The organism is Frankia sp. EI5c, assembly GCF_001636565.1.
Taxonomy (GTDB): Bacteria; Actinomycetota; Actinomycetes; order Frankiales; family Frankiaceae; genus Parafrankia.
In genome coordinates, this window is sequence record NZ_LRTK01000087.1 from 1 (window position 1) to 42,577 (window position 42,577).

The window sequence follows — 42,577 nt, forward strand, 5'->3', positions numbered from 1 at the left end:
AGAGACACCACGAGGTCTTCAGTCGCCGCACCGCCACACCCGCGCCCGCACCCGAAACGCTGACCGCCACCGTCAGATCACCGAACACACCCACCCGCCCCGGCTACGCCAGGCAGTCGCACGGCCCCGCCGCGGCGCCACCGCCACCCGGCCCCGCCACGCGCCACCGCCACCCGGCACAGCGCAGCTGACCGGCCGCGACGGCCGGGCCGCGAGACCACTTCCGGGCCGCGGAACCACGGCCTGGCCGGGACCGGCGTCTCGGCGCAGCGGCTCGGCGTACGACATCCTGACCCAGGTCGCCCGGGCCCTGCGCGGCGGCGCGGGCCTCGGCGGGCAGCACCCCCGGCTCCTGATCGCCGCCGGCGAGTCCCAGTCGGCCTTCGCGCTGGTGGCCTACCTCAACGGGATACAGCCGCTGACCCGCGCGTTCGACGGCTTCCTCGTGCACAGCCGGGGCGCGACCGGGCTCCCGCTGGTCGAGCCGGGCGAGAACGCCGACCTCGCCGGGGCACTCGACGGCACACCCACGGTCTTCCGGACGGACCTGGGCACGCCCGTCCTGGATCTGCAGACGGAGAGCGACCTCACCGGCGTGCTCAACTCCCAGCGGGCCCGCCAGCCGGACGGTACGACCTTCCGGCTGTGGGAGGTGGCCGGCACCGCCCACGTCGCCACCCACCTGCTCGGGGTGGCCACCGCGGCGCTCGACTGCGGCGTGCCGATCAACAGCGGGCCGCTGCACCTGGTCGCCAAGGCGGGCCTGCGGGCGTTGGTCACCTGGCTCACGGACGGCTCGCCGCCGCCGTCCGCGCCCCGGGTGGAGGTCACCGACGGCGCGCAGCCGCGGATCGTGCGGAACGCGGACGGAATCGCCGCCGGAGGTATTCGGACGCCACCGGTGGACCTGCCGGTCGCGGCCCTGTCGGGGGAGCCCGGCCCGAACCCGTCGACTATCTGCGCACTCGCCGGCTCGACCCGCCCGTTGCCGGCCTCCCGACTCGCCGAACTCTATTCTTCGGCGGCAGACTACAAAGATCAGTACAGTCGGTTGTGCGAATCAGTGATCAAGGACGGATTCGTTCTTCCTGAAGACCGGCCGGCGTTGCTGGCTCTGGCGGATTCTGCCGCAATACCGGCCTGACCGCCTTCGCCCGGTCCCTTCTCGGGCAGGGCTTGTCCGCGGCTATTCGTAAGGCTGGCGGGCCACCGCCGGCAGTGCGTGGCTGACGGGACAGCGGCGGCCGAGGCCGGCGGCGAGCACACCTCACCGTGCCCTGTCCCGCCGCCGGCGCCCGTCCCTCCACCGGTGCCCGTCCCACCGGCTGCGCCCGTCCCACCGCCGGCACCCGTCCCACCGCCGGCGGCGCCCGGACCCACCGGCACCCGCCCGCGCGGAGCAGGCCGGGCGGGCGCGGGGCACACGGCCTGCCCGCGACGGGCGCCGGCCCGCATTCCCGCAGAAACCCGCAGATCCGGGGGGTCTCCGGCCGCCTGGCCCGGGAGCGCCGGAGCTGGTGCCGCCCACCACCGACCCGCCGCACCCGGCCGGCGGCCGGTGGCGGCGCCCCGACCCGGAGCCGGGCTCGGCTCCGCTCCCCCGCCGGGCTCCATGCACCGGGCTGGGCGCACCGGACCGGCCGGGCCGCCCGCCCCGCGCGAGCCGATGCTCACGGTCACCGCCCACTGCCCACGCGGCCCACGGCGCCCGGCGGAAGGCCGGGCGCGCGCGTAGCGGGTCGCGGAGCACATTCGCAGAAAACGGACCGGCGGTCCGACTCTCCCTTTGATGATGATCGTGGTGATCTCACCCGCGGGCAGGCGCGAGCGGCGGCCACCGGACAGCCACCCACACCCGCCGCAAAAGCGGACGGCGTACGCCGCGCTGTGCCACTCGCCCACCCGCCGACAGCGATCTGCCACAGAGCTGTGGCAGCAGGCCCAGAGCCGGTTGACGCGACACCGCACGATCCCCGACAAGGGCAAAACAATGGCTTTTTAATATCGCCGTGAACGTCCGGAACCACGTTTTCGCCATGGATATATCACGCTCCCTCAGACGGGAACGCCGTGTCCGAAATGTCGCGAACGGTGCCGACAAAGACCATGATCCAGATGGTGGCCACCATCACGCAGCCGCTGGACCGCCGCCCGATGGGCAGGTCAGCGGCACCGGCGGGCGGGCCCTACCGACGTCAACCAGAATGTTGGCAACGGCGCGATCTGGGGCTATAACGGTGCCCACGACATATCGACGTATTCGCCCTCGGCGATGCACACAGGTCGAGTTCCGGTCGTGTTGTCCGCATGAGCGTCGAACGATCAAGGAAGCGAGCTGCATGCTGCTCACCGCTGCGAGACGCCTCGGCCGCGCCCTGCTCGTGGTCTTACTCGTGACCATGGGGGCCGTGGCGCTGCTGAGCCTGGCACCGGGGTCGGCCGCCGCCGTCATCCTGGGAGAGAACGCGACACCNGAGGCCATCGACGCACTCAACGCCGAGCTTGGTCTTGACCGGCCCCTGTGGTCNCAGTACTTGCACTGGATCGGCGACGCCGTCACCGGTGACCTGGGCGAGTCCCCGATCACGCACCAGGCCGTCCTCGACGCGATCCTCGAACGGCTGCCCGTGACCCTGGAGCTGGCACTGCTGGGCCTGGTGGTCGCGCTGGCCGTCGCCGTGCCGCTGGCGGTGGCGTCCGCGACCTGGCCGGGTTCCCCGCTCGACCGCGCGATCACCGCGCTGTCCTCGGTGTTCCTCTCGGTGCCCGCCTTCATCGCCGGGCCGGTGCTCGTCTACGTCTTCGCGCTGCAGTTCGGCTGGTTCCCGGTGACCGGCTGGACCCGGATCAGCGAGGATCCCGGCGAGAACCTGCGTTCCGTCGTCCTGCCGGTGATCGCGATCGCGCTGACCGAGATCGCCTCGTTCCACCGCCTGCTACGGACGGACCTGATGAGCACCCTGCGGGAGGACTTCATCGGGGCGGCCCGCGCCAAGGGGATGAGCCCGGCCTACGTGATGGCCCGGCATGCGCTGCGCCCCTCGTCGTTCTCGCTNGTCNCCCTCGTCGGCATCAACCTGGGCCGGCTGATCGGCGGCACGGTGATCGTCGAGTCCTTCTTCTCCCTGCCCGGCCTCGGGCAGCTCGTCATCCACTCGATCACCGCCCGCGACGTGATCACCGTGCAGGGAGTGGTCGTGTTCATCGCCGCGACCTATGTGCTCATCAACATGATCGTGGATCTCAGCTACGGCTGGCTCGACCCGCGCGTCAGGAAGGCGGCCAAGGCATGACCAGCCCCGACGTGGTGAAGAGCCCCGCCGAGAGCACCACACAGAGCACCGCGCAGAGCATCGCCGGGTTACCCGGGGGCGCCGAGGAGGCGGCCGCCGACCCGCCGGCCGCCCACACCCTGCCGGACGTCCCCGTGGTGCGCGAGCGCCGCCCGATCCTGGTGTACCTGTCCTACGGCTGGCTGATCCTGACGATCCTGCTGGCCGTGACCGCCGACCTGCTCCCACTGGCGTCCTACTCCGTGCCGGTCGACCGGCCGCGCCAGCCGCCGAGCCTCAGCTCGTTCGACATGCTGCTGGGCAGCGACCAGCAGGGCCGGTCGATGCTCTCCCGCTGCGTCTACGGTGCCCGGGTCTCGCTGCTGGTCGGTGCCGTCGCCGGGCTGATCGGCGCGGCCATCGGCACGATGCTCGGGATGGTCGCCGGCTATCTGGGCCGGGCCGTCAACGGAGTCATCACCCTGGTGACCGACGCGATGCTGGCCTTCCCGCCGCTGATCCTGCTGCTCGCCCTGTCCTCGATCCTGACGCCCAGTGTGCGGACGCTGCTGGTGGGCCTGACCCTGCTGATCATCCCGACCTTCGTCCGGCTCTCCCTGGCCAACACGCTCGCCTGGGCGTCCCGCGAGTTCGTGACCGCGGCGCGGAACATGGGCGCCAGCCACGGCCGGATCCTGCTGAAGGAGATCCTTCCCAATCTGCTGCCGCCACTGGGCGCCTTCCTGCCGGTCGTCATGGCCGCGCTGATCGTCGCCGAGGGGTCGCTGAGCTTCCTGGGCGTCGGGATTCCCCCGCCACAGCCCAGCTGGGGCGGCATGATCGCGGACGGCAAGGACGCGATCGAGAAGGCGCCGCACATGGTCTTCGTCCCGGCCGCGGCGATCTTCTTCACCGTGTTCGCCCTCAACCAGGCGGGCGATCACCTGCGCCGGCGCTTCGACCGCACCATGCGCGACTAGTTCCCGCTCTCTCCCTGCCCCCACCCGGCACCGCGGAGCCGACCTCGCCGGTCAGCTCCATCGAGGCGCCGGGCGGCCGAACACGTCGCCAGACATCACCTTATGCACTTGCCATATCACCACTGGTGAAACCTCCGCAAGAACCCGACGGAAGGGTGCACATGTTCAGTAAGACCCGGTTAGCCGCCACCGCGGTGCTATGCGGTGCGGCACTCGCTCTCGGGGCCTGCGGCGGCGGCAGCGAAGCGGCCGACACATCCTCCTCGTCCGGTGCCACCGGCGCGCCGGTGGCAGGCGGCGAGGGGCGGATCCTTTCGCTCAGCGACCCGAGCAGCCTCGATCCCGCCGTGCTCGGCAACGCGGCACCCATTGCGGCGGTCGTCGGCAACGCCCTCTACGGAACCCTCCTGATCGACGACGCGACCGGCAAGATCGAATACCGGATGGCCGAGTCCTTCGAGAGCACCGACGAGGGCGCGACCTTCACCCTGAAGCTGCGTTCCGGGCTGGTGTTCTCCGACGGCACCCCGCTCGACGCCGAAGCCGTCAAGTTCAACTGGGACCGCACCAAGGACCCGGCCGTCCGGTCGACCTACCTCGCCGAGGCGTCCCTGATCGCCTCCACCGAGGTCGTCGACAGCGTGACGCTGAAGGCGACGATGCGCGAACCCGTCCCGTCCTTCGCCGGCGCCGTCGTCAACAGCTCACTGAACTGGATCGCCTCGCCCGCGGCCCTCAAGCAGGGCCAGGCCGCCTTCGACGAGAAGCCGATCGGGGCCGGGCCCTTCACCCTGCAGAGCTGGACCCGCCAGGCCGACCTCCGCCTGGCGAAGAACCCGAAGTACTGGGACGCGCCCAAGCCCTACCTCGACAGCCTCGTCGTCCGTCCCGTCTCCGATGCCGGCCAGCGGATCAACACCGTGACCAGCAGCGGCGCCGATGTGGCGATCGACTCGAACCCGGAGAACATCGACAAGGGCAACTCCGCGGACCTGTCGGTGAACGTGGAGACGCTCAACGGCGGCTTCTTCATGGCACTCAACACCCGCCGCGCGCCCTTCGACGACGTCCGCGCCCGCCAGGCGTTCAGCGCCGCGATCGACCTGGAGGCGGTGAACCTCGCCGTGTACAACGGCACCACCACGGTGCCCGAGACCCTGTTCACCGCGGAGTCGCCGCTGTTCGAGAACACGCCGCTGCACAAGACCGACCGGGCCAAGGCCCAGGCACTGTTCGATGAGCTGGCGGCTGAGGGCAAGCCGGTCACCTTCACCTTCAGCGCGTTCCCGAGCACGGAGAACAAGTCGCTCGCGGAGAACATCCAGGCACAGCTCGCCACCTTCAAGAACGTGAAGGTGGAGGTGAAGGTCGTCGACTTCGCGGAGATCCCCGCGCTGCGGGCGACCTACAACTTCGACGTCCTGGTGTCCTCGTCCTTCTTCCGCGCCCCCGACCCCCGGCTGACGACGGCGTTCTCCGCCGGCTCCGCCGCGAACCTGTCGGGCATCTCGGACCAGCAGCTCACCGACGCGCTGAGCGCCGGGCGGACCGCGGCCACGGACGCGGACCGCAAGGCCGCCTACGCCAAGGTCCAGCAGCGGCTCGCCGAGCTCACCCCGGTCGTCTACTACACGCGGGCGACCTTCGCCGCGATCGGTGGCGCCAACGTCGGCGGGCTCCGGCAGTACGGCAGCGGCTCCCTGCTCCCCGAGGAGATCTGGATCAAGAAGTAGTCGGCCGACCGGAGGACGGATGAGAGGTCCCGCAACCCCATGAGTACCCCGCAACCCGTGACCGCCGTTCAGAAGGCGAACGCCGCGCAGAAGGCGGCCGTCACACCGACCGCGAGCGGTGAACCGACCGCGAACGGTGCGCCTGTGCTGCAGGTTCGCAACCTGTGTGCCTACATCGGCACTCCCCGCGGTGTCGTCCGGGCCGTCGACGACGTGTCCCTCGACCTCGCCGGCGGGCAGGCCCTCGGTGTGGTCGGCGAGTCCGGGTCGGGCAAGTCGGTGATGGCGCGGGCGATCATGGGCCTGATGCCCGCCCGGTCCGGCTGCTCGGGCGAGGTGCTCTTCCAGGGCCGGGACCTGCTCACCCTGCCCCGCCGGCAGCGCGCGGAGATCTGGGGCAAACACATCGCGATGGTGTTCCAGGATCCGGGCCGCTCGCTCAACCCGGTCGTCCGGGTGGAGCGGCAGCTGACCGAGGGCATGCGCAGGCACCTCGGTGTCGGCCGGACCGAGGCACGCGGACGGGCCCTCGACCTCCTGCGGGAGGTCGGGGTGCCCGACCCCGAGCGCCGACTGCGCAACTACCCCCACGAGCTCTCCGGCGGCATGCGCCAACGGGTCATGATCGCCGGCGCGCTGGCCTGCGAACCGACCCTGCTGATCGCGGACGAGCCCACCACCGCGCTGGACGTCACCGTGCAGCGCCAGATCCTCGACCTGCTGCGCCGGGTCCAGCGCAGCCACGGCATGTCCATGATCCTCATCAGCCACGATCTGGCGGTCGTCGCGGGCCGCACCGACCGCACCGCGGTGATGTACGCGGGCCGGCTGGCCGAGGCCGGCGCGACCCGCGAGGTCTTCGACGCCCCGCGGCACCGCTACACCCACGCGCTGCTCGCGGCGACACCGACGATCGACCACGAGCGGCACGCGCCGATGCGGCTCATCTCCGGTTCGCTTCCTGATCCGACGGCTCCTCCCCCGGGCTGCCGGTTCGGGGCCCGCTGCGCGCACGCCGAGGCCGACTGCGCCGACCCCGGGCCGCGGATGGTCTCCGTGGGCACCGACCACCACGTCGCCTGCCTGTACCCGGTGCCGGCCGGCGCCGACCACGTCACCGGAGGTGAGCTCGTTGGCCGGTAGCGGCACCGCGCATCTGCGCGGATCGGACGCCCTGCTCAGCGTTCGGGATCTGGTCGTCGAGCATCCGACGAAGGGCGGGGTCGTACAGGCCGTCTCCAAGGTCAGCTTCGACGTCCTGCCCGGCGAAACCCTCGGCATCGTCGGTGAGTCGGGCTGCGGGAAGTCGACCACCGGCCGGGCCGTGCTGCGCCTCGACCGGCTGACCGCCGGCGAGATCGACTTCGCCGGTGAACGGATCGACACCGCCAGCGCGGGCCGGCTGCGCGAGCTCAGGCGGTCCATCCAGATGATCTTCCAGGATCCGGTGGCCTCGCTGAACCCGCGGCGCAGCGTCAAGGACATCGTGGTCGAGGGCCTGAGCGTCACCGGCGCGCCGAAGGAGCAGCGCACGGCCGCGTCCGCCGCGATCCTGCAGCAGGTGGGCCTGGGCGGTGAGCGCTTCGCCGACATGCTGCCCCGCCAGCTCTCCGGCGGGCAGGCACAGCGGGTGGCGATCGGCCGGGCGCTCGCGCTGCGCCCCCGGCTGCTGATCTGCGACGAGCCGGTCTCCGCGCTGGACGTCTCCGTCCAGGCCCAGATCCTCAACCTGATCGAGGAGCTCAAGGCCGAGTTCGAGCTGACGGTCGTGTTCATCGCCCACGACCTCGGGGTCGTGCGGGCGGTGAGCGACGACGTGCTGGTGATGTACCTGGGCAAGGTGTGCGAGTTCGGTGACTCCGACCTGGTCTACGACTCGCCCGCGCACCCCTACACCCGGGCCCTGCTGGACTCCGTCCCGCTGACCGACGCCGGCCGGGGCTTCACCGGCCCGGCGCTGGAGGGCGACCTGCCCTCGCCGCTGGACCCGCCGGCCGGCTGCCGCTTCCGCACCCGGTGCCCGCGGGCCGAGGAACGCTGCGCGGCCGAGGAGCCACCCGTTCTCCAGGTCCGCCCGGGCCAGTACGCCGCCTGCCACTTCCCGCTGGCCCCGGTGACCATCACCGCGGAGCCCGCGAGCGCCACGCCGGAGCCCGCGACCGCCACCGCGGAACCCGCCACCGCGGAGCCCGCCACCGCCACGGCCGAACCCGCTGACGTGCCGACCACCGGCGAGGCGAAACCAGCCGGCGAGGCGGAGGCGTCAGGCCCCGCGAAAACGCTCGGCGGGGCCACGCCCACGCCTCCCGGCGGGGACGGGACCGCCTAGAGACACCGGCGCGGGCCGTCAGCGGGCGGCGCGGGCCACGGTGGCCACGGCACACGGCTTCCCACCGGCGCCACGGGCGGTCACCCGGTAGACGGCCACCGAACGCCCGCGGTGCTCCGGCTCGACCTCGTAGACGACGGGTGCTTCCAGCCCGGCCCGCCGCAGGTAGTGGATGCTGACGGAGATCGTCTGCAGCCGCCCCTGCGGGTCGTCGGCGGCGGCAGCCTGCTCGCAGCCGCAGAACAGGATGCCCCCGTGCACCGCCCCGCTGCCGTTGCCGAACTCCGGCCGGGCCGGGACGACGAAACGCCTCCCGCCGAGATCGGGCACGTCCGGCCCGAGGGTGTCCAGCGCCGAGAGCTCGGCGGCGGCGGCCAGGGTCGTGGGGCGGATCTGTTCCGGCTGCGCCCAACCGGCGGCGACGAAGCGCAGGTGCGCCCGGGCGGTCGCGACGAGCCGGCCGGCGCCGTCACGGATCTCGCACCGGGACAGCCCGCGGGCGGCGTCCACGTCCAGCACGGTCCCGTGGGCCCGCAGCTCCGGCCCCGACCACGGCGGCGGCGCGACGACCTCCAGGGACAACTCGAAGGTCACCAGGTGCGTCCCCGCCGGCCTGGCCAGGAAGACCGGGCGACCGAGCACGTCGTCCACGAGCACGCCGAGGGAGCCCACCGCGGGCATGCCGCCGAACCCGTCCAGCCAGGGGCCGACCCGCATGGCCAGGTCGGTGCCGTCGGGCACCGGCCGGTAGCCGTGGATTCGGAAGATCGACTGCGGCCCGCCGATCTCCTCGACCGGCCCGGCCGGCGCCGCCGGGTGGCCGGCGCTGTCCGCCCCCGGGTGCAACCGCGGATCTGACGGGCCTGTCACCAGGGCCGGACCGCTGCTCACGAACTACCCCCTCCATGCTCTCCCGCGCGGCGTCTGTCGCCACGATGCAGGGACGCATGGCACGGCCGACCTCCGCATCCTGCGGCTGGTCGCGCCGTCAGAACAAGCTGGGCAGGATGCTTGTCAGCAAGGACACACTCAGGCCTCCGGCCTGATGAACGGGTTGTCCCAGGTGTCGAGCGCGGTCACGGTGTGCAGCGGCCGGCGTCGGACCGGCCCGTGCCGACCCTCCGGCCACCCGGCCGCGACCAGCGCGGCGATCCGCCAGTCGTCGGGGATGCCGATGATCGAGCGCAGCTTGTCCTCACCGAAGGTGAACCACGTGCTGGGAACCGTGCCGAGCCCTTCGGCGCGGGCGGCGAGCAGGAAGTTCTGCATCGCCGGGAAGATCGAGCCGCCCTCGATGAACTCCGGCACGAAGCCGGTCAGCCGGTGGCAGAACAGGATGTAGACCGGCACGCTCTCGAAGTTGTCGACCAGGTGCAGCATGGTGCGGGTCAGCCGTGCCTGCCGCGAGGTGTCGTCCGGCGCCGGCGGCTCGGCCGACTGGCCGTAGATGGTGCGGACCCAGTCCCAGCCCTCCCGGAAGGCCGGGCCCAGCACCGCGCGGACCTCCGGGGAGCGCAGGACCAGGAACCTCCAGTTCTGCGCGTTCGAGCCGGAGGGGGCCCAGGTCGCGGCCTCCAGGCAACGGGTGAGCACCTCGTCGGACACCGGGTCCGGCCGGAACCGGCGCAGCGAGCGCGCCGTCCGCATGGCCTCGCGCAGGTCGATGGTGGGCGCGCCGGCCTCCAGATCACTCATGACTAGTGAACCTCCACCACCGCGGCGGCGCGGGTCAAACCGCGCCGCCGTGGGGCACGGTCAGCCCAGCGCCTCGTCCGCCCAGGCGACGAGCATCGGGGCGAGCAGCGGCCACCGGAAGAACAGGCCTTCCTTCTGGGCCTCCGGGGTATGTCGGTCCTCCCATTCGGTGTCGCCCCACGGCGGCTCCCTGAGCACCGCCCGGGGCAGCAGCTCCGCGATGCGCTCCGAGGTCTCCCGCCGGTGGTGCCGGTCGCTCTCGCCGCTGCGCAGCACCAGGGCCGGGACGTCCAGCTTGCGGACGTCGGCGTCGGGCACCCCGGGGACGAGCTCCCCCTCCCGCGGGCAGTACACCGCCATCCACCGTTCCATGGTCGCCAGGAACTCACCGCGGTCCTGGTCGAGGATGCGCTGCCGGTTGCCCGGGTTCCGCTCGATGGGCACGGCCCATTCCGGCAGCGCGGCGACCGCCTCCATACCGTCCCGCCAGGCGGCGGTGAAGGAGCCGCCGGCGTAGTGGACCGCCAGACTCATCAGCCCGTACACACCGCCGGTGAGCCACCAGATGGCGAGGCCGGCGGTGATGTCGCGGTGCCGCGCGGCGGTGAGCAGCGACACCCGCGAGCCGCCCGAGCCACCGGCGATCACGGTCGGGCCGAGGTCGAGGTGGCGGATCAGCGCGGCGAGGGTGTCCGCCTGCATCTCCGACTCGGACGCCCCCTCGAAGCAGACGTCCGACGCGCCGGTGTTCGGCCGGTCCCAGATCAGCACGCGCCGGCCGGTCCGCGCCAGTTCGGTGGCAAGCTCCCGTATGCCCGGGTCATCCTTGCTGTATCGGCCACCCGGAGTGACGGCCCAGGGTTGACCGGTGGTACCGATCAGTTCGTAAGAGATCGATAACCCATTCACCCTTGCTCGTGTCATGGCTCACATATTAACATTGATATCTATGTCAAGTTCCCCAAATGCGGCCGATCTCTTCAACGGCGAAGCGGACCCACACCGATCCCGGCCGCCGGCATTGTTAATCCGTCACCTGCCGGCGACGTACCGCGACCGGGAGCACCGGGGCGCGGCCACCGGCGGCCCATCCTCACGGATCTTCGACGGCCGACCGATCAACCGGGCCGTCCACCCTCCGGCCGCGGTGCCCTGTCGTTCTTCGGGAAAACCCGCGCCGTGACCGATCAGGTTTCCGCCAGCACCGTCGACCGGCGACCCGAATCAAAGACCGTTCCGGCGAAGACCGGCTTCGGCTGGATTCCGCCCATTCCTGGCACACTCGGCCCCGAGATACCCAGAGAGACGCCGGGCGATCTCACCATATCGACGGAAACGCTGTTCTCCACACCAGAAAACCGGCCGTCCGAGTACCTCCGGAGAAACCACCGCGTGGCTTTCCGGTCTGACCGGAAACAGCACCGGGCACCGAAGCCCGTCACGGCCGCGGGCCACGACGGCGTCCTCTCCGGGACGGATTTTCCGCGCCGGGACCACCGCTGCCCCGCAGCACCGGAGCCGTGGCACCCCGGCCCGGCCCGCCCGCCCGCCCGCCCGCATCCGATACGCGCGCGAAGATCCTCGGGAAGAATGCCGAAAGCTCCAGCGGTTGGTGAATCACCACCAGGACCACGGTGGCCGGCAGGACCCACGGCCACCTCGCCCAGTCATGTCCATCCCGGCACCGGGCACCCGGCCCGGATGCGAGTCAGGAGTACGCCCGCGTGAAGACGATCGGCCATTGGATCAACGGTACGTCAGCGACCTCCTCGGGCCGCTTCGGGCCGGTGTTCGACCCGGCCCGCGGGGTGCAGACCGCGCAGGTCACCCTCGCCTCCCAGGCGGACGTCGACGAGGCGGTGCGCGCCGCGACCGTCGCCGCGCGCACCTGGGGCTCGTCCTCCCTCAGCCGCCGCACCAACCTGCTGTTCCGCCTGCGTGAGCTGCTCGACAGCAGCCGGGACGAGCTCGCCGCGGCGGTCGCGGCCGAGCACGGCAAGGTCCACTCCGACGCGCTCGGCGAGGTGGCCCGGGGCATCGAGTGCGTGGAGTTCGCCTGCGGCATCCCGCACCTGCTCAAGGGCGCGCACAGCTCGGAGGTCTCCCGGGGGGTGGACGTCCACACCGAACTGCACCCCGTCGGCGTGGTCGCGGGCATCACCCCGTTCAACTTCCCGGTCATGGTCCCGCTGTGGATGCTGGCGAACGCGGTCGCCTGCGGCAACACCTTCATCCTCAAGCCGTCGGAGAAGGACCCGTCGGCGTCGCTGCTGCTCGCGGACCTCGTCACCCGGGCGGGATTCCCCGCCGGGGTGTTCAACGTGCTGCAGGGTGACGCCCAAGCCGTCCAGGCGCTGCTCGCCCACCCGGACGTCGACGCGGTGTCGTTCGTCGGCAGCACGCCGGTCGCCCGGAGCATCTACGAGACGGGCACCGCGGCGGGCAAGCGGGTGCAGGCGCTGGGCGGCGCGAAGAACCACATGGTGGTGCTGCCCGACGCCGACCTCGACGCCGCCGCCGACGCCGCGATCTCGGCCGGCTACGGTTCGGCCGGCGAGCGCTGCATGGCGATCTCGGTGGTGGTGGCGGTCGGCGGCATCGCCGACGACCTCGTCGAGGCCATCGCGGCCCGCATCCCCGACATCGTGGTCGGGCCGGCCACCGACTCCACGGCGATGATGGGCCCGCTGATCACCGCCGAGCACCGGGACCGGGTGCGGTCGTACGTGCGCAACGCCCCCGACGAGGGCGCGCGCGTCGTCGTCGACGGCTCGGCGACCGGCGAGGAGAACGGGTACTTCGTCGGCTGCACGCTCGTCGACGGGGTGAAGCCGGGAATGCGGGTCTACGACGACGAGATCTTCGGCCCGGTCCTCAGCGTCGTGCGGGTCGACAGCTACGACGACGCCATCGAGCTGATCAACAGCAACCAGTACGGCAACGGGGTGGCCCTGTTCACCCGGGACGGCGGCGCCGCCCGCCGCTTCACCCGCCAGGTGGACGTCGGCATGATCGGCATCAACGTCCCGATCCCGGTGCCGGTCGCCTGGCACTCCTTCGGGGGCTGGAAGGCGTCCATCTTCGGCGACGCCCCGATCTACGGCCCGGAGGGGATCCGCTTCTACACCCGGCCGAAGGTCGTCACCTCACGCTGGCCGGAGCGCGCGACCAGCAAGGTCAACCTGGTCTTCCCCTCGAACGACTGACCGCCGCGGCGGGGCCGACCGAACCCGACCGGGTGGTCGGGCGGTCGGGCGGTCGGCCCCCCGCCGGTGGCCGCTCCCTCAGCTCGCCGCCCGGCGCAGGATCTGGCGGGCCTGCGCCACCAGCGGCGCGTCGATCATCTGACCGTCGAGCAGGAACACCGCGCTGTCGGTGCTGCCCGCCACGACCCGCTCGGCCCAGGTGACCTCGTCGGCCGACGGCCGGAAGGCCGCCCGGACCACCGCCGCCTGCGACGGGTGGATGCAGGCCTTCGCCACGAAGCCGGACGCGACCGCCTCGTCGGCCTCGGCCCGCAGGCTGTCGGTGTCCGGGACGTCCAGGAACACCGTGTCGATCGCGGGGACCCCCGCCACCGCGGCGTTCAGCAGCACCGTGGACTTGGCGTACCGGGGGATGTCACGGTAGCGGCCGTCCGGCAGGCGGCTGCCGCTGCCGCCGATGGAGGCCATCAGGTCCTCGGCCCCCCACATCACGCCCGCCACGTTGGCGGCGCGCACGATCTCCGGCGAGGCCAGCACCCCCTGCGCCGTCTCACACAGGGCGACCACCCGGAACGGGGCGGCGTCCTCGACCTGCCGGGCGCTCTCGGTCTTCGCCAGCATGATCACGCGGTAGTCGGTCTGCCGCAGCGTGCGGATGTCCTCTTCGTAGTCGGCCGTCGAGCGCGGGTTCACCCGCACGATGACCCGGTCCGGGTCCACCGGGTTCTTCAGCAGCGCCTCGCGGGCCTCCGGGCGCTTCGCCGCGGCCACCGCGTCCTCAAGGTCGAGGATCACCGTGTCCGCCGCCGCCAGGGCCTTCGCGTAGCGCTCCGGCCGGTCCGCGGGGCAGAACAGCAGGGACGCGCCCAAGGTCCACTCGGACATCAGGTCTCCTTCGTGGATACTCCCGGCCTCGGGCCGGGGCGGAAACGAAGCTTCCAGGACCTCAACGGAGTTGTCCGGCGGGCAGTCGGCGGCGGCGAGCGGGAAACCCACGGCCAGCGCCGCGGGAATCCCGCTCGTGCCGCGCGGGGAAGTCGGAATGTGTCCCCGCCCGCCACCCGGCCGGGAGTGTGCGCGGCGGGGTCAGCCGGCCGCCGCGGAATTACCCTCGTCGACCGGGACGCGCCGCATGAGCGCGGTGCGGTCGGCCTGCGCGACGATTTCACCCTTCTGGTTGCGGGCCCGGTGCTGGAAGACGACCAGACCATTCGTCGGCCGCGACCGGGAATCGCGCTTCGACAGCACCTCGGTCTCGGCGTAAAGCGTGTCACCGGCGAAGACCGGCGCCGGGAACTTGATTTCGCCGAACCCGAGATTCGCGACCGTCGTGCCCTGGGTGAGCTGCGCGACGCTGAGGCCGACCATGACCGAAAGCGTCATCATGCTGTTGACGAGCCGCTCGCCGAACTCGGTCGAGGCGCTCGCCGCGGCGTCCAGATGCAGGCTCTGCGGATTCATCGTGAGGGTGGAGAACAAGGTGTTGTCCGCTTCGCCGATTGTTCGGCCCGGACTGTGGGCGTAGACCACCCCGGTCTGCAGTTCCTCGAAATACAGCCCTCGCTGCTGAATGCGCGTCACGTCTCCACCTGAATTTTCCGCCGATTTCACCGCCGCACAACGACCTGTACTGTACGGATCGGGCAACATGACTGTCAACGCGCGCGCCCACTGCCGGTAACGCGCCTCACCGGAACGTATATCAGCTTCTCGGGCGGTGGTCGAGCCGGCCGGCGTTCGTGGTGGGAAATATCGCTTCCGCTGGCGCCGGCACGGTCCGCCCAACAACTCTCCCGGGCGTTTTCGATTCCGTCCGGTCGGCGCCGTGCCGGCCCGGCCGGCGGGCGGCGGGTGGCGGGCCCGACCGGTGGCGGGTTCGACCGGTGGTGGGTTCGACCGGTGGTGGGTTCGACCGGTGGGGGGTTCCGCGCAGGCGAAGGAACCCCGCGCGCGGGACCCAGGTCGCCTGCCGGCACCCGGCCGGCAGACCGACGATGAACCGGTGGCCCCCAGAACGACGGACGACGTTCCGAACGCCGTTCCCCACGCGGACGGCACCGAGCCCGGTCGGTGCGGCGAGTTCTGGGAACGGCGCTACCGGCAGACGGACCGGATGTGGACCGGTGCCCCGAACGGGCTGCTCGTCCGGGAGATCGAGTCGCTGCCGCCGACCACCGCGCTCGACCTGGGCTGCGGCGAGGGCGGCGACGCGCTGTGGCTGGCCGGCCGCGGCTGGCGGGTCACCGCCGTCGACGTCGCGCCCACGGCGCTGGCCCGGGCGGCGCAGGCCGCGCGGGCCGCTGGCGTCGCCGACCGGGTCACCTGGCTGTGCCAGGACCTCGCCGACGGTCCTCCCCCGGGCTCGTTCGGACTCGTGACCGCGCTGTTCCTGCACTCGCCGGTCGGCATGCCCCGCGGTGAGGTCCTGCGCGCCGCGGCCGCCCGGGTCGCTCCCGGCGGCACCCTGCTGGTGGTGGGGCATTCCGGCGCGCCGTCCTGGCAGCCCCGGGAGACCTGGTACACCCGCCTCACCACACCGGACGACGTCCTCGCCGAGCTCGGCGGCGCCGTGGCCGGCTGGTCAGTGGATCTTCGGGACGTCTACGAGGCCCCGATGTCCCGCCCGAACGGCCAGGTCGGCTTCCGGGTCGAGAACGCGCTGCGGCTGGCCCGCCCGGTCTGACCCGGGCGGGCCCACCCCACGTCCGGACGTCCGCACTCGCGTCCGGACGTCCACGGCGAGGTCAGACCGACACGATCGACACGCCGGCCGTGCCCGGCGCGCCGTAGAGCTGGGCGTAGCCGACCCGCGGGTTACCCGGAACCTGCCGGTCCCCGGCCTGGCCCCGCAGCTGGAGCACCAGCTCGTGAATCTGCCGCAGGCCCGACGCGCCGACCGGCTCGCCGTTGGCGATCAGCCCGCCGTCGGTGTTCACCGGCAGGCGGCCACCGATCTCGGTCGCCCCCTCGGCGAGGAGCTTCTCCTGCTCGCCGTCCGCGCAGAAGCCGTTCTCCGCCATGTGGATGATCTCGGCACCGGAGTCGGTGTCCTGGACCTGGATGACGTCGACGTCCTCGGGCCCGATGCCCGCGGCCTCGTACGCCGCCCGCGAGGCGTACACGGTGGGCGCGTCGGCGTGCTCCACCGCCGCCCAGGAGCTGTGCACCTCGTGCGCGCCGTAGGTACGCGTCCGCAGCATGCTCGCCCGCAGGTAGACGGGGTTCGAGGTGTAGCGGCGCGCGATGTCGGCCCGGCAGAGGATGACCGCCGCGGCGCCTTCGTCCGGGCTGCAGAACATGTACTTGGTGAGCGGGTAGTTGAGCATCGTGGAGGAGAGGATCTCCTCCTCCGACAGTGCCTTGCGGCGGAACGCATTGGGGTTCAGGATGCCGTTGCGGTAGTTCTTCGCGGCTACCCGCGCCAGCGTCTGGTGAGAGATCCCGTGGTCGTGCATGTAGCGGTTGATCTTCATGCCGAAGAACTTCGTGGTCAGGAAGTGACCGATGTCGCCGTACCACGGCGGGGCGCTGTAGTGGACCGGGTCCGCGGTGAAGGCCCCGAACGCGTGCTTGTCCATGCCGACCGCGAGACCGATGTCGTACTTGCCGAACCGGATGGCGTCGGCGGTGAGGTCCAGCGCGGTCGCGGCGGTCGCGCAGCCGTTGTAGACGTCCATGAAGGGGATGCCGGTGAGCCCGAGCAGCCCGACGACCGCATCCGGGTTGTCCACCTCACAGCTGCCGCCGAAGGCGAACTGCACCTGCTTCCACTCGATGCCCGCGTCGGCGAGCGCCGCGCGGGCGGCCTCGGCGCCCATCTGGATCGCGGACTTGTTGCCGAAGCGCCCGAAGGGATGGATACCCACCCCGATGATCGCGACGTCCTCCATGTCAGTTTCCTCCCTCTGACGGCGCGAACGCGTACGACATCACCTGGGTGCCGTCCTCGTCGGTGCGGAACGGATAGACGACCAGCTCCAGGTCCATCCCGAAGCGGATCTGCTCGGGGTCGCTCACGGTCAGGCGGCCTTCTACGCGCACGTCGTCGCCGAGCTGCACGAGACCGACCGCGAACGGACGGAAGGTCTCGGGCGTCTCGCCGCTGGCGTAGGGCGCCTTCGGCAGGAACTCCTGGGTGGTCCAGGTCCACAGGGTCCCCTTCCGGGGCAGCAGACGCCGTTCCATCTCCAGTCGGCCGCACCGCGGGCAGGAATCCTGCGCGGGAAAGGTCACCGCGGAACAGCCGCCACAACGCGCGCCGATAAGCTGTGGACTATCGGCGGGCCAGGTGAAAACGTCGGGTGCAAAGGGAACTTGGGCCATCAGAACACTCCTAGCATCGCGACCGGCCGCATAGGACTCAGCACCGGCTCAGCCAGCCGAAGGAGCTGGAGACGCCGGCCCGGGGCCGTTCCCCGGGCCGGGCCGCCCGCCGCACTGTGCGAGGGCGCCACACAGCCGTCACCGGGGAGGCCAGCAACCGGTTTCCAACCCCTCCACGTCGTCCGGACCGCGCGCCGGGCAATGGCGATCAGCAGGCAGCCGAAAGCGGGTGGCCTTCGGGTAGGAGCAGCATATGCGCATCCCACCCGCACCCGCACGAACACGATCTTCCTGCGGGATGCGCACTAATCGGCTGCCTGGCAGGCCATTNGCTCCCTGTGAGGCCGGACACTAGGCCGCCGCACGGTCGCCCGACCCGGAAGCCGCCGGCACGCGGGCGGGACGCGGCCGTGGAACGCCGGCCCCCGCCAGACGCTCGCCCCGCCCTCGCCTCCACCCGTCCGCCCCGTCGCCCCTCCGCCCCTCCGCCCCTCGCGACCTTCCCAGCCCTCGCATGACCAAAGTCGCCGGGGAGCACTGCTCTGCGGCCCGCGGGGAGGGCTGAGGTCGGATCGCCACGTATCTTCGGCGATATCTCCGCTTCATCCAGGTTGCGGGTGGTTCGTCCAAGGAGGGTGCGGCGGTGGCGGAAACGGTTGGCCCGGAGTTCGGCCCGTTGGCGGCGCTGGCCGGCGAGTGGGAGGGCGACAAGGGCGTGGACGTCGCCTTCGGGAACGTCGAGGGCACGATGATCACGACCCCGTACCGCGAGAAGATCACATTCAAGCCGTTCGGCCCGGTGAACAACGGGGCCCAGCAGCTCTACGGGCTCGACTACCACATGGCGGCATGGCGCCCGGGCGAGGAGAAGCCGTTCCACACCGAGATCGGCTACTGGCTGTGGGATGCCGTCCTCGGCCATGTCATGCGGAGCTTCATGGTGCCCCGGGGGCAGACGCTCATCGCCGGCGGCGCGGTGGCGCCCGACGCCACGACCTTCACCCTGCGCGCCGAGCTCGGGTCGACCACCTACGGCATTCTGTCCAACCCGTACCTGGCCCGCGCGGCGAACACGACCCACTACGAGGTGACGGTCTCGATCGGCGCCGACGGCACCCTCAGCTACGACGAGACCACCACGATCAACCACGCCCGGGTGGCGGACCCGGTCGCCCACACCGACCGCAACGTGCTGCGGCGGGTGGGCCCGGCCTGACGGCTTCCCGATCCCCCGGGTCCACCAGGTCAACCGCGTTCACCACGTTCACCACGTTCACCGGGTCAACCTGACCCGGCGGACCCGGTTACCAGTCCGCCCTGCCACCGCCCGGCGCCTCGGCGCGCCACCGGCCGGCGGCAGGGCGGACTGGTACTGTTGGAATTGCCTACTTAATCGGTCGATTTTGTTGCGATTCTCGGTGGGAGCGGCGGTCCATGAGCGTCACGGATGATCTCCTCAACAACGCCGCGGCCTACGCCCGCGACTTCGACCACGGCACCCTGCCCCTGCCACCCTCCCTCGGCGTGGCCGTGGTCGCCTGCATGGACGCCCGGCTGAACGTCTACGGGCTGCTCGGCCTGCGCGAGGGCCAGGCCCATGTCATCCGCAACGCGGGCGGCGCCGTGACCGAGGACGAGATCCGCTCACTGGCGATCAGCCAGCGGCTGCTGGGCACCCGGGAGATCATCCTCATCCACCACACCGACTGCGGGATGCTGACCTTCACCGACCAGGAGTTCAAGGCCCAGGTCACCGCGGACACCGGGATCCGGCCGGCCTGGTCCACCGAGGCGTTCGACGACCTCGACGCCGATGTCCGCCAGTCCATCGCGCGGATCAGGAGCAGCCCGTTCATCCCGCACACCGACGCGGTGCGCGGCTTCGTCTACTCGGTGACGGCCGGCACCCTCACCGAGGTCGTCTGACCGGCCTGACCCGGACCGCGCAGGAACCCGGCACCCGGAAAGGCTCCGGCGACACGGCGGAGGGCTGACCTGCGCAATTGCCCGAGGACGGGCAATCGCGACACCTTTACCCAGTGCACAAATTGGGGCGAACCACCAAAGAATCTGTTGACATCCCGGCGGCCCGTCACCAAGCTGGGTACCGCGCGGAAAGCCAACAACCGAGGACCACGAGCAGCGGCCACAAGCGGCCGCGCCGCCCCCCGAACGAGTTTCCAACAAACGTCCAGGTCCGTTCCCGTGCCCTTTTTCCGGCCGGTTATCCGGCTGGCGGAAATCGGCTTCCTCCCGGTCGCAGACCTGGATTTTCGACGTCTGAACACCCCGTCGACCCGTTTTCTGGATTCGCTCGGAAATCCGCGCAGGACCGCACTCCCAGCAACCCTGGAGCCCGTCATGCCCGAGCAGACAACCGACAGCCCCGAGCCCGCCGACAGCCCGACTGCCACCCGTGGACTCACCCGCCGGAAGTTATTCGGCACGGCCGCGCTCGGCGCCGCGGCCGCCGGCGGTCTCGCCGCGGGCACGGGGATCTCCCCCGCCTTCGCCGCCTCCCCGACCGTGCCCGCAACGGTCCAGCGGGAGCGGGCCGTCGTGATCGGGAGCGGCTTCGGCGGCGGTGTCACGGCGCTGCGGCTGGCGCAGGTCGGCGTCTCGACCCTGGTGCTGGAGCGCGGCATCAGGTGGCCCACCGGGCCGAACGCGAACACCTTCAGCCGCTTCGCCAACATCGACAACCGGTCGTCCTGGCTGACCGACCATGCCACCGTCGGCGGCGTGGTGAAGACCTGGGACCCCTACGTCGGCGTGATCGAGAGCATCGCCGGGAACGGGATGGCGATCAACTGCGGCGCGGCGGTCGGCGGCGGCTCGCTGATGTACCACGGAATGACGCTGCAGCCCAGCAAGGCGAACTTCGCCAAGTCCATGCCGGTGGCCGCCGGCCTGTACGACGAGCTCAACTTCTGGGCCTACCCGCTGGTCGCCCGAATGCTGGGTATCTCGACGATTCCCAACGACATTCTGAACACGGATCCCTACAAGTCGTCCCGGCTGTTCCGGGACGTCGCGCCGAAAGCCGGGCTCGAACCGGTGGCGGTGCCGCTGCCCATCGACTGGAACTTCGTGCGCGGCGAGCTGGACGGCCGGTACACACCGACCTACACGACCAGCGACATCGCCTTCGGCGTCAACAACGGCGGCAAGCGTTCCATTGACGTCACGTATCTCGCGGCCGCGGAGGCCACCGGCCGGGTGCGCGTCGCCACCCTGCATGTGGTGCGCGACATCGCATTGGACGCGAACAAGCGCTGGGTGCTGTCCGTGGACCGCATCGACACCGGCGGCGTCGTCCAGGAGCGCAAGACCATCATCGCGGACGCGGTGTTCCTCAACGCCGGTTCCCCGGGCACGACCCGGCTGCTGGTCAAGGCGAAGGCGAAGGGCCTCGTGCCCAACCTCCCCGACAGCATCGGCACCCAGTGGGGCAACAACGGCGACCGCATCTACGCCTGGATCGGCATGAACGGCGACGCGGGCACCATACAGGGCGGCCCGGCCTGTGTCGGCGGCCGCGACCCGCAGAGCCCGATCCCGTACACGATCATCCACGCGGGATCGCCGGTGCCGACCAACGGCAACAAGGTGCTCACCGTGGTGGGCCTCGGCATCGTGGACGCGGCGGGCACCTGGGCCTATGACGCGGCCAAGGACGACGCCGTGCTGACCTGGCCGGCCAGCGGCGACGCCGCCCTCCAGCAGCTGATCGCCGGGAAGATGCAGCAGATCGCCCAGGTCGGCGGCGGCATCATGATGGACACCAACGCCCAGGCGGCGTCAACCTGGCACGCCCTGGGCGGAGTGCCCATGGGCTCGGCGGTGGACCTGTACGGCCGGGTCGCCGGGCACCGCGGCCTCTACGTCCTCGACGGCGCGCGGATCCCCGGCTCGACCGGCGCCTGCAACCCGTCGATGACGATCGCGGCCCTGGCCGAGCACAGCATGGCCAAGATCGTTCTCCAGGATGTCGGCCGCGTTTTCTGAGTCACCGCCCCGCCGGCCCGCCCCGTCAGGTGGCGGGCCGTAAGGTGGCGGGCCGTCAGGTGGCGGGCCGTCAGGTGGCGGGCCGTCAGGTGGCGGGCCGGCGTCCGCCGGGGGCATGGTTGCGGTGAGGTCCCACCCGGACTGATCCCGCCAGGAGGTGGCGATGACGGCCGTTCCGGACGCCACGGCGGCGTTGCTCACCGACGCGTTCGGCCGGATCCGGGAGGTCGTCCACGAGGTCGTCGACGGGCTGACGCCGGCCGAGCTGAACCGCCGGCTGGACGATCGGACCAACTCCATCACCTGGTTGCTCTGGCACCTGACCCGGGTGCAGGACGACCACGTCGCGGACGTCGCCGGGCACGGTCAGGCCTGGTACGAGCAGGGCTGGGAACAGCGGTTCGGGCTCGCCGTCCCCACCGGGCCGCGGCAGCGCTACCGCTCGATCGGCTACGGGCACAGCCCGGCCGACGTGGACGCGGTCCGGGTCGGCGATCCCGCGCTGCTGACCNGCTACCACGACGCAGTGCACGCCCAGACGGTCCGCTTCCTCCAGCGGCTGACCGCGGCGGATCTCGATCGGGTCGTCGACACCTCGTGGGACCCACCGGTGACTCTCGGGGTGCGGCTGGTGAGTGTCGTGTCCGACGATCTGCAGCACGCGGGCCAGGCGGCCTTCCTCCGCGGCTTCATCCACCCCTGAGGCGGCGCACCGCTCCGCCGGCGGGTCAGCTCGGGCCGGTACCGCCGCCCGCCGGGCACTGCCGGGGCTGGACCTCGTCCGTCTTGGGTAGGACGACGTCGTACGCCGTGGCCGTCAGGGACAGCCCTTCGGCACCGGACGACGCCTCGACCACGTTCAGGTCGAGGGGAAGCTGCCCCACCGGAATCGGGATCGACGGCAGCAGCGATCCGCCGGGCAGCGGGATCGACAGGTTGATGCCGCCGCGGAGGGTGATCTCGCTGGGCACCAGCGTGAGCACGTTGTTGCGGACCTCGAACGTGGTCACACCCCCGACCTCCTGCGCGCCGATCAGCGGGAGGTCCACCCGCCCGGAGATCTCGATCCGCCGCCCGCCGTCGACCNGGTTGACCTGGATCTCCCCGGGCAGCCCGGCGAGGTAGGTGTTCAGGTCGCTGTAGTCCAGGCGAACCGCGGCCCGGATGTCGTCCACCGGGACGGCGCCCACGTTCCCGGAGACCATGTCCCCGAACGGCACATGGATGCCGGCGAGCCGGGCCTGGACCCAGGAGATCCGCGGACCGGGCGTCGGGATGCCCTCGATGGTCACGCCAATGTCCTTGAACCTGCCGAACAGGATCTGCGTGAGGAACGGGAAGCCGCCGATACTGACATCACGCACCGTGGGCTCCGGCACGCCGCACTCCAGGCCTTCCAGCACGCTGGCCTTGATCTGCTTCGCCATCTGGTCCTCGGCCACGCCGACCGCGGCGCGGTCGGCCGCGACCAGCAGTCCCAGGACGACGGCAGCCGCGATCGCGACCCGCACCCAGCGGCGGCGGCGACGCGGCGGGCCGGGCGGCGGCGCGACCGCGGCGGGCGGCTCTCCGCCCGCCGGCGGCACGGGGACCTCGCCGTCACCGCGAGACGGCCACGGCCGGGCCGGCGCGGGATGACCCGCGACCGGGTAGCCCGCCTCCGGGTGATCCGGGAGCGGGTAGCCCGGTGCGGGAGGCCCGCCCGGTTGCCAGTCGGCGGACGCGGCCGACCACGGCCGGACCTCGTCCGGCGCCCACTGGTCGTGGTCCGGGCCGCCCTCCGCGCCACCGTCCGGGCCGCCGCCGTCCGCCTGGCGGGTCGGCGGGATCTCGGCCCAGCGGGTGGGCGGAATCGATCGCTCGGTCGGCGCGACGCTGCCGGAGTGGGGCGCGACGCTCCCGGAGTGGAAGGACTCGGCGGGCGGCGGCTCCCCGGGTACGCCCTTCGGCCCGCCGCGCGGTGCGGTGGCGCCGCCGGATTCCTGATCCACAGACCATCTCCGTTCCATGCCGGTCGGAGGTGACCTGTTCACCGCGGTGAGCTCGGGGCCGCCTGGACTCCGTCCGGTTACGAGCCTACTGCGCTGCCGACCTGATCCAGCCCACCTGACACCGCGTCGGATGACAGCATTCCGACTGGTCCGAAAGGCGGTATCCCGCGGGTCACAGAAACGTCGGCCAGGACAGCCCGGACGGCCCGATCCGGGCCACGGCCTCGGGGGCGGGGATCGAGGCGGGGGCCATCATGAATCCGACGACGCCGTCCAACACGTCCATGACATGGACTTCGAAGGGCAGAACAGGCCGGCCATCCGCCCGGGTGCGCTGCCGCTCCGCGGCGAAGTCGACGATGAGAGCCATCGCCTGCGCGGTCCGGTGGGCCCGCAGCGGCCCGGGCGGATGCGGCAGATACAGTCCCAGCCGCTCCTGGTAGGCCCGGGTCGAGGCGCGCATCGAGGCCGGCAGCGAGTCGAAGACGTCCCGCCGGCCGTACTGCTTCAGCATCGCGACGAAGCTGAGGTAGTAGCTGTCCGTCTCCTCGCTGTGCTCCATCAGGGTGCGCACCTGGCATTCGAGCAGGGTGCGCAGGTCGCCCGGGNCGCGCTCGGAGATGAGCAGCAGCCGACGCTCGTGCAACCGCGGCAGGCGATATTCGAAGATCGCCTGGATGAGCCTGTCCTTGGAACCGAAGTGGTACTGCACGGCCGAGTTGTTTCCGTTTCCCGCGGCAGCACCGATCTGCCGCAGCGAGATCCCGTCAATACCGTGGACCGCGAACAACCGCTCGGCAGCGAGGACGATCTGCTTCTTGCTTGATGTGGTCACCACCGGCATGGGCGGATATAAGCACCATGCCGGCGCGCCGGTCAAGTGACGCCAGGGCCCCTTCCGGGGACGCCCGGTCCGGGACGCGGTTGCTAAACCTTCCGCCCCACCCCACAGGATTCGAGTGGCGCAAACGGACCGTCCGGCTCCGGATTGTTACGCCAGTACGGCGGCGAGACGATTCCTGGTTCGACCAGCTCAAGGCCGTCGAAAAAAACACCGATCTGTTCGACCGTACGATAGTGGTATCCGTTCCCGACCGTGGTGACCTCGTTGAGGTCGGCCACACCGAGGTCCTTCTTCGCGGCCGGCCCCGGCGCCGGGTCGGAGGTCCGGTCGTCGGAGCCGTCCTCCAGCACGAGGAAACNGCCCGGCGGCAGCGCGGCGACGAGCCGGCGCACGATGGAGTACGCCTCGTCGAGGTCGGCTATCAGCCCCATGATCGACATCAGCATCAGGCCGATCGGGCGGGAGAAGTCGAGGGTCTGGGCCGCGAACTCGAGGATCCGCTCGGGGTCGCGCGCATCGGCCTCAAGATAGGTGGTGACGCCCTCGGGCGTTCCGACCAGCAGTGCCCGGGCGTGGATGAGCACCATGGGGTCGTTGTCGACATACACGACCCGGGATTCCGGCGCGATCCGCTGCGCGACCTGGTGGGTGTTGTTCTCCACCGGCAGACCGGTGCCGACGTCGAGGAACTGCCGCACGCCCTCCTCGGCCACCAGGTAGGTGATTGCGCGGGCAAGAAACGCCCGGGAGGCCTGCGCCACGTCCAGGATCTGCGGGAACACCGCGATGGTCCGGTCGCCGTGCGCCCGGTCGACGGGGAAGTTGTCCTTGCCCCCCAGGTAGTAGTTCCAGACCCGGGCCGAATGCGGCCGGGACGTGTCGAACGTCGGCGGCGGATATTCGCTCATGCTGCGTGCACTCCCGTTCGGGGCAGGACCGGCGGCGCGCGGTCGTAACGGCACCCCGCGCCAGCCGGGAACAGTAGCGGAAACCGTCGGGCCGTCGGACCGTCGGACCGGTTCGGTCCGGTCCGGTCCGGGGTGACCACCACGGCACATCGCGGTGTTCACCCCGGGCGGTTGGCCGGGACGGTCAGTCCAGCGAGACGGAGGTGTCGATGAACTCGTCGGTGACGACGGCGGCAGGCGTGAGCCCGGCGGCGGGGGGCGTGCCGGCCGCGGTGAGCCCCGGGGTCAGCCGCGTGATGAGGCTCTGGACCCGATCGGTGTCGAAGCTGCCGAACACACCGTCACTGCCGTTCGCCACCAGGCCGAGCTCACGCTGCCGGGTGTTCCCGTCCGCCAGCAACCCGCTGGAAAGCTCGTAACCGGCGGTGTCCAGCTTCGAGGTGACCTCGATCATCAGATCGTTGGCCGGCTTCGGGTCGGCCAGGTAGTCGACCATGGCCCGCTGGAACAGCGGCACCAGCGCGGACAGGCACTTCCGGTTCGCCGCGAGCTTGTCCTTGCGGACGGCCAGGATGTTCGCGTAGGCAGGGTACTCGTCCCCGACCAGCACGTACTTCACCGGTTTCGCCCAGGCGGCGACGTCGTGCTCCAGCCGGTAGGGCTCGTCGGTGACGAACCCGACCTGGACGATGCGGCCGTCCTCGGCGACGAACCGGGCGAGGTCCCCGTTGTAGGAGTTGTCGATCTGGGACCGCTGGAACAGCCCCTCACCCACCAGCGCGTTGAGATAGGCCTCGTCCCCGACCAGCACCGTCCGTCCTGACCTGCCGATGTCGGCGAGCGTGCGGAAGTCCAGCGAGGGATCACCCCAGAAGAACATCAGCGGAGACTTGGCGTACGGCGCGAGCACCGCGACGGAGGGGTGCTCCGCGGAGTTGCGGATCACCTCGTCCAGGTCGAGGTAGCCGAGCAGGATGTCGTCGTCCTTCTCGAACAGCGAGGTGACCGAGTCGAAGGCCACCGCCGGGCCACCGGACCGGATCTCAAGGTCGACCCCGGTGGCGCCCAGCGGGCCGGTCACCCGGAAACTACCCTTGTCGATCTTCGTCTCGGCTCCGAGCAGCTGGTAGGTCGCACCGTAGTCGACCTCCGGCCACCAGCTCGTCTGGACGACGACGGTGTCGGGGCAGATTCCCTTGAGCGGGGTGGTGTAGTTCGCCGCCGCGACGCTTCCGGCGCCGCTCGCGGCCGGTTCGGTGTCGGACGCGGAATCCCCACACGCGGCCAGGCCGACGGCCAGGCCCGCGGCGCAGGCCCAGGCCACCACCGAACGAAGTCTCCTCACGTGCTCTGCTCTCCTCGGATCAGGAAGGACGGGCGAGACGGGAGCAGCGGGCAGGATGTCGACCACCGGCCAGGCGGGTTGCCTCAGTGACGGTCCGACCCTTTTTCCGTGACCCCCGGACTGGGCGACAGCCTCCCATGACCACCTGAACCCGTGACATCCAGGTGTGCGGTGACATTCCGGACGCGGAGCCGCACGAGCCGCCGCCGGCACCGGGATAGGGTTTCCGCCGTGTCAGACGGCGACAGCCCCCCGCCGCCCGCGCCCGCCACGCCGCCCGCGATCGGCGGCGCGGCCTCGTGGGCACGCGGCCTGGCGGCGCGCGCCGCCCGCACGGTCCTCCCACCGACGGCCGTGCTCGCGGTCGTCGTGGCAGTCTGGTACGCGGTCAGCTACTGGTTCCTGGCCCCGCGGCGCCGGTTCCTCCTGCCGCCGCCCCATGAGATCGTCGCGGAGGGCTTCCTCGACCGGCGCCGGGGCCACGAGATCCTGGTGGCGCTCGCCGGCACGGCGCAGGTGGCGCTGACCGGCCTGGCGATCGCCGCGGTCCTCGGAATCGGCGCCGCGATCCTCATGGCGCAGGCACGCTGGATCGAGAACTCGTTCTACCCCTGGGCCATCCTGCTCCAGACGATTCCCGTCCTGGCAATCGTTCCGCTGATCGGGTTCTGGCTTGGTTACGGATTCTGGTCCCGGACGGTCGTGTGTGTCGTGATCTCCATGTTCCCAATGATCACGAACACGTTGTTCGGCATCCAGTCCGTCGACTCGGGCCATCACGATCTGTTCACTCTGCGGCGGGTCGGCCGGTGGCGGCGGCTGCGCCACCTTGAACTGCCCAGTGCGCTACCCGCGATCTTCGCCGGCCTGCGCATCTCGGCCGGCCTGGCGGTGATCGGCGCGATCGTCGGGGACTTCTTCTTCCGCCGGGGAGATGTCGGCATCGGAGCCCTCATCGACAACTACACCCGCGACCTGTCCGCCGGGCCGCTGTTCGCCGCGATCATCGCTTCGGCACTGCTCGGCCTGGTCGTCTTCTGGATGTTCGGGCTGGCCGCCCGGCTGGTCGTCGGCTCCTGGCACGACTCCGCCCGCGGCTGACCAGCCCCCGCCGAGCCCGGGAGCACCGCCCACGGCCCGCGTCGGCACCCGCCGCCGGGCACCCCCACCCACCGCCGACGGCATACCTTTCCGGTCGGGCCGGCCGGGATTATCGAATTACTCTCCTTCCGCCCCGGAGCGAAAGTGAGCGAGCTGACGCCTACCCCGGAGCCCCATTGCGGGTACCGTACAAAAGACCAGGACCCCGGCCGCGCCGCCCGCGCCCGGGCCGCATGCGCCCGCGGAGTGAGAATGATTGGGAAAAGAATTCACCAGGCAATCTCCGAGGGCGCGGATCCAGATCCTCGCTTCACACTCGCGAACGAGCGGACTTTCCTGGCCTGGCTGCGGACCGGTCTCGCCTTCATCGCCGCCGGAGTCGCCGTGGACGCCGCCGCGCCGGACAACATCCCGGCTGCGTTCCAGACCGTTCTCGCCATCCTCCTGATGGTGGCCGGCGGTGCCATGGCATCCGACGGGTTCCGCCGCTGGCTGCGTACCGAGCAGGCGCTGCGCGCGAAGCGCACGCTCCCCGCGCCCGCGGCCGCGCCGGTTATCTCGGCCCTCGTCGGCCTGCTCACCGGCGTCCTCATCATGATGATCGTGCTGCGATGAGCCGGCCGGCGGGCCCGCCCCAGGTGTGGGAGCGGGACGCCGGGCTGCCGGCCGAGCGGACGGGTCTGGCCTGGCTGCGGACGACGCTCAGCCAGGCGGCGCTCGCCGGGATCATCATCCGCTGGATCGTCCACGGCACCGACTCCCTGGCCCTGGTGCTGATGGCCGCGCTCCTCCCGGCGTTCGCCGTCCTCGCCCACCTCTCCGGCCGGGCACGGCTGCGCGTCCTCGAACTCGCCTCCGTCCGGGCCAGCCCGGTGCCGCTCGCGGCGACGGCCGCGCTCGTCGTGGCCACCGCCGTGATCGGCGTGGTCACCGTGGTCGTCACCCGATGACCGGCCCCCGGCCCGCCGGTTCGGCAGTCCGGCACACCAGCAGCTGCGCCAGCAGGTCCCCGAGCACGGTGAAACCGTCCGCGCTGAGCACCGACTCGGGGTGGAACTGCAGCCCGACGAAACCCGGGCCGCGCAGGGCGTGTACCGCGCGTTCCCCCGGACCGCCCGTGCCGTTCACCGCGCTGCCCGTGGCGCCCCCCGCACCACCGATGCGATGCTCCTCGCGGGCGAGCCGGACCGGGCCGTAGGGCGTGTCGGTCTCGTCGGCGGCGGCCACGGCGGTGAACGTCGAGTAGAACCCGACCCGGCATCGCCGGCCGAACAGATCGATCTCGCGCGCCAGCCCCTGGTAGGTGTCCTCCCGGCGGCGCAGGCGCAGTCCGAGCAGGCCGGCCAGCAGCTGGTGGCCCAGACAGACGGCGAGCATCGGGCGACGGCCCGCCAGCAGGCCGCCCACGAGGCCGCGCAGCGCGGTCATCTTCGGGTCGTCCCGCGCGCTCGGGTCACCCGGCCCGGGGCCGGGCACCACCAGATCGAACTCCCGGGTGTCCCCGGCCCGCGCCCACGACCGCACGGTGACCGCCAGACCGAGGTCGCGTAGCTGGTGGGCGAGCATCCCGGTGAAGTCGTCCTCACCGTCGACGAGGAGCACCGAGCGGCCGGCCAGCGCCGGCGCCGGCGCGGTGGCGGGGACGGGGCCGGGCCGGGGCTGCGTCCAGAACCGGGAGAGGCCGGCGACGCGTCGCTCCAGCAGCGCGAGGACCTCCGGATCGGCGGCGAGACCCGCCGCGCGCCCGGGCGCCGCTGCCGCCTTCGATACCGGAGCCGATCCCGGTACCGGAGTCGATCCCGGTACCGGAGCCGGAGCCGGAGCGCTCCCCCGGGCCGGTGGCCGCAGGCCGAGCGCGGCGAGGACACCCGCCGCCTTGGTGTGCGTCTCCGCCGTCTCGCCGGCCGGAGTCGAATGCCGCACCAGCGTCGCTCCGACCGGGAGGCGCAGCTCCCCGGCAGGTGAGATCTCCGCGGTACGGATCAGGATCGGCGCGTCCAGGGTCTGCCGGCCCGACCCGTCCCTCCCGAGCAGCGCGAGGACCCCGGCGTAGTAGCGCCGGCCGCGCCCCTCGTGCCGGGCGATCACCCGGCACGCGTTGCGCAGCGGGCTGCCGGTGACGGTCGGGGCGAACATCGTCTCGCGCAGCACGTCCCGCACGTCGAGCCGGCCGCGCCCGGCCAGCAGGTACTCGGTGTGGACGAGATGGGTCATCTCCCGCAGGCAGGGCCCCGACACCGCTCCCCCGTCGGTGACCCGCGCCATCATCTTGAGCTCCTCGTCGAGCACCATGTGCAGCTCGTCGATCTCCTTGGGATCGGTGAGGAAGCGCAGCAGGGCGGCGCGGTCGGGGCCGCCCTCGGGCAGCCGGTGAGTGCCCGAGATCGGGTTCATCAGGACGAGGCCGTCCTCGACCGTGACGTGGCGCTCCGGCGTCGCCCCGACGAGGATCCGGCGTCCCGTGTGGATGACGAACGTCCAGTACGCCCCGCGCTCGCCGACGAGCAGGCGGCGCAGCACCGTGAGCGCCGCGGTGAGCGGGTCGCCCACGACACTCGCCGTGTGCGTGCGGTGGATGACGAAGTTGGCGCCCTCGCCGCGGCCGATCTCGTCCCGCAGCACCGCCTCGACCACCCGCGCGTACTCGTCGTCGCTGCTGTCGAAGCGGCCGTTCTCGCAGGTGACGTCGCCGGCGGGCAGTACGTTCAGCGCGCCGGCGAGATCCGCCCGCTCATGACCGGAGATGTGCAGGTACTCCAGCGGAGTGCCGTCGTCGACGCAGTCGAAGCCGCGCTCGGCGAGCTGCCGGTAGGGGACGAGCGCGAGCACCCGCGGCCCGGCGGGCCCCGGTGGCAGCGGGAGGTCGGCGAGCCGGTCGGCGGTCTCGACCGAGCCGACGTAGACGTCGAGGTGATCGGCACCCTCACGGCGCACCAGCGCGAACGGGCCGGGATCGGCCCCCGCGGCGGTGGCGGCGAGCAGGGTCTGGAGCAGTCGCATGATCGTGTCCTCGATGGCCGGCGGCCGCGACGACCGGACGGCCCGCCCGAGGTGAGGAGACGACAGCGGCCGCCGGACGGGGCGGCCGCGTGTGATGGGTCTACGCGCGAGAGGGGTGGGCCGCCGCCGGGGCGGGCCACCAGAAGTTCATCGGCGCGTGCACGGCACCACCATAGCCCATCGCCCGTCACGCACCGCACCCTCCATGCCCCGCACCCTCCGCGCCAACACCGTCAACACGGCGAAAAGCTGCGGACCCCCGACGTCCGCCGGGGGTCCGCAGCTGTGAGAACACACGGGTGGGCGGCCGCCCTCAGGAGGAGACGGTCGCCTTCGCCGCGGTGTCGGTGTCGGTGTCGCTCGACACGGCGGTGTCCGAGGACGGCTCCGCCGTGATGCTCGCCGACTTCTCCGCCACCGGGGTGGCGGCGACGAGCTCGCCGCCGTTGACCGGCTCGACCAGCCGGTCGCCGAGCAGGGCGAGGTCGAAGGACTGCCGGGCCATCCAGAACCGCAGGAAGCCGGTCAGCGAGTACCGCAGGAACAGCGCCGCCCCGACCACCGCCGCGGTGATGCCGCCCAGCCCCAGCGTGATCGCGTCGCGCTGGACGAGCGGGTCCCGGGTGCCATGCGACGTCGCGTAGGCGGTGATGGCGAGCACCCCGCCGACCACCATGAGCACCACACCGAGGCGAACCCAGAAGCGTGGCCGTCCGGCCGCCGGATCGGGGATCTTCAACTCCCCGAGCTCGCGGACGAAGCGGTCCGCGCGCGAGTCAGTCGTCATGTGGAACTCCCCAGATAGAGGGCGGATAGTTCGGCGCGCAGCTCGCTGTCGGGGGCGCCCTCCCGTTCGATCCGGCCGCGCACCATGACGGCCGCGTGATCGGCGATGCCGAGCACCGCCGCGGCGAACTGCTCCACGACCAGGACGCCGACACCCTGCCGGGCGATCTCGGCGACCTGCTCGTAGAGGCGTCCGACGACCAGCGGGGCCAGGCCCATGGACAGCTCGTCGAGCAGCAGCACGGCGGGGTCGGTGGCCAGCCCCCGGGCCAGCGCGAGCATCTGCTGCTCACCGCCGGACATGCTGCCGGCGGGCTGGTTGGCCCGCTTGGCGAGAATCGGGAACCGCTCGAACGCGACGGCCTCGATCTCGTCCCGGGAATGACCGGTGAAGGTCATCATCAGCAGGTTGTCCCGGACGGACAGGTTCGGGAAGACTCCCCGGCCCTCCGGGATCAGGCAGATGCCCGCCCGCGCCAGGTCCCGGGGGTTCGCCCCGGTCAGGTCACGGCCACCGAGCATCAGCTGGCCGGACTGGACCGGATGCGTACCGGCCGCGACGTTCAGGGTGGTCGTCTTGCCGGCGCCGTTCGGGCCGAGCAGCGCGACCACCTGCCCGGCGGAGACGCTCAGGTTCACCCCGTGCAGGACGGTGATCCGGCCGTAGGCGGCGCGGACACCGCGCAGCTCCAGCAGAGGCGTCATGCCGCATCCCCCAGATAGGCGGCCAGCACCCGCTCGTCCCGCCGGATCTCCGCCGGTGGGCCCGAGGCGATGACCTTGCCCAGGTCGAGCACGTGCAGGTCGTCGCACACGCTCATCACCAGGTCCATGTCGTGCTCGACGATGAGCACCGTGGTCCCCTCCGCCGCGACGGACCGCAGCAGGCCGGCGAACCGATCCGTCTCCTCCGGGTCCTGGCCGGCGGCGGGCTCGTCCAGCAGGAGCAGCTTCGGCCGGGCGGCCAGTGCCCGGGCCACCTCGACCAGCCGGGCCACCCCGGTCGACAGCTCGTCGGCCGGGGTGGCCGCGAGCCGGGTGAGGTCGAGGCGATCCAGGATCTCCTCGACCACACCGGCCGCGTTCCGCCGGTCCGGGCCCAGCTCGGCGGCGACCAGGATGTTGTCCCGCACGCTGAGCCGGCCGAACAGCTCCAGCCGCTGGAACGTGCGCGCCAGCCCGTGCCGACTGCGCCGCGCGGGGCCCAGTCGGGTGACCTCCCGGCCGCCGATGAACACCTGCCCGGCCGACGGCCGGCGCAGGCCGGAGATGACATCGAACAGGGTGCTCTTGCCGGCCCCGTTGGGACCGATCAGGCCGGTGATCCGGCCCTCCTCGGCGGAGATGGCGACATCGCTGAGCGCGCGCACCCCGCCGAAGGCGACCGTCACATCCCTAACCTCCAGCAATGCCACGGGCCAGCACCTCCTCGTCCTCCCGGCGCCAGGCCCGCCGCACGCCCCACCATTCGACGGGGACGTCCGACTCGGTGGGCCTGGCGAGGCGAGCCTGCGCGACGAGCTGCGCCGCGACGATCAGGAAAACCGCCAGCCAGAAGGCGACCCAGCCGGCCAGCACGTCCTGCAGCTGCAGTACCCACAGCACCACGCCGGCGCCGAGCAGCACTCCCAGCACCGGCCGGTCGCGCCCCAGTGCCTCGTAGCGGCCGCGGATCTCGGGGACGGCGCCGTCCGGGTTCTTCGCGAGCCCGAGGCCGGCGAGCGAGGGCATCAACGAGGTGATGTTCTTCGCGAACACCCCCGCGGCGGAGATCACCGGGAAGGAGCCGCCCAGCGCCACACCGGTGAACAACCCGTTGCCGACGGCGGTGAGACCACCGACGACCGCCACCAGGTAGAGCGGCAGTCCGGCCACGAAGCTGAACTGGTCGGAGCTGACCGAGCGCTGCTGCATCCCGTAGAGCGCCCCGCCCAGGCCCGCGATGCCCGCGGACAGGGCGAAGACCGCCATCTTGGACAGCAGCAGGTGCCCGCCGAGGGTGGTGTAGGCCGCCTCGGAGTCACGCAGGGCGATCAGCTGACGTCCGAACCGGCCCCGGCGCAGCGCCATCACCGCGAGCGAGGCCAGCGCCAGCCAGACGGCGGAGAACACCATCAGCTCGGAGCCGTCGTCCAGGTGCCAGCCGAACAGCGACGGGCCGGGCATGTCGACCGACCCGCCGTCGAACAGCGAAAGCTTCAGACCCAGCACCTCCACCGGAGCCAGGGTGAAGATCCAGCGGTCGAGGACGAACGCGAAGGCGGTGGTGCCCAGCGCGAGGTACACGCCGGACAGCCGCAGCGCGGGCAGCGAGATCAGTGCACCCACCACTGCGGCGATCACCACCGCCAGCGGCAGCGCCCACAGCTGGCCGTCGCCCCCCGCGTGCGCCCACACAGCCGCGCCGATCCCGGCCATGCTGAGCTGGCACAGCGAGATCTGGCCCGCATAGCCCGCCAGCGGGACGTAGGACAGCGCGATCACACCGAACGAGAAGACCGACCCGTAGGTGATCAGGTCGCCCTCGCCCAGCAGCGACGCGAGCACCAGGCCGAACACCACGACCGCCCCGGCGAACAGCAGCGTCCCCCGGACGGAGGGCACCGGCACCGGGCGGGCCTTGGTGTCCCGCCCGCGCAGCCGCCGGTGCGGGAACACCAGCAGCGCCAGGAACAACAGCAGGGCCGGCGCCGCCAGCCGCAGACCGGGCAGGTACTGGTTCTGCGGCAGGTACCCGGTCAGGTAGCTCTCCAGGCAGCCCACCACGATCGCGCCGACGAAGGTCAGCGGCAGGCTGCGCAGCCGGCCGAAGATCGCCGCCGTGTAGGCGCTGACGATGAGCAGGGACAGCTGGGAGGCGTCCAGGGTGACCGCCGGCGCGATGAGGATACCGCCGACGGCCGCCAGCTGGGTGCCGAGGATCCAGGCGACCTGGTTCGCCCGCACCGGGTTGGCGCCGGTGAGGCCCACCAGCGCCCGGTCGTCGACGCTCGCCCGCATCTCGGCGCCGATGCGAGTCCCGTAGAGCAGGACCCGCAGACCGACGGCGACGGCCACCGCCACGATCATGGTCAGTGCCTGGTGCCAGGTGACCGTGGCGGGACCGATGTCGATCGCGTCGGAGTTCTCGAAGAACTTCGGCAGCGAGCGTGCCTTGTTCGGGTCCCAGATCCACCGGGCGGCCGCGATCAGACCGCTCAGCATGGCCACGGTCATCACCAGGCGCTCGGCGTCACCCAGACCCTGGACCGGCCGCAGCACCACCCGTTCGATCAGCAGGCCGAACCCGGGGGCCAGGACGGCCAGGACCAGGATCAGTGCCAGCGGTACCGGCACCCCCCAGCCCCCGGTGAGCTGCCAGTAGACGAACGCCGCCATCATGCCGGCCGCGCCGTGCGCGAAGTTGAACACGCCGGTGGTGGTGTAGGTGAGCACCAGACCGCTGCCGATGACGGCATAGATCGCGGCGGTGCTCAGACCCACAATCCCGAAGGTGAAGAACTGCTCCATAACTACTGGAGGTCGTTCATGCTCTTGCCGACGCTGGCAAGAGTGAGCGGACTTCCGAAGTCACCGGTGTACTTGATCTCCGGCGCGTCGCACCGGAAGATGTCGTCGGTGTCGGGCTTGAAGTCCGCGAGCTCCCAGCCGTCGGCCTTCGCCTGCACGACGTTGAAGCACTTCAGCGGGGCATCCACCTCGGAGATGTCGACCTCGGCCTGCAGCCCACCGGCTGTCCAGTCCGTCTGTGCCCGCGCGGTCTCGTAGAGGCACTTGCGGGTGAGGTCGTCACCGCACTCGGACGCCGACGAGGCGAACAGCAGCCACGCGGAGAAGGCCCGCAGCGCCGGGAAGGTGATCTCCGCCTTCGGCGCGTACTCCTTGTACAGCTCCTCGACCTGCTCGAGGGCGGGAATGTCGTCCATCGCCTCCAGCGGCGCCACGCCACTGAGGTCGGCGTAGTTCGTCTGGAACGTGACCGCGTCCCCGCCGAGCTCCTGGAACGCCGAACCGTAGGCGTTGCTGTTCGCGTCGATCCAGTCGAGCTTGTAGTCCATCGACTTCAGTACCTGCTCGAGCTTCGCCAGGCTGCGGAAGTCACCCAGGAAGACCAGGCCCCGAACGCCCTTGCTCTTGATCGCCTGGGCGTAGGGCGTCCAGTCGGAGACGCCGATGGCCGGGTAGAGATCGTTGTAGGTGAGCGTGCCGCCCACTGTCTGCAACGCCTCCGCGGTCTGGGCGCCGATGGTCTTGGTCACCGGCGAGTCACCCGCGATGACGCCGACCGAGCCCGCCGACTCCGGGTGGGCCTCGGTGATCAGCCACTTGTAGTAGCCGCCGTAGCGGGCGTAGGAGTGGCCGGCGCCGATCGCGTCGATCTGCAGGTCCGAACCGATGTTCTCGACCATGCTGGTCTGCGCCGGGATGTCCGGCAACAGGCACTTGAGCCGCTCCTCGACACCGCCGGCGTCGAGCGCGGCGCCGCCGCCGACGATGGCGAAGTCCTCGCGGCAGGATTCGATCATCCGCTGGCGGGTCTCGAGCATCGCCGTGTCGCGCAGGTTGTAGGAGATCTTGCGCCCGTTGATGCCGCCCGCGTCGTTACACCACGAGGTGAACACCTTGGCGGCGTCGTCGAACTCCGAGTTCTTGGTGAAACCGACGTCGCTGAAGACCCCGACGTTGATCTCGCTCGCCGTCACGCCCTGCGCGGACGCGGTCTTCGCATCGCCTGGGCCGCAGACGTCCTTCAGCGTTCCGAAGTCGCCGGCCGCGGCCGACGCCGTACGGGTGGCCTGGGTGTCCTCGGAGTTTAATTCGCCGCTGGAGCCGCTCCGGCCGCATCCGGCGGCGAACACGGTCACCGCTGCCATTGCAGCGACAGCCGTGACAGTTCTACGCGGTTTCACGGGAGTTCCTCCTTCTTGCTATCCCGACTGCCGTGCGCACACCTCGAAGGCGGTCCACGCGGCATGGATCAGTCAGTTCCGGTCGGGCTGGACACGGTGCAGCGCCGAGCGGCCACCGGTAACAGACAAGTGGACACGCGCCGGCTCAGGGCACCCAGGCACCGCCCGCCTCGCCGGGGCAGGTCAGTGCCGACGAGTAGCGATCAAAGTAAGTGTCACTTGCGGTTTCCGGAAGGGATCTTCTCGGTGTGAGGAAACTATCGACTCTCTGAGCGAGAATCAAACCCCATCGGTGTACTTCACGGCGGCCGCATCACTGGACAACGACTACCCGGCGCAGCCAGATACTTCCGCAAGGTCACCTGCCGGCCGGCCGGTCGGCACCATCCTGCCAGCGCCCTGGCGGCAGAACCGGAGCCGAGCGGAACACAAGCCGATCGGCAGGCTACTCGCCGCATCCGGGGGGATGACGACCCGACCCTGCGACTGATCACCCGCCCGCTGCCGACAACGGCGAGATCTTGGCTCCGGATCCTGGGAATCTCCTGCCAGTGCAGCCGAGAATGCCTTCGACCGGCCGCCGCGACGCCGCTCGTAGCTCACCCGCGGCAGCCGCCCGGGCCTACGGAACGTGCCTCCCCAGGCCGCCCGGCACAGCCGGATTCGGCGCTCTTCCGCGACGGAACAGCCGGCGCTGGTGCGACCCACCTCCGGCCGACGACCTCGCAAGATCAGGTGACGTATCTCACGTTGCGGTCACACTCCCGCCCGGAGGGTGCCTCCCGATGGTGAGAATCACATTGACGCTGCCAGCCAGGGCCGCTCCGCCAGGTGGTCGGTCCACTGACCCGGAGGGTCAGCGGCCGCCGAGTCTGCGATGCGTCAGAACCGGGAACTCCGCGCGGACGGCCCCCACGCGGCCGGGGTCCAGCTCGGCCCGCACAACCGCCGGGCCGGTGCCCCCGCGGGCCAGCACCACGCCCCATGGGTCGACCACCAGGCTCGACCCGGCCAGCTCGACGCCGGCCTGGCCGCCGGCGGCGTTGCAGGCCACGACGAAGACCTGGTTCTCCACCGCCCGCGCCCGGACGAGCAGCTCCCAGTGCTCCAGGCGGGCGAGCGGCCAGGCCGACACCACCACGACCAGCTCGGCGCCACGGTCGGCCAGCAGCCGGAACAACTCCGGGAAGCGCAGGTCGTAGCAGGTGGCGACGCCCAGCGGTCCCCAGGGCGTAGCCGTGACGAGAACTCCGTCGCCGGCGGTGAGCAGCCGGGCCTCCGCGGACTCGTACCCGAACAGGTGGATCTTCCGGTAGTGCCCCAGGAGCTCGCCTCCGGGGCCGATCACCGCGGTGGTGTTGTACAGCGCTCCGGCGGAGTCACGCTCGACGATGCTGCCGCCGACGATGTGCAGGCCCCGCTCGGCCGCCACTGCCCGCAGCGCGCCCACGGTCGGCCCCGACAGCGCCTCGGCCTCCGCCTCGTACCGGTCGAAGTGGAAGTACCCGGTGGCCCACAGCTCGGGGAGTACGACAAGGTCCGTCCGATCCGGGTCGAGCGCGCGCACCTGCGACAGGACGCGTTCCCTCCTGGCGGTGCTCGCCTCGCCGTCCGGGCTGGCGCTCTGTAGCAGCGCGACCCGCAGCGGTGCCGCGCCGTCCCGGCTTCCCGTGTTCACCCGTCGGCTCCGTTCCGCTGTGCCCGGTGCGCCCGGTGTCCNGGCGCTGGATCCCCCGGTGCCGAGCCGCCTGGCTGTCGTGCCCCTGTGCACCCGTTACAACGGTCACCGGTCACCGGTCACTCCCGTGGCCGGAACGCCGTCCGCCGCACGGCGCCGCACCGCGCACGGCGCACGGCGCTGGCCGCCCAGCGACCCCACGCGGGCCGCGGACCCCGCGGCCCAGCCGGCCGAAGGGCAGGCACATTGACGCGGACGACCAGCTCGGGATTTGGTGATGTGCCTGGTGATATCGACCGCCCGCGGCCCATCGCCCGGGTGCCTGGACGGCGGGCCCCACCCGGCCGTCCCCGCGGCGAGGGAGCAGCGCATGGTTCTACAGCGGCTTGAAGTAGGTCTGGTCAGCACGGACGGCGGCCTTGCGGAGTTCTACGCGAAGGTCCTTGAGCTGGAGCTCCTGCCGCCGTTGGCGGCGGGCCCCGGAGTGGTGCACCGCGCGCAGGGCGCGGGAAACACCATCAAGGTCATGGTGCCCGGGAACGCACCGGAGATCGCCGAGCCGGTATGGCCTTTCTTCGCGGCGACCGGCCTGCGCTATCTCACCGTCCACACGAGCGATCTCGATGGCGTCATCACCCGGGCCACCGCACTGGGCGGCCGGGTCAAGCACGGTCCGATCAGTCTCTCGCCCAGCGTCCGGATGGCCGTGCTGCTCGACCCGGACGGGAACGTGCTCGAAGTGGTCGCCCAAACCCCCTGAAGCCCGCCACTCAGCGCACAGATGGCAGAGTGGGACCATGTCAACGCCCCCAGGCTGGTACGACGATCCCTCAGGGCAGCCCGGCGCACGCTGGTGGGACGGCAACGAGTGGACGAACCACACTCGCCCCGCGGTTCCCCCGCAGCAGCCGGCACAGCACCAGCCCGCACAGCACCAGCCGGCACAACAGCAACCCGCACAGCAGCAGTACCAGCAGCAACCGACCGCAGGGTTCGGGCAGGCACCCGCCCACCAGGGCCCGCCCGGGCAGGTTCCGGCGCAGTACGGACAGCCGCAGGGTGGCTGGGGCGGGCCGCAGGGATACCAGCCACCGCCCGTCCAGACCAGCCACACGCCGGAGCGCATCCAGCAGCAGGTCCGCGAGCGGGCGGGCGTCGACATACCGGTGCAGGGCGGCGGCACCCTGTTCAGCGAGCCGGTCCTGGTGGTCAACCAGAAGACGAAGCTCGTCGAGCTGACGGCCGAGTACGCGGTCTTCAACCAGCAGGGAACCCAGATCGGCTCGGTCGTGCAGGTCGGCCAGAGCGCGCTGAAGAAGATCGTGCGCTTCCTGTGGTCGTTCGACCAGTTCCTGACCCACCGGCTGGAGGTCCGGGATGCCGCGGGCGTTCCGCAGCTGCTGCTGACCCGGCCGGCGAAGTTCCTGAAGTCCAAGGTGATCGTGGCCCTGCCGGACGGCCGCGAGATCGGCCGCATCGTCCAGCAGAACGCCCTCGGCAAGATCCGGTTCAGCCTCGAGGTCGACGGTGCGAGCCTGGGAATGATGAAGGCCGAGAACTGGCGGGCGTGGAACTTCTCCATCGTCGACCACACCGAGACCGAGGTGGCCCGGGTTACCAAGACCTGGGAAGGACTGGCCCGGACCCTGTTCACCACGGCCGACAACTACGTGGTGCAGCTGCACCGCCCGTTGCCGCAGCCGATGCTCAGCCTCGTCGTGGCCTCCGCTCTGACCATCGACACCGCGCTGAAGCAGGACTCCCGAGGTTTCAACTAGATCCGCACGGGGCGGGTCGCGAGGCGGGCGAGGTCAGGCGTTCGTCGCCTGACCGAGCTCGAAACTGAAGCTCGTGTTGGTGCCGTCGACGGAGTCGACCGTGACGTCCACGGGATAGGTGGTTCCGTCGGTCGGATCCGTGAGCGTGCACTGCAGGGTGGCGCCGGTCTTCGCGCGCAACGCGCTCGGGCAGTCGACGGGAAGGTCCGCGCGGTCGAACTGCTCGCCGAAGTTGGTGGCGATCTCCTGCTCCACCTCCTCCTCGGCGACAGCCGTCACCCCGACGAGGTCGAGCCCGAACCTGGTGTCGTCGCCCTCCACCGTGTTGACGGTGACGTTGACCGGATAGGTCGCGCCGTCGCTCGGATCGGTCAACTGGCACTGCATCGTGGTGCCGACCTTGGCCGGCAGCGCCTCCGGGCAGTCCACCGCGGGCTGGCCGTCCCCGAAGAGCCCGCCGAACTTCGCCACGATCTCGTCCTCGACCTGGTTGGCCGCGACCTCCTTCCCGCCGATGGACACCGACGCCTCGCAGCCCGCCGTGACCAGGGCGGCGACCAGGCCGCCGGTGAGCGCCGCGAACCGTACCCCGCGCCGGGAAAAGCCGTTCATCCGAGTTCCCTCCACCAGCCCGCCGAAATTCTCGCCGGGAGATTCCCGACAGGCACGAGACCGGCCACCGGAAATGGATGGCCGGCATCTTCCAAAACTCACCAGGGGATTGGCGCGCCGCTTTGAACACGGGTTCCGGGCTGCCAGCAATGAAGGTACCAGCGGGGAGATAGGACCGGCGGGCCGTTCGTTGTCACCACGATGACAGCGGCGGACGTTCGCCCGGAACGGGCCCGGCCTCGTTGCGGGCAGCCCGGTTCGGACGCGTTCCCCACCGCGGGCAGGTCTCCGCCGCCACCCGACAGCCGCGTTGTCGCCCATCCGATCGACAACGCCCGCGCGCGCCCGCACCACCCGCCGCGAGATCTCACAGGTACTACACAGGCAGTGCACAGCGCATCAAGGGCCGGGCCCGGCAGCATCGGAAACTCGACAGTGCCGGCCCGAGGATGGAGCGCATCATGAACGACCGACAGGCCGCCCACCGGCCGACGTACGAGGGGCGGCCGCTGCCGCGGCCCGAACAGGATGTGGTCGACCAGGGGCTGGCCTTCGATCTCGGCACGGCGCTGAGCCGGCGGCGCCTGCTCACCTTCCTCGGGCTGGGTGCCGCGACTGCCGGCCTGGCCGCCTGCGGCGGCGACTCCGCGGGGACGGCCGGGCCGGCCGGCCCGGCCGGCCCGGCCGCCGCCGCCGCTGGCTCGAACAGCGCGGAGATCCCCGAGGAGACCGCGGGCCCCTACCCGGGCGACGGGTCCAACGGGCCGGACGTACTGGAGCAGGACGGCATCGTCCGCAGTGACATCAGAAACAGTTTCGGGGACGCCGACGGAACCGCCGAGGGCATTCCGATGACGCTGGAACTGACCATCACCGACCTCGCCGACAACGGTGCGGCGTTCGCCGGCGTGGCCGTCTACGTATGGCACTGCGACCGCGACGGAAACTACTCGATGTACTCGTCGGGAATCACCGACCAGAACTACCTGCGCGGCGTCCAGATCGCGGACGCGGACGGCAGGGTGCGTTTCACCAGCATCTTTCCCGCCTGCTATTCCGGACGGTGGCCGCACGTACACTTCGAGGTGTACCCCGACCAGTCGGGCATCACCGACTCGACCAGGGCCATCGCGACCTCGCAGGTGGCTCTCCCGAAGGATGCCTGCGACGCCGCCTACGCGCAGGCCGGCTACGAGCAGTCGGTGAAGAACCTGGCACAGGTCACGTTGGACAGCGACAACGTCTTCGGCGACGACGCCGGCGTTCGCCAGCTCGGCACCGTGACCGGGGACGCCATCACGGGTTACAAAGTCGCGCTCACCGCGGGGGTCGACACGACGACGGCCGCGGGCGGCGGCCAGGCCCCCGGCGGCGACGGTGACGGTGGGCCCGGCGGCGCGGGTAGGCCCGGCGGCGGCGGCGGCGCGGGCGGGCTGCCCGGCGGCTACGGCGCGGGCGGGCCCGGCGGCTACGGCGCACCGGGTGGGTACGGCGGACCTCCGCCGGGAGGTCAGGGCGGATACGGCGGGCCCCCACCCGGAGGTCAGGGTGGAAACGGCGCTCCGGGCGGGCAGCCCTCGGCAGCCTAGGCGGCTTCTCGCGGGTGGGGGCGGGTCCGCGGGCCGGCTCCGCAGCCGGCGCGGACCCTCGCGCCGGACCCGGATCCCGTCCATGACCTGCACGAACTGGATCGAGCCGTGGACCGGCCGGCGGTCAGTACCACCGACAGCGGGTGACTCCCTTCCGGCCGACCGCGGGATGGATCCCGCTGGTCAGTCCGCCCGTGATCTCGTGATCTCGTGACCAGCCGAAGGACTCGGCGACCGCCGCGGGTGGGTGATCTGACGGTGGCGGTCAGCGTTTCGGGTGCGGGCGCGGGTGTGGCGNTGCGGCGACTGAAGACCTCGTGGTGTCTCTTCGGGAGAGGTGTTGACAACCCCGGTGGTGGAGGGGGCGCAACCTCTCCGGGAGCGGAGACACCACGAGGTCTTCAGTCGCTGTCGGCGAATACTCGCGGACGGGCGGCGCGGGGGTGGATGGGGGGTGTTTCGGGGCTGTGCGGGCTCTGAAAGCCCTGG

General features: G+C 71.3%; 34 protein-coding genes and 9 pseudogenes. 22 read left to right on the plus strand and 21 right to left on the minus strand.

Going from position 1 to position 42,577, the window contains the following annotated elements:
* The 9 genes and pseudogenes from UG55_RS29245 to UG55_RS23295 form a co-directional block, all read left to right on the plus strand.
* Window positions 1–1,144, plus strand: a 1,144-nt coding sequence (locus tag UG55_RS29245; protein WP_066073047.1) for an alpha/beta hydrolase domain-containing protein, incomplete at its 5' end; no start/stop codon positions are given.
* 1,195 nt (window positions 1,145–2,339) lie between these two features.
* A pseudogene (locus UG55_RS45705) lies at window positions 2,340–2,473 on the plus strand (ABC transporter permease); the annotation flags it as partial.
* 1 nt (window position 2,474) lies between these two features.
* Window positions 2,475–2,527 (plus strand): annotated as a pseudogene (locus UG55_RS42410) (hypothetical protein); the annotation flags it as partial.
* Window position 2,528: 1 nt separating this feature from the next.
* Window positions 2,529–3,055 (plus strand): annotated as a pseudogene (locus tag UG55_RS42415) (ABC transporter permease); the annotation flags it as partial.
* 5 nt (window positions 3,056–3,060) lie between these two features.
* Window positions 3,061–3,293: pseudogene (locus UG55_RS42420) on the plus strand (ABC transporter permease subunit); the annotation flags it as partial.
* Entirely contained in the window at window positions 3,290–4,252 is a 963-nt protein-coding gene (locus UG55_RS23280) for an ABC transporter permease (RefSeq protein WP_083987124.1), read from the plus strand. The pseudogene UG55_RS42420 and the gene UG55_RS23280, both read left to right, overlap by 4 nt.
* Window positions 4,253–4,413: 161 nt before the next feature.
* Complete coding sequence (locus UG55_RS23285; RefSeq protein ID WP_066073053.1) at window positions 4,414–5,985, plus strand: ABC transporter substrate-binding protein; 1,572 nt, start codon at window positions 4,414–4,416, stop codon at window positions 5,983–5,985.
* A 144-nt stretch (window positions 5,986–6,129) separates the two neighbouring features.
* Window positions 6,130–7,128, plus strand: coding sequence for an ABC transporter ATP-binding protein (locus UG55_RS23290; RefSeq protein ID WP_066073135.1), 999 nt, complete (start codon window positions 6,130–6,132; stop codon window positions 7,126–7,128).
* Window positions 7,109–8,314, plus strand: coding sequence for an ABC transporter ATP-binding protein (locus UG55_RS23295; protein WP_396230988.1), 1,206 nt, complete (start codon window positions 7,109–7,111; stop codon window positions 8,312–8,314). Before UG55_RS23290 ends, UG55_RS23295 begins: the two co-directional genes overlap by 20 nt.
* Window positions 8,315–8,332: 18 nt before the next feature.
* Here the strand turns inward: UG55_RS23295 and UG55_RS23300 are convergent, their stop codons facing one another.
* From UG55_RS23300 to UG55_RS23310, 3 genes are all read right to left on the minus strand, one after another.
* Window positions 8,333–9,205, minus strand: a complete 873-nt coding sequence (locus UG55_RS23300) for a PaaI family thioesterase (RefSeq protein ID WP_242424985.1) — start codon at window positions 9,203–9,205, stop codon at window positions 8,333–8,335.
* A gap of 138 nt (window positions 9,206–9,343) precedes the next feature.
* The gene (locus UG55_RS23305; RefSeq protein WP_066073055.1) at window positions 9,344–10,009 is read right to left on the minus strand and encodes a nitroreductase family protein; all 666 of its coding nucleotides are present in this window, start codon (window positions 10,007–10,009) and stop codon (window positions 9,344–9,346) included.
* A gap of 60 nt (window positions 10,010–10,069) precedes the next feature.
* Window positions 10,070–10,933: an alpha/beta fold hydrolase gene (locus UG55_RS23310; RefSeq protein ID WP_066073058.1), complete on the minus strand. Its 864-nt coding sequence runs from the start codon at window positions 10,931–10,933 to the stop codon at window positions 10,070–10,072.
* Between the two features lie 800 nt (window positions 10,934–11,733).
* Here UG55_RS23310 and UG55_RS23315 point away from each other — a divergent pair.
* Entirely contained in the window at window positions 11,734–13,215 is a 1,482-nt protein-coding gene (locus UG55_RS23315; protein WP_066073060.1) for a CoA-acylating methylmalonate-semialdehyde dehydrogenase, read from the plus strand.
* 78 nt (window positions 13,216–13,293) lie between these two features.
* Here the strand turns inward: UG55_RS23315 and UG55_RS23320 are convergent, their stop codons facing one another.
* Together UG55_RS23320 and UG55_RS23325 are read right to left on the minus strand one after the other, a co-directional pair.
* On the minus strand, window positions 13,294–14,100 hold the full coding sequence (locus UG55_RS23320; RefSeq protein WP_066073142.1) for a CoA ester lyase: 807 nt from the start codon (window positions 14,098–14,100) through the stop codon (window positions 13,294–13,296).
* 201 nt (window positions 14,101–14,301) lie between these two features.
* Entirely contained in the window at window positions 14,302–14,796 is a 495-nt protein-coding gene (locus UG55_RS23325) for a MaoC family dehydratase (protein ID WP_128423146.1), read from the minus strand.
* 421 nt (window positions 14,797–15,217) lie between these two features.
* Between UG55_RS23325 and UG55_RS23330 the strand changes: the two genes are divergently transcribed.
* The gene (locus UG55_RS23330) at window positions 15,218–15,898 is read left to right on the plus strand and encodes a class I SAM-dependent methyltransferase (protein ID WP_242424986.1); all 681 of its coding nucleotides are present in this window, start codon (window positions 15,218–15,220) and stop codon (window positions 15,896–15,898) included.
* A gap of 61 nt (window positions 15,899–15,959) precedes the next feature.
* Here the strand turns inward: UG55_RS23330 and UG55_RS23335 are convergent, their stop codons facing one another.
* Window positions 15,960–17,105 carry a thiolase family protein gene (locus tag UG55_RS23335; protein ID WP_066073066.1) on the minus strand — a complete coding sequence of 382 codons (1,146 nt, stop codon included), beginning with the start codon at window positions 17,103–17,105 and terminating at the stop codon, window positions 15,960–15,962.
* Between the two features lies 1 nt (window position 17,106).
* Entirely contained in the window at window positions 17,107–17,538 is a 432-nt protein-coding gene (locus tag UG55_RS23340; RefSeq protein ID WP_066073069.1) for a Zn-ribbon domain-containing OB-fold protein, read from the minus strand.
* Window positions 17,539–18,181: 643 nt separating this feature from the next.
* Between UG55_RS23340 and UG55_RS23345 the strand changes: the two genes are divergently transcribed.
* From UG55_RS23345 to UG55_RS42430, 5 genes and pseudogenes are all read left to right on the plus strand, one after another.
* The gene (locus tag UG55_RS23345; protein WP_066073072.1) at window positions 18,182–18,754 is read left to right on the plus strand and encodes a heme-binding beta-barrel domain-containing protein; all 573 of its coding nucleotides are present in this window, start codon (window positions 18,182–18,184) and stop codon (window positions 18,752–18,754) included.
* A gap of 218 nt (window positions 18,755–18,972) precedes the next feature.
* On the plus strand, window positions 18,973–19,464 hold the full coding sequence (locus UG55_RS23350; protein WP_066073077.1) for a carbonic anhydrase: 492 nt from the start codon (window positions 18,973–18,975) through the stop codon (window positions 19,462–19,464).
* 435 nt (window positions 19,465–19,899) lie between these two features.
* Entirely contained in the window at window positions 19,900–21,546 is a 1,647-nt protein-coding gene (locus UG55_RS23355; protein WP_066073080.1) for a GMC oxidoreductase, read from the plus strand.
* A 163-nt stretch (window positions 21,547–21,709) separates the two neighbouring features.
* Window positions 21,710–22,057: DinB family protein (locus tag UG55_RS42425; RefSeq protein WP_242424988.1), on the plus strand; the 348-nt coding region annotated here is incomplete at its 3' end.
* 1 nt (window position 22,058) lies between these two features.
* Window positions 22,059–22,249 (plus strand): annotated as a pseudogene (locus tag UG55_RS42430) (DUF664 domain-containing protein); the annotation flags it as partial.
* Between the two features lie 25 nt (window positions 22,250–22,274).
* On the opposite strand, the pseudogene UG55_RS42435 reads toward UG55_RS42430, so the two are convergent.
* The 6 genes and pseudogenes from UG55_RS42435 to UG55_RS23380 form a co-directional block, all read right to left on the minus strand.
* A pseudogene (locus UG55_RS42435) lies at window positions 22,275–22,632 on the minus strand (DUF2993 domain-containing protein); the annotation flags it as partial.
* A gap of 1 nt (window position 22,633) precedes the next feature.
* Window positions 22,634–23,555: pseudogene (locus UG55_RS45715) on the minus strand (DUF2993 domain-containing protein); the annotation flags it as partial.
* A 591-nt stretch (window positions 23,556–24,146) separates the two neighbouring features.
* A pseudogene (locus UG55_RS42445) lies at window positions 24,147–24,381 on the minus strand (TetR/AcrR family transcriptional regulator); the annotation flags it as partial.
* 83 nt (window positions 24,382–24,464) lie between these two features.
* A partial coding sequence (locus UG55_RS42450; RefSeq protein ID WP_242424989.1) for an SAM-dependent methyltransferase occupies window positions 24,465–24,739 on the minus strand: 275 nt, incomplete at its 5' end.
* Window position 24,740: 1 nt separating this feature from the next.
* Window positions 24,741–25,289: pseudogene (locus UG55_RS23375) on the minus strand (SAM-dependent methyltransferase); the annotation flags it as partial.
* A 184-nt stretch (window positions 25,290–25,473) separates the two neighbouring features.
* Complete coding sequence (locus tag UG55_RS23380; RefSeq protein WP_066073092.1) at window positions 25,474–26,634, minus strand: hypothetical protein; 1,161 nt, start codon at window positions 26,632–26,634, stop codon at window positions 25,474–25,476.
* Between the two features lie 231 nt (window positions 26,635–26,865).
* On the opposite strand from UG55_RS23380, the gene UG55_RS23385 reads away from it, so the two are divergent.
* The 3 genes from UG55_RS23385 to UG55_RS23395 all read left to right on the plus strand — a co-directional run bounded on the left by UG55_RS23385 (window position 26,866) and on the right by UG55_RS23395 (window position 28,685).
* Complete coding sequence (locus UG55_RS23385) at window positions 26,866–27,735, plus strand: ABC transporter permease (RefSeq protein WP_066073095.1); 870 nt, start codon at window positions 26,866–26,868, stop codon at window positions 27,733–27,735.
* Window positions 27,736–27,987: 252 nt separating this feature from the next.
* The gene (locus UG55_RS23390; RefSeq protein ID WP_066073098.1) at window positions 27,988–28,350 is read left to right on the plus strand and encodes a YidH family protein; all 363 of its coding nucleotides are present in this window, start codon (window positions 27,988–27,990) and stop codon (window positions 28,348–28,350) included.
* Window positions 28,347–28,685, plus strand: coding sequence for a DUF202 domain-containing protein (locus tag UG55_RS23395; RefSeq protein ID WP_066073101.1), 339 nt, complete (start codon window positions 28,347–28,349; stop codon window positions 28,683–28,685). Before UG55_RS23390 ends, UG55_RS23395 begins: the two co-directional genes overlap by 4 nt.
* Here UG55_RS23395 and UG55_RS23400 read toward each other — a convergent pair.
* The 7 genes from UG55_RS23400 to UG55_RS23430 form a co-directional block, all read right to left on the minus strand.
* Window positions 28,675–30,735 (minus strand): chorismate-binding protein, encoded by a 2,061-nt coding sequence (locus UG55_RS23400; protein ID WP_066073104.1) that lies wholly within the window; start codon window positions 30,733–30,735, stop codon window positions 28,675–28,677. The genes UG55_RS23395 and UG55_RS23400 overlap by 11 nt on opposite strands.
* A gap of 313 nt (window positions 30,736–31,048) precedes the next feature.
* Complete coding sequence (locus UG55_RS23405) at window positions 31,049–31,522, minus strand: hypothetical protein (RefSeq protein ID WP_066073108.1); 474 nt, start codon at window positions 31,520–31,522, stop codon at window positions 31,049–31,051.
* The gene (locus UG55_RS23410; RefSeq protein WP_066073111.1) at window positions 31,519–32,226 is read right to left on the minus strand and encodes an ABC transporter ATP-binding protein; all 708 of its coding nucleotides are present in this window, start codon (window positions 32,224–32,226) and stop codon (window positions 31,519–31,521) included. The genes UG55_RS23405 and UG55_RS23410 overlap by 4 nt, the downstream gene beginning before the upstream one ends.
* Window positions 32,223–32,912 carry an ABC transporter ATP-binding protein gene (locus tag UG55_RS23415; protein ID WP_396230989.1) on the minus strand — a complete coding sequence of 230 codons (690 nt, stop codon included), beginning with the start codon at window positions 32,910–32,912 and terminating at the stop codon, window positions 32,223–32,225. The genes UG55_RS23410 and UG55_RS23415 overlap by 4 nt, the downstream gene beginning before the upstream one ends.
* A 4-nt stretch (window positions 32,913–32,916) precedes the next feature.
* Window positions 32,917–35,031: an ABC transporter permease subunit gene (locus UG55_RS23420; RefSeq protein ID WP_066073117.1), complete on the minus strand. Its 2,115-nt coding sequence runs from the start codon at window positions 35,029–35,031 to the stop codon at window positions 32,917–32,919.
* 2 nt (window positions 35,032–35,033) lie between these two features.
* Window positions 35,034–36,395: an ABC transporter substrate-binding protein gene (locus UG55_RS23425; protein WP_066073120.1), complete on the minus strand. Its 1,362-nt coding sequence runs from the start codon at window positions 36,393–36,395 to the stop codon at window positions 35,034–35,036.
* Window positions 36,396–37,287: 892 nt separating this feature from the next.
* Window positions 37,288–38,076, minus strand: coding sequence for a carbon-nitrogen family hydrolase (locus tag UG55_RS23430; protein ID WP_066073151.1), 789 nt, complete (start codon window positions 38,074–38,076; stop codon window positions 37,288–37,290).
* Window positions 38,077–38,479: 403 nt separating this feature from the next.
* On the opposite strand from UG55_RS23430, the gene UG55_RS23435 reads away from it, so the two are divergent.
* Window positions 38,480–38,869, plus strand: a complete 390-nt coding sequence (locus UG55_RS23435; RefSeq protein ID WP_066073123.1) for a VOC family protein — start codon at window positions 38,480–38,482, stop codon at window positions 38,867–38,869.
* Window positions 38,870–38,906: 37 nt separating this feature from the next.
* Window positions 38,907–39,887: a phospholipid scramblase-related protein gene (locus tag UG55_RS23440; RefSeq protein ID WP_066073126.1), complete on the plus strand. Its 981-nt coding sequence runs from the start codon at window positions 38,907–38,909 to the stop codon at window positions 39,885–39,887.
* A gap of 33 nt (window positions 39,888–39,920) precedes the next feature.
* Here the strand turns inward: UG55_RS23440 and UG55_RS29665 are convergent, their stop codons facing one another.
* Window positions 39,921–40,499 carry a DUF4333 domain-containing protein gene (locus UG55_RS29665; RefSeq protein WP_066073129.1) on the minus strand — a complete coding sequence of 193 codons (579 nt, stop codon included), beginning with the start codon at window positions 40,497–40,499 and terminating at the stop codon, window positions 39,921–39,923.
* A gap of 461 nt (window positions 40,500–40,960) precedes the next feature.
* Between UG55_RS29665 and UG55_RS23450 the strand changes: the two genes are divergently transcribed.
* Entirely contained in the window at window positions 40,961–42,088 is a 1,128-nt protein-coding gene (locus tag UG55_RS23450) for an intradiol ring-cleavage dioxygenase (RefSeq protein ID WP_083987130.1), read from the plus strand.
* Window positions 42,089–42,577 lie beyond the last annotated feature (489 nt).

Excerpts from the sequence above, each read along its gene's own strand:
- UG55_RS23280 (WP_083987124.1), top strand. The coding sequence starts at position 3,290 with ATGACCAGCCCCGACGTGGTGAAGAGCCCCGCCGAGAGCACCACACAG.
- UG55_RS23285 (WP_066073053.1), top strand. The coding sequence starts at position 4,414 with ATGTTCAGTAAGACCCGGTTAGCCGCCACCGCGGTGCTATGCGGTGCG.
- UG55_RS23305 (WP_066073055.1), bottom strand. The coding sequence starts at position 10,009 with ATGAGTGATCTGGAGGCCGGCGCGCCCACCATCGACCTGCGCGAGGCC.
- UG55_RS23310 (WP_066073058.1), bottom strand. The coding sequence starts at position 10,933 with ATGACACGAGCAAGGGTGAATGGGTTATCGATCTCTTACGAACTGATC.
- UG55_RS23320 (WP_066073142.1), bottom strand. The coding sequence starts at position 14,100 with ATGTCCGAGTGGACCTTGGGCGCGTCCCTGCTGTTCTGCCCCGCGGAC.
- UG55_RS23335 (WP_066073066.1), bottom strand. The coding sequence starts at position 17,105 with ATGGAGGACGTCGCGATCATCGGGGTGGGTATCCATCCCTTCGGGCGC.
- UG55_RS23340 (WP_066073069.1), bottom strand. The coding sequence starts at position 17,538 with ATGGCCCAAGTTCCCTTTGCACCCGACGTTTTCACCTGGCCCGCCGAT.
- UG55_RS23350 (WP_066073077.1), top strand. The coding sequence starts at position 18,973 with ATGAGCGTCACGGATGATCTCCTCAACAACGCCGCGGCCTACGCCCGC.
- UG55_RS23355 (WP_066073080.1), top strand. The coding sequence starts at position 19,900 with ATGCCCGAGCAGACAACCGACAGCCCCGAGCCCGCCGACAGCCCGACT.
- UG55_RS23390 (WP_066073098.1), top strand. The coding sequence starts at position 27,988 with ATGATTGGGAAAAGAATTCACCAGGCAATCTCCGAGGGCGCGGATCCA.
- UG55_RS23395 (WP_066073101.1), top strand. The coding sequence starts at position 28,347 with ATGAGCCGGCCGGCGGGCCCGCCCCAGGTGTGGGAGCGGGACGCCGGG.
- UG55_RS23400 (WP_066073104.1), bottom strand. The coding sequence starts at position 30,735 with ATGCGACTGCTCCAGACCCTGCTCGCCGCCACCGCCGCGGGGGCCGAT.
- UG55_RS23405 (WP_066073108.1), bottom strand. The coding sequence starts at position 31,522 with ATGACGACTGACTCGCGCGCGGACCGCTTCGTCCGCGAGCTCGGGGAG.
- UG55_RS23410 (WP_066073111.1), bottom strand. The coding sequence starts at position 32,226 with ATGACGCCTCTGCTGGAGCTGCGCGGTGTCCGCGCCGCCTACGGCCGG.
- UG55_RS23420 (WP_066073117.1), bottom strand. The coding sequence starts at position 35,031 with ATGGAGCAGTTCTTCACCTTCGGGATTGTGGGTCTGAGCACCGCCGCG.
- UG55_RS23425 (WP_066073120.1), bottom strand. The coding sequence starts at position 36,395 with ATGGCAGCGGTGACCGTGTTCGCCGCCGGATGCGGCCGGAGCGGCTCC.
- UG55_RS23435 (WP_066073123.1), top strand. The coding sequence starts at position 38,480 with ATGGTTCTACAGCGGCTTGAAGTAGGTCTGGTCAGCACGGACGGCGGC.
- UG55_RS23440 (WP_066073126.1), top strand. The coding sequence starts at position 38,907 with ATGTCAACGCCCCCAGGCTGGTACGACGATCCCTCAGGGCAGCCCGGC.
- UG55_RS29665 (WP_066073129.1), bottom strand. The coding sequence starts at position 40,499 with ATGAACGGCTTTTCCCGGCGCGGGGTACGGTTCGCGGCGCTCACCGGC.
- UG55_RS23450 (WP_083987130.1), top strand. The coding sequence starts at position 40,961 with ATGAACGACCGACAGGCCGCCCACCGGCCGACGTACGAGGGGCGGCCG.